The organism is Geodermatophilus sp. SYSU D00814 (assembly GCF_054050055.1).
On sequence record NZ_JBJGYP010000001.1, the window covers coordinates 228,183 to 285,853 of the forward strand.

General features: G+C 75.7%; 49 protein-coding genes (2 of these 49 cut by a window edge). 14 read left to right on the top strand and 35 right to left on the bottom strand.

Annotated features, from left to right (window positions below):
• From ACI780_RS01105 to ACI780_RS01160, 12 genes are all read right to left on the bottom strand, one after another.
• A protein-coding gene (locus tag ACI780_RS01105; RefSeq protein WP_457000461.1) for an LpqB family beta-propeller domain-containing protein crosses the window boundary here: on the bottom strand, nucleotides 1-1,665 show its 5' portion. Its footprint begins 57 nt before the window's first position; 1,665 of the gene's 1,722 nt are visible here — the first part of the coding sequence; its start codon is at nucleotides 1,663-1,665; its stop codon lies off the left edge, out of view.
• Nucleotides 1,662-3,401 carry an MtrAB system histidine kinase MtrB gene (mtrB, locus tag ACI780_RS01110; RefSeq protein ID WP_456871966.1) on the bottom strand — a complete coding sequence of 580 codons (1,740 nt, stop codon included), beginning with the start codon at nucleotides 3,399-3,401 and terminating at the stop codon, nucleotides 1,662-1,664. Before mtrB ends, ACI780_RS01105 begins: the two co-directional genes overlap by 4 nt.
• A gap of 22 nt (nucleotides 3,402-3,423) precedes the next feature.
• Entirely contained in the window at nucleotides 3,424-4,131 is a 708-nt protein-coding gene (gene mtrA, locus ACI780_RS01115) for an MtrAB system response regulator MtrA (protein ID WP_089402256.1), read from the bottom strand.
• 220 nt (nucleotides 4,132-4,351) lie between these two features.
• Nucleotides 4,352-5,821 carry an adenosylhomocysteinase gene (ahcY, locus tag ACI780_RS01120; protein ID WP_456871967.1) on the bottom strand — a complete coding sequence of 490 codons (1,470 nt, stop codon included), beginning with the start codon at nucleotides 5,819-5,821 and terminating at the stop codon, nucleotides 4,352-4,354.
• 147 nt (nucleotides 5,822-5,968) lie between these two features.
• Nucleotides 5,969-6,769, bottom strand: a complete 801-nt coding sequence (locus ACI780_RS01125) for a GmrSD restriction endonuclease domain-containing protein (protein WP_457000463.1) — start codon at nucleotides 6,767-6,769, stop codon at nucleotides 5,969-5,971.
• A 133-nt stretch (nucleotides 6,770-6,902) separates the two neighbouring features.
• Nucleotides 6,903-9,182, bottom strand: coding sequence for a hypothetical protein (locus tag ACI780_RS01130; protein WP_457000464.1), 2,280 nt, complete (start codon nucleotides 9,180-9,182; stop codon nucleotides 6,903-6,905).
• 204 nt (nucleotides 9,183-9,386) lie between these two features.
• Nucleotides 9,387-10,562: a mannose-6-phosphate isomerase, class I gene (gene manA, locus ACI780_RS01135; RefSeq protein ID WP_456871970.1), complete on the bottom strand. Its 1,176-nt coding sequence runs from the start codon at nucleotides 10,560-10,562 to the stop codon at nucleotides 9,387-9,389.
• Between the two features lie 80 nt (nucleotides 10,563-10,642).
• Nucleotides 10,643-11,599: a DUF808 domain-containing protein gene (locus tag ACI780_RS01140; RefSeq protein WP_457000465.1), complete on the bottom strand. Its 957-nt coding sequence runs from the start codon at nucleotides 11,597-11,599 to the stop codon at nucleotides 10,643-10,645.
• Nucleotides 11,600-11,705: 106 nt separating this feature from the next.
• Nucleotides 11,706-12,848, bottom strand: coding sequence for an SIS domain-containing protein (locus tag ACI780_RS01145; protein ID WP_456871972.1), 1,143 nt, complete (start codon nucleotides 12,846-12,848; stop codon nucleotides 11,706-11,708).
• The gene (locus ACI780_RS01150) at nucleotides 12,845-13,078 is read right to left on the bottom strand and encodes a Trm112 family protein (protein WP_456871973.1); all 234 of its coding nucleotides are present in this window, start codon (nucleotides 13,076-13,078) and stop codon (nucleotides 12,845-12,847) included. The genes ACI780_RS01145 and ACI780_RS01150 overlap by 4 nt, the downstream gene beginning before the upstream one ends.
• Complete coding sequence (locus tag ACI780_RS01155) at nucleotides 13,075-14,436, bottom strand: phosphomannomutase/phosphoglucomutase (protein WP_457000467.1); 1,362 nt, start codon at nucleotides 14,434-14,436, stop codon at nucleotides 13,075-13,077. Before ACI780_RS01155 ends, ACI780_RS01150 begins: the two co-directional genes overlap by 4 nt.
• 188 nt (nucleotides 14,437-14,624) lie before the next feature.
• Complete coding sequence (locus ACI780_RS01160; RefSeq protein ID WP_089402638.1) at nucleotides 14,625-14,975, bottom strand: DUF3499 domain-containing protein; 351 nt, start codon at nucleotides 14,973-14,975, stop codon at nucleotides 14,625-14,627.
• A gap of 205 nt (nucleotides 14,976-15,180) precedes the next feature.
• On the opposite strand from ACI780_RS01160, the gene ACI780_RS01165 reads away from it, so the two are divergent.
• Nucleotides 15,181-15,660, top strand: a complete 480-nt coding sequence (locus tag ACI780_RS01165) for a metallopeptidase family protein (protein ID WP_089402248.1) — start codon at nucleotides 15,181-15,183, stop codon at nucleotides 15,658-15,660.
• 5 nt (nucleotides 15,661-15,665) lie between these two features.
• Here ACI780_RS01165 and ACI780_RS01170 read toward each other — a convergent pair whose 3' ends face one another.
• Complete coding sequence (locus tag ACI780_RS01170) at nucleotides 15,666-16,568, bottom strand: hypothetical protein (protein ID WP_456871975.1); 903 nt, start codon at nucleotides 16,566-16,568, stop codon at nucleotides 15,666-15,668.
• 61 nt (nucleotides 16,569-16,629) lie between these two features.
• On the opposite strand from ACI780_RS01170, the gene ACI780_RS01175 reads away from it, so the two are divergent.
• Nucleotides 16,630-17,610: a hypothetical protein gene (locus tag ACI780_RS01175; protein ID WP_457000468.1), complete on the top strand. Its 981-nt coding sequence runs from the start codon at nucleotides 16,630-16,632 to the stop codon at nucleotides 17,608-17,610.
• Here the strand turns inward: ACI780_RS01175 and ACI780_RS01180 are convergent.
• On the bottom strand, nucleotides 17,585-18,499 hold the full coding sequence (locus ACI780_RS01180; RefSeq protein WP_457000470.1) for a hypothetical protein: 915 nt from the start codon (nucleotides 18,497-18,499) through the stop codon (nucleotides 17,585-17,587). The genes ACI780_RS01175 and ACI780_RS01180 overlap by 26 nt on opposite strands.
• Nucleotides 18,500-18,665: 166 nt before the next feature.
• The gene (locus tag ACI780_RS01185; protein ID WP_176449815.1) at nucleotides 18,666-18,917 is read right to left on the bottom strand and encodes a WhiB family transcriptional regulator; all 252 of its coding nucleotides are present in this window, start codon (nucleotides 18,915-18,917) and stop codon (nucleotides 18,666-18,668) included.
• Nucleotides 18,918-19,229: 312 nt separating this feature from the next.
• Between ACI780_RS01185 and cofD the strand changes: the two genes are divergently transcribed.
• The 3 genes from cofD to rfbA are packed head-to-tail and all read left to right on the top strand — an operon-like array spanning nucleotide 19,230 to nucleotide 22,148.
• Nucleotides 19,230-20,189 carry a 2-phospho-L-lactate transferase gene (gene cofD / locus ACI780_RS01190; RefSeq protein ID WP_457000471.1) on the top strand — a complete coding sequence of 320 codons (960 nt, stop codon included), beginning with the start codon at nucleotides 19,230-19,232 and terminating at the stop codon, nucleotides 20,187-20,189.
• Entirely contained in the window at nucleotides 20,182-21,249 is a 1,068-nt protein-coding gene (locus tag ACI780_RS01195) for a coenzyme F420-0:L-glutamate ligase (RefSeq protein ID WP_456871979.1), read from the top strand. The genes cofD and ACI780_RS01195 overlap by 8 nt, the downstream gene beginning before the upstream one ends.
• Nucleotides 21,250-21,278: 29 nt before the next feature.
• Nucleotides 21,279-22,148, top strand: coding sequence for a glucose-1-phosphate thymidylyltransferase RfbA (rfbA, locus tag ACI780_RS01200; protein WP_457000472.1), 870 nt, complete (start codon nucleotides 21,279-21,281; stop codon nucleotides 22,146-22,148).
• Nucleotides 22,149-22,335: 187 nt separating this feature from the next.
• Here rfbA and ACI780_RS01205 read toward each other — a convergent pair whose 3' ends face one another.
• The 4 genes from ACI780_RS01205 to ACI780_RS01220 form a co-directional block, all read right to left on the bottom strand.
• On the bottom strand, nucleotides 22,336-23,322 hold the full coding sequence (locus ACI780_RS01205) for a DNA-3-methyladenine glycosylase family protein (protein WP_456871981.1): 987 nt from the start codon (nucleotides 23,320-23,322) through the stop codon (nucleotides 22,336-22,338).
• 54 nt (nucleotides 23,323-23,376) lie between these two features.
• Complete coding sequence (locus tag ACI780_RS01210) at nucleotides 23,377-24,147, bottom strand: SDR family NAD(P)-dependent oxidoreductase (protein ID WP_456871982.1); 771 nt, start codon at nucleotides 24,145-24,147, stop codon at nucleotides 23,377-23,379.
• A 127-nt stretch (nucleotides 24,148-24,274) separates the two neighbouring features.
• A complete protein-coding gene (locus ACI780_RS01215) occupies nucleotides 24,275-25,372 on the bottom strand; it encodes a mannose-1-phosphate guanylyltransferase (RefSeq protein WP_456871983.1) in 1,098 nt (365 codons plus the stop codon).
• The gene (locus ACI780_RS01220) at nucleotides 25,369-26,313 is read right to left on the bottom strand and encodes a glycosyltransferase family 2 protein (RefSeq protein ID WP_456871984.1); all 945 of its coding nucleotides are present in this window, start codon (nucleotides 26,311-26,313) and stop codon (nucleotides 25,369-25,371) included. Before ACI780_RS01220 ends, ACI780_RS01215 begins: the two co-directional genes overlap by 4 nt.
• 169 nt (nucleotides 26,314-26,482) lie before the next feature.
• On the opposite strand from ACI780_RS01220, the gene glf reads away from it, so the two are divergent.
• Both glf and ACI780_RS01230 read left to right on the top strand, forming a co-directional pair.
• Nucleotides 26,483-27,670 (top strand): UDP-galactopyranose mutase, encoded by a 1,188-nt coding sequence (gene glf / locus ACI780_RS01225; RefSeq protein ID WP_456871985.1) that lies wholly within the window; start codon nucleotides 26,483-26,485, stop codon nucleotides 27,668-27,670.
• Between the two features lie 19 nt (nucleotides 27,671-27,689).
• Nucleotides 27,690-29,657, top strand: coding sequence for a glycosyltransferase (locus tag ACI780_RS01230; RefSeq protein WP_457000473.1), 1,968 nt, complete (start codon nucleotides 27,690-27,692; stop codon nucleotides 29,655-29,657).
• Nucleotides 29,658-29,723: 66 nt separating this feature from the next.
• Here ACI780_RS01230 and glfT1 read toward each other — a convergent pair whose 3' ends face one another.
• The 6 genes from glfT1 to ACI780_RS01260 all read right to left on the bottom strand — a co-directional run bounded on the left by glfT1 (nucleotide 29,724) and on the right by ACI780_RS01260 (nucleotide 38,950).
• Complete coding sequence (glfT1, locus tag ACI780_RS01235) at nucleotides 29,724-30,596, bottom strand: galactofuranosyltransferase GlfT1 (RefSeq protein WP_456871987.1); 873 nt, start codon at nucleotides 30,594-30,596, stop codon at nucleotides 29,724-29,726.
• Between the two features lie 56 nt (nucleotides 30,597-30,652).
• A complete protein-coding gene (wzt, locus tag ACI780_RS01240; protein ID WP_457000474.1) occupies nucleotides 30,653-31,429 on the bottom strand; it encodes a galactan export ABC transporter ATP-binding subunit Wzt/RfbE in 777 nt (258 codons plus the stop codon).
• A gap of 2 nt (nucleotides 31,430-31,431) precedes the next feature.
• Entirely contained in the window at nucleotides 31,432-32,265 is an 834-nt protein-coding gene (gene wzm, locus ACI780_RS01245; protein ID WP_456871989.1) for a galactan export ABC transporter permease subunit Wzm/RfbD, read from the bottom strand.
• A gap of 97 nt (nucleotides 32,266-32,362) precedes the next feature.
• The gene (locus tag ACI780_RS01250; RefSeq protein WP_456871990.1) at nucleotides 32,363-35,092 is read right to left on the bottom strand and encodes an LGFP repeat-containing protein; all 2,730 of its coding nucleotides are present in this window, start codon (nucleotides 35,090-35,092) and stop codon (nucleotides 32,363-32,365) included.
• A complete protein-coding gene (locus tag ACI780_RS01255) occupies nucleotides 35,089-35,682 on the bottom strand; it encodes a hypothetical protein (RefSeq protein ID WP_457000475.1) in 594 nt (197 codons plus the stop codon). Before ACI780_RS01255 ends, ACI780_RS01250 begins: the two co-directional genes overlap by 4 nt.
• Nucleotides 35,683-35,824: 142 nt before the next feature.
• The gene (locus ACI780_RS01260) at nucleotides 35,825-38,950 is read right to left on the bottom strand and encodes an N-acetylmuramoyl-L-alanine amidase (RefSeq protein ID WP_457000476.1); all 3,126 of its coding nucleotides are present in this window, start codon (nucleotides 38,948-38,950) and stop codon (nucleotides 35,825-35,827) included.
• A gap of 259 nt (nucleotides 38,951-39,209) precedes the next feature.
• Here ACI780_RS01260 and ACI780_RS01265 point away from each other — a divergent pair, with 259 nt between their 5' ends.
• Nucleotides 39,210-40,784, top strand: a complete 1,575-nt coding sequence (locus ACI780_RS01265) for an LCP family protein (protein WP_456871993.1) — start codon at nucleotides 39,210-39,212, stop codon at nucleotides 40,782-40,784.
• A gap of 592 nt (nucleotides 40,785-41,376) precedes the next feature.
• Here the strand turns inward: ACI780_RS01265 and ACI780_RS01270 are convergent.
• On the bottom strand, nucleotides 41,377-42,375 hold the full coding sequence (locus ACI780_RS01270; RefSeq protein WP_456871013.1) for a decaprenyl-phosphate phosphoribosyltransferase: 999 nt from the start codon (nucleotides 42,373-42,375) through the stop codon (nucleotides 41,377-41,379).
• The gene (locus ACI780_RS01275; RefSeq protein ID WP_456871014.1) at nucleotides 42,372-42,911 is read right to left on the bottom strand and encodes a phosphatase PAP2 family protein; all 540 of its coding nucleotides are present in this window, start codon (nucleotides 42,909-42,911) and stop codon (nucleotides 42,372-42,374) included. The genes ACI780_RS01270 and ACI780_RS01275 overlap by 4 nt, the downstream gene beginning before the upstream one ends.
• A gap of 84 nt (nucleotides 42,912-42,995) precedes the next feature.
• Here ACI780_RS01275 and ACI780_RS01280 point away from each other — a divergent pair, with 84 nt between their 5' ends.
• Genes ACI780_RS01280 through ACI780_RS01295 form a run of 4 tightly spaced genes read left to right on the top strand, consistent with a single transcriptional unit; the run spans nucleotide 42,996 to nucleotide 46,161 of the window.
• On the top strand, nucleotides 42,996-43,799 hold the full coding sequence (locus ACI780_RS01280) for a TIGR03089 family protein (protein ID WP_457000477.1): 804 nt from the start codon (nucleotides 42,996-42,998) through the stop codon (nucleotides 43,797-43,799).
• A 58-nt stretch (nucleotides 43,800-43,857) separates the two neighbouring features.
• Nucleotides 43,858-44,661: a CoA transferase subunit A gene (locus ACI780_RS01285; protein ID WP_456871016.1), complete on the top strand. Its 804-nt coding sequence runs from the start codon at nucleotides 43,858-43,860 to the stop codon at nucleotides 44,659-44,661.
• A complete protein-coding gene (locus ACI780_RS01290) occupies nucleotides 44,658-45,326 on the top strand; it encodes a CoA transferase subunit B (protein ID WP_457000478.1) in 669 nt (222 codons plus the stop codon). The genes ACI780_RS01285 and ACI780_RS01290 overlap by 4 nt, the downstream gene beginning before the upstream one ends.
• 13 nt (nucleotides 45,327-45,339) lie before the next feature.
• Nucleotides 45,340-46,161, top strand: a complete 822-nt coding sequence (locus tag ACI780_RS01295; RefSeq protein WP_457000479.1) for a DUF1028 domain-containing protein — start codon at nucleotides 45,340-45,342, stop codon at nucleotides 46,159-46,161.
• 15 nt (nucleotides 46,162-46,176) lie between these two features.
• On the opposite strand, the gene ACI780_RS01300 is transcribed toward ACI780_RS01295, so the two are convergent.
• The 5 genes from ACI780_RS01300 to ACI780_RS01320 form a co-directional block, all read right to left on the bottom strand.
• Entirely contained in the window at nucleotides 46,177-49,263 is a 3,087-nt protein-coding gene (locus ACI780_RS01300) for an arabinosyltransferase domain-containing protein (RefSeq protein ID WP_457000480.1), read from the bottom strand.
• Nucleotides 49,264-49,420: 157 nt separating this feature from the next.
• The gene (locus tag ACI780_RS01305) at nucleotides 49,421-50,593 is read right to left on the bottom strand and encodes an acyl-CoA dehydrogenase family protein (protein ID WP_457000481.1); all 1,173 of its coding nucleotides are present in this window, start codon (nucleotides 50,591-50,593) and stop codon (nucleotides 49,421-49,423) included.
• Nucleotides 50,594-50,602: 9 nt separating this feature from the next.
• Nucleotides 50,603-51,154, bottom strand: a complete 552-nt coding sequence (gene purE / locus ACI780_RS01310; protein ID WP_456871021.1) for a 5-(carboxyamino)imidazole ribonucleotide mutase — start codon at nucleotides 51,152-51,154, stop codon at nucleotides 50,603-50,605.
• Entirely contained in the window at nucleotides 51,155-52,384 is a 1,230-nt protein-coding gene (locus tag ACI780_RS01315) for a 5-(carboxyamino)imidazole ribonucleotide synthase (RefSeq protein WP_456871022.1), read from the bottom strand.
• A gap of 35 nt (nucleotides 52,385-52,419) precedes the next feature.
• Nucleotides 52,420-53,100, bottom strand: coding sequence for an SGNH/GDSL hydrolase family protein (locus tag ACI780_RS01320; protein WP_457000482.1), 681 nt, complete (start codon nucleotides 53,098-53,100; stop codon nucleotides 52,420-52,422).
• A gap of 68 nt (nucleotides 53,101-53,168) precedes the next feature.
• Here ACI780_RS01320 and ACI780_RS01325 point away from each other — a divergent pair, with 68 nt between their 5' ends.
• Together ACI780_RS01325 and ACI780_RS01330 are read left to right on the top strand one after the other, a co-directional pair.
• Nucleotides 53,169-53,675 carry a GtrA family protein gene (locus tag ACI780_RS01325; protein WP_456871024.1) on the top strand — a complete coding sequence of 169 codons (507 nt, stop codon included), beginning with the start codon at nucleotides 53,169-53,171 and terminating at the stop codon, nucleotides 53,673-53,675.
• Nucleotides 53,676-53,772: 97 nt separating this feature from the next.
• On the top strand, nucleotides 53,773-54,258 hold the full coding sequence (locus tag ACI780_RS01330; protein ID WP_456871025.1) for a hypothetical protein: 486 nt from the start codon (nucleotides 53,773-53,775) through the stop codon (nucleotides 54,256-54,258).
• A 14-nt stretch (nucleotides 54,259-54,272) separates the two neighbouring features.
• On the opposite strand, the gene ACI780_RS01335 is transcribed toward ACI780_RS01330, so the two are convergent.
• The 3 genes from ACI780_RS01335 to ACI780_RS01345 form a co-directional block, all read right to left on the bottom strand.
• On the bottom strand, nucleotides 54,273-54,569 hold the full coding sequence (locus ACI780_RS01335; protein ID WP_456871026.1) for a hypothetical protein: 297 nt from the start codon (nucleotides 54,567-54,569) through the stop codon (nucleotides 54,273-54,275).
• A complete protein-coding gene (locus ACI780_RS01340) occupies nucleotides 54,569-56,158 on the bottom strand; it encodes a methyltransferase domain-containing protein (protein ID WP_457000483.1) in 1,590 nt (529 codons plus the stop codon). The genes ACI780_RS01335 and ACI780_RS01340 overlap by 1 nt, the downstream gene beginning before the upstream one ends.
• A 131-nt stretch (nucleotides 56,159-56,289) precedes the next feature.
• A protein-coding gene (locus tag ACI780_RS01345; RefSeq protein ID WP_457000484.1) for an AAA family ATPase crosses the window boundary here: on the bottom strand, nucleotides 56,290-57,671 show its 3' portion. The gene runs 1,585 nt beyond the window's last position; the window shows 1,382 of its 2,967 coding nt (coding positions 1,586-2,967); its start codon lies beyond the right edge, outside the window — the gene reads right to left on this strand; it ends in the stop codon at nucleotides 56,290-56,292.

Sequence of the window (57,671 nt, forward strand, 5' to 3'; positions counted from 1 at the left end):
CACCCAGGTGCCGCCCGACAGCTCCCACACCGAGCCGCCGGCGCTCACCAGCGGGTCCTGCCCCGGTGCGGCGGCCAGGGCCGTGGGCGGGCTGGGCAGACCGGCGGTGGGCACCTCCTCCAGCCCCCAGCCGTCGACGCCCACGAGGAAGGGCCGGACCCCCTCCTCCCCACCGTCGGCCGCGAGCACCATGAGCCGGCCGGCCGTCCGCCAGGCGACGTCGGAGACCGCGCCCAGCGACGGCACGACCTCGCGCAGGTCGCGCAGGACGACCGACCCGTCGTCGGAGCGCACCACGATGCCCACGTACAGGTCGGAGGTGTCGCCGTTGCGGACGACGACGGCGGCGCGGACCCCGTCGGGCGAGAGCTGCAGCGCCGTCGCCCGGCCGCGCTCGGCCAGGGTGGGGGCGTTGACCGGCTGCGGCGACCCGCCGGCGGGCACCCGCACGACGGTCGTCTCGTCGCGGACCACCCAGAACTCCGACCGGGTCGCGGCGACGGTGGGCACCGACAGCCGGCCCGCGGGGGGCATCACCGGGGCGAGGTCCTGGCCGTAGCGGCCGGCCAGCAGGGACGCCGTCCCGCCGCTGACCGAGACGCCCACCATCTCGGTCAGCGCGCTGGTGCGGGGGTCGGCCGACACCGCGGCGGCGGTGAGGGCGTAGGCGCCGGTGCCGGCCGGTCCGGGCGCGGGCTGGGCGTCGACGGTCATCAGCCGCCCGGCGTCGAGGTAGTGCCCGCCGGCGTCGGCGGGCACCGACTCGGGGCTGAAGGCGGCCCAGTCGTCGGAGCGCTGCACGGCCGGCGGGCCCTCCAGTGGCAGCGGGTCGCCGTTGGTGGCGATCTCCACGGAGCTGACGCCGTCGAGCTGGTCGAGGGTCCAGACCAGCTGGGCGCACAGCTGCGACAGCTGGGCCGGCGGGGTGTCGCCGAGGCCGGCGAGGTCGACGGTGACGGTGGACCCCGAGACGGTCACCGCCCGGGTCAGCGTGACCCCGGCGAGGGCGTTGTCGACGCCGGCGGCGAGCGCCGGGGACGGGCCGTCGATCAGCCGCTGCACGAGCGTCGTCGGCTGGGCCTCCCCGCCGAGCAGGTAGCGCGGGTCGGGCACCACCCGCTGCCCGGTCGGGTCGACGAAGTAGGCGGCGAGGTCGTCGTAGAGCCGCTCGAAGTCGGGCACGAGCATGACCAGGCCCTCGGGCGGGTTGGCGATCCGCCACTGCCCGCCGACCTCGGCGAGGGCGAACTCGTGGGTGAACACCCCGGTGCCGGAGGCCGCGGTGAACACCCCGCGGGGATCGATGGTGCCCACCAGCTCACCGGTCATGGCGACGGTGCCCGCGTCGGTGGTGACCGTGGCGTAGTCGGCGCCGACCAGGGTGATGCCGGTCTCGTCGGACCAGGTGGCCGCGGCGTCGGGGGTCAGGTGGTCGCGGGCGACCGGGTGCCGCTGCACGGTGCTGGCCGCGGCGTCGACGAAGCCCCGCACGATCTCCTCCGGCGGGGCGTCGGGGGCCGGGCCGATCGGCTCGATGCCCACCTCGCCGGCCGGCCGGGTCGGCGCCTCGGTGATCGCCACCGGCGAGGACGAGGAGGGCACGGTGGAGCAGGCCGGGAGCAGCCCCAGCACGAGCGCCGCGACGACGGCCGGGCCGCGTCTCACCGCCGCACCGCCGGCCGCCGCACGATCGTCGGGCGCAGGGGCAGCGGGGAGCTGGTCAGGTCGGCACCGGCGCTGAGCGGGACGGTGAGCCGGAACTGCGCGCCGAGCCCCGGCTGGCCCCAGACCTGCAGCCAGCCGCCGTGCAGCCGGGCGTCCTCGAGGCTGATCGACAGGCCCAGGCCGCTGCCGCCGACGGTGCGCACCCGGGAGGGGTCGGCCCGCCAGAACCGGTCGAAGACGTGCTGCGCGTCGGCCGAGGACAGCCCGACGCCGTGGTCGCGGACGGTCACCGCGGCCGCCGTCCGGTTGGCCGCCAGCGTCACCTCGACCGGCTTGCCGCTGCCGTGCTCGATGGCGTTGCCCACCAGGTTGCGCAGGATGCGCTCCACCCGGCGGGCGTCGACCTCGGCGATCACCGGGTCGGGCGGGCAGGTCACCTGCAGCTCGCAGCCGTGCCGCTCGGCCAGCGCCGACATCCCGTCGGTCACCCGCCCGACGAGGACGCCGAGGTCGGTGGGCGCCCAGTCGAGGACGGCGGCCCCGGCGTCGTAGCGGCTGATCTCGAGCAGGTCCGACAGCAGCCGCTCGAAGCGGTCGAGCTCCTCGTGCAGCAGCTCGGCCGAGCGGGCCACGTGCGCCGGGAAGTCCCCGCGCGACTCGTGGAGCACCTCGGCGGCCATCTGCACGGTGGTCAGCGGGGTGCGCAGCTCGTGGCTGACGTCGCTGGTGAAGCGCTGCTGCAACTGCGACAGGCCCTCCAGCTGGGTGATCTGCCGCTGCAGGCTGTCGGCCATGGCGTTGAAGCTGGTAGCCAGCCGGGCCAGGTCGTCCTCGCCGCGGACGGCCATCCGTTCCTCGAGCTGCCCCTCGGCCAGCCGCTGCGCGGTGCCGGCCGCGCGGCGCACGGGGTCGACCACCAGCCGGGTGACCAGCACCCCGATGCCCGCGACGAAGAGGGTCAGCGCGATGCCGCTGATCGCCACCGTGCTGCGGATCAGCGAGAGCGTCTCCTCCTCCTGGTCGAGGGGGAAGGCGTAGTACAGCTCGATCTGGCCCGCCGACGACGCCCCGCCGGGGACCTGGGACCCGACCAGCAGCGTCGGCCGGGGCTGGCCGGACCGGTTGGGGACCATCGCGTACTGGTAGGACTGCCCGCCGCCCCGGACGTCGGCGCGCAGCCCGTCGGGCAGCGCCGAGTAGATCCCGGGCCGGCTGGACGCCGGCGGCCGCTCGGTGTCGCCGGTCCGGTAGACCATGACGACGTCGAAGCTGCCGGCCGACCCGCCCCGGGTGAGCAGCTGCTTGACGGTGCGGTCCAGCGTCGTCCGCACGCTGGCCGCGTCCCCGGCGGCGATGCCGACCACCTCGGTCTGGGCGTAGAAGACGCCCGACTGCACCTGGTCGATGGCCGCCTGCTCCTTGACGGTGAGCAGCTGGGTGCGGATCTGGCTGAACAGCACCAGGCTGACGATGACGACGACCGTGCCGGCCACCACCATCGTGATCGCGCCGATGCGCACGTGCAGCGAGGACCGCCAGGCCGAGACCGCGGCGGCCAGCAGCGCGCGGCCGGCCCGCCGGGCCCGGCCGGCCCGCCGGCGCACGCCGCGGCGCAGCGTGGGCAGGTCGCGCGGCAGCCGCCGGGCGGTGCGCGGTGCGGCCGGCGCGGGGACCCCGGTGTCCCCGGTGTCGTCGGTGTCCTCGGCGGCGGGGGCGGCCCGCTCGGTGGTGCTCACCGGCGCACCCGCGGGGCGCAGGTCACGGCGGGCCGGCCTTGTAGCCCACGCCGCGGACGGTCAGCACGATCTCGGGCTTCTCGGGGTCGCGCTCGATCTTGGCGCGCAGCCGCTGCACGTGGACGTTGACCAGCCGGGTGTCGGCGGCGTGGCGGTAGCCCCACACCTGCTCGAGCAGCAGCTCGCGGGTGAACACCTGGCGGGGCTTGCGGGCCAGCGCCACCAGCAGGTCGAACTCCAGCGGGGTGAGGGCGATCGCCTGGCCGTCGCGGGTCACCTGGTGGGCCGGGACGTCGATCTGCACGTCGCCGATGGCCAGCGTCTCGGCCTGCCCGGTCTCGCCGCGGCGCAGCTGCGCGCGCACCCGGGCCACCAGCTCCACCGGCTTGAACGGCTTGGTCACGTAGTCGTCGGCACCGGCCTCGAGACCCTGGACGACGTCGATGGTGTCGCCCTTGGCGGTGAGCATGACGATCGGGACGGTGGACTGGGCCCGGATGTCCTGGGCGATCTGCAGCCCGTTGCGGCCGGGCAGCATGAGGTCGAGCAGGACGATGTCGGGCCGCGTCTGCTGGAACACCGACAGCGCCCGGTTGCCGTCGGAGACGAAGGCGGGGTCGTAGCCCTCCCGCCGCAGCACGATGCCGAGCATCTCGGCGAGGGCGGCGTCGTCGTCGACGACCAGGACGCGGCCGCGACTGGGCCCGTTGTTCGCTGCGGTCGGAGGCACGAGACCATTCTGCGACGTCACGGGCCGATCACGGCGGCGCCGGACCGGCGTGCCGGTCCGGCGCCGCCCATGGTGCCCGGATCGGGCCGGGTGGAGCCGGGATCAGGTGACCTGATCCCCGGGCGTCCTCCCCCACGTCCCACCGTGAGGGAGGACGCCGCACGGTGAGGGAGGACCCGCCACGATCAGGTCACCTGATCGTGGCGCGCGGGGCCCTCCGTCAGTAGCGGTAGTGGTCGCTCTTGTAGGGACCCTCGACCGGCACGCCGATGTAGTCGGCCTGCACCTTGGTCAGCTCGGTGAGCCGCACGCCGAGCGCGGCGAGGTGCAGCCGGGCCACGTGCTCGTCGAGCTTCTTCGGCAGCACCGTGACCGACGGCTCCCGGCCCTCGTACGCGGCCCGGTTGCCCCACAGCTCGATCTGGGCGAGCACCTGGTTGGAGAACGAGGCGCTCATGACGAAGCTGGGGTGCCCGGTGGCGTTGCCCAGGTTCAGCAGCCGGCCCTCGGAGAGCACGATGATCGTGTGGCCGTCGGCGAACCGCCACTCGTCGACCTGCGGCTTGATGGTGGTCCGCTCGATGCCCGGGGTGCGGGCCAGCCCGGCGATGTCGATCTCGTTGTCGAAGTGGCCGATGTTGCCCACGATCGCCTGGTGCTTGGTCCGGGCGAGCTGCTCGGCGGTGATGACGTCGCGGTTGCCGGTGGCGGTGATGATGAAGTCCGCCTTGCCGATGACCTCGTCGAGCGTGGCCACCTCGTAGCCGTGCATCGCCGCCTGCAGCGCGTTGATCGGGTCGATCTCGGTGACGATCACCCGGGCGCCCTGGCCGCGCAGCGACTCCGCGCAGCCCTTGCCGACGTCGCCGTAGCCGCACACCACGGCCACCTTGCCGCCGATCATGACGTCGGTGGCGCGGTTGATGCCGTCGATGAGCGAGTGGCGGCAGCCGTAGAGGTTGTCGAACTTGCTCTTGGTGACCGAGTCGTTGACGTTGATCGCCGGGAACAGCAGCCGGCCGTCGCGGGCCAGCTCGTACAGGCGCATGACGCCGGTGGTCGTCTCCTCGGTGACACCGCGGATGCCCTGGCCGATGCGGGTCCAGTAGCCGGCGTCGCCGGCCAGGCTCTCGCGCAGCGCGGCGAGGATGACGCCGTACTCCTCCGAGTCGGACCCGGTGGTCTCCGGGACGGCGCCCTCGGCCTCGAAGCGGGTGCCCAGGTGCACCAGCAGCGTGGCGTCACCGCCGTCGTCGAGGAGCATGTTCGGGCCGACGACGGCGCCGTCCTCGTCGCGGAACTCGAACAGCCGCTGGGTGCACCACCAGTACTCCTCCAGCGTCTCGCCCTTCCAGGCGAACACCGGCACGCCGGCGGGCTGCTCGGGGGTGCCGTCGCCGACGACGACCGCGGCGGCGGCGTGGTCCTGGGTGGAGAAGATGTTGCAGGAGACCCAGCGGACGTCGGCGCCGAGCGCGACGAGGGTCTCGATGAGGACGGCGGTCTGCACGGTCATGTGCAGGGAGCCGGCGATCCGGGCGCCGGCGAGCGGCTGCGCGTCGCCGTACTCGGCGCGCAGCGCCATCAGGCCGGGCATCTCGTGCTCGGCGAGGGAGATCTCCTTGCGGCCGAAGCCGGCCAGGGAGAGGTCGGCGACCTTGAAGTCGCCACCGGTCAGGGTGCTGGTCATGTCGCTCCAGGGATCGGCCCGGTCGCGAGGCCGGGCGAGTCGGATGCGTGTTCGCTGCGATCCCCGCGCACGGCGGGGAGAGCGAGCATGCCGAGGCTTCGGCGGGGCTCGTGCCGTCGTCGAGCATACCGCCGGCCCGCCGCAGCCTCAGGACTCGCAGCCGACCCCGTCCCCGTCGCCGTCGAGGGCCGGGTTCCACCCGGGCTCGCCCTCGCGGATCGGCGCGGCGCCCGCGGCCCGGACCGCGGCGCAGTCGGCGTACGGCTGCCGGTCCGGCGGCGGCGTCTGCTGGGCCGGCAGCGGGGTGCCGCCGGGCAGCGGCTCGTCCGGGCAGGTGCCGAGCACCGTGGCGGCCGCGTCGCGCTCCGCGGCGGTCATCCACAGCCCGTACTCGAGCTTGACCGCGACCTGGCGGGCCACGTAGGCGCAGCGGGAGGAGCGGTCCGGCGGCAGCCAGGTGGCGGCGTCGGAGTCGCCCTTGGCCTGGTTGAGCGGCCCGTCGACGGCGAGCAGGTTCAGCGGGTCGTTGGCGAACTCGGTCCGGCGGGCGTCGTCCCACTCCCGGGCGCCCTTCTGCCAGGCGTCCGACAGCGCGACGACGTGGTCGATCTGCACCGCCTCGCTGGTGCCCTCGCCGCGGCGGAACTCGATGGTGCGGCCGGAGTAGGGGTCGGCCAGGGTGCCCGCGACGACGACGCAGTCACTGCCCGGCCGGAACTGCACCGCGGTGAGGTCGCGGGCGAGGACGTCGTTGCGGGTGTCGCAGCCGTTGCGGTCGGTGTCGGCCCAGGCCTCGCCGAACTCGTCGCGGTCGTAGCCGGTGCGCGGCGCCCGGCCGCGCACCGGCACGGAGTCCAGCGCCTCCAGGGCGCTGGTCCCGGCACCGGGCGGGGCGGCCGCCGGCTCGTCGACGACGTCGCAGCCGGCGAGCCCGCTGCCGACGACCACGGCGACGGCCGTGACCAGGAGGCGGCGCGGGACGGGACGGGGACGCGGGTGCACGGGACTCCCGGGATGCGGGGAGTCCCGACGCTAGGCCGGATCCGGTCGCCGACGTGGGTGCCACGCCCGGGACGGGCCGTCAGCGACGCCGGCGGCGGCGGCGCCCGGTCGCCCACCAGACGACGGCCTGCACCACCGCGACGACGCCCGCGGCGAGGGCTGCCAGGGCGCCGGTCCGCAGCCCCGGGGCCTCGTACCGGAGGACGAGCTCGTGCTCCCCGGCCGGGACCTCGACGCTGACCAGGCCGGCCGGCCCGTCGGTCACCTCGACGGGCCGGCCGTCGACGGTCGCGGTGTACCCCGGCCAGGCCAGCCGGGCGAACAGGACCTCCCCGGCCGCATCGGCCCGGTAGCCGACGACCTCGCGGTCGGACCGGTAGCCGACGAGCTCGCGGTCGAGCCGGGCGGTGTCCTCGACGACGTCGACGCCCGGTGCTGACCACGACACCCGCCCCTCGCCGGTCAGCGGCTGCTCGCGCACCCAGACCACGCGCGCGTCGCTGACCTCGGCGACGGCCCACCCGGGCGGCGGCGGGGTGTCGGCGACGTCGGGCACCAGGACGCGCTGCACGACGAGGGTGGACACCCGCAGCGCGTCGACCAGCGGCACCGGGACGCCCTCCCCGGTGGGCTGCCACAGCCGGTCCCACGCGTCGGCACAGGGCTCGCCGCGGTAACCCATGCACAGCTCGTCGCCGAACTCGTCGAACCCGATGCCGGTGTAGCTGCCGACCGTCTCGTGCCCGACCAGCTGCTGCATGTTGCCGAACAGGAGCTCGCCGCGGCGCATCTGCTCGGTCGTGACGCCGTTCATCGTGGCCACCTGCAGGACCGTCCCCCGGTAGGGAGCGGCGCCCTCCTGCATCGCCGCCACGTCGGACGGCGCCCGCCACAGCACGCCGTCCGGCCGGTAGGGGAACGTGCCGCCCTGCAGGGCGACGACGGCCGCGGTCCCGGCGACCAGGACGGCCCCCAGCGCGGGCAGGCCGCGCCGGTGGTGGGCGAGGACGGCGAGGGCGGTGCCGGCGGCGACGAGCGCCAGGGCGGTGAGGTGGGTCCCGCCCAGCCCCGACGGCTGCACCGCCCACGCCAGGTAGGTCCCGCCGCCGACGATCGCGGCGCTGGCAACGGCCCGGCGGCGCCAGGCAGCCGTGGTCAGCCCCGCCGAGAGCGCGACGGCGAACAGGACCGCCACCGACAGGTAGAGGTAGTCGACGAACCGGATCGGCCAGCGGAACAGCCACAGGTTGGACGGGCCGAGCGTGAGCACCAGGAAGACGCTCCCCGTCACCACGGTGCCCAGCAGGAGACGCAGGCGACGGCGCAGCCGGTCCCACCGCAGCCACGGCAGCAGCGGCAGGACGAACCAGGCGAGGTAGACCGACGGCCGGGTCTCGAGGACGCCCTCCCAGTACGTCATCGAGGGCAGGTAGCTCGGGGAGCTGCCGGCGGCGAGGTCGCCGAGGTCGGGGACGAGGAAGGTGTCGTTGGCCAGGCCCGCCAGGTCCGAGCGCCAGGAGACCTCGTTGGTGGCCAGCAGCGGCAGGTACACCGGCAGCGCCACCGCGCCGACGCACAGGCCCACCACGGCCAGGTGCACCAGCCGGCCGGTCCGGCGCCGGACCAGCAGCTCCACGGCCAGGCCGAGGAGCACGACGACGACGCCGCAGGCGCCGTAGGGGCTGCCCGTCGTCATGGCGAGGGCGCCGAACACGACCGGCACGAGCGGGTTGAGCCGGCCCCGGGTGTGTCGGTGCGCCGCCCACCAGAACCAGGTGACCCAGGTGAAGGCCATCAGGTGGTACGGCCAGCCCCCGGCCTCGTAGAAGAGCGCGAAGCCGGAGAACGGGACGGCGACGCCCACCGCCGCGGCCGGCCAGCGGTGGGCGCCGTGGCTGCGGGCCAGCAGGAAGGTGCCCATGGCGAGCAGGCCGAGGAACTGCACCGAGACGACGGCGGCGGCGAGCGCGAGGTCGTCGAAGCGCGAGACGAGGACGAACTCGGCCAGGTTGACCGGGTTCCAGATGCCGGTCAGCGCCTCGCCGGCGTTGTTGCCGCCCATCCACGCCGCCGGGTCCATGGGCACCGGCCACCGCCCGGCCAGCAGGTCCTCGCCGAAGCGGTGCCACATCGGCATGTTTTGGTCGTACTGGTCCCCGGCGTAGTAGACGAACTCGCCGAGCAGGTAGGGGAGCCACCCGACCAGCCACGTCACGACGCCCACGGCCAGGGCGACCAGCCACTCCGGCACCCGGCGGCGCCGGGCGGGCCGCACCCGCGAGGGGCCCGACGGCGCCGTGCGGTCCTCCGGGGCGACGACCGTCGCGCGGACCTCGTCGTCGTACGTCGAGGCGGTCACCGGCTCCCCCGGTGCGCGGCAGGCGTGCGGCCGGCGCGCTCGCGGTCGACGGGCGCGGGGCCGCTGGGCCGGCGGGACGGGGGTCGGCAGACGGTCACGTCCCGAGATCCTGTCCTGTGCCGTTCCTCCCGTACACCGGTGTGACCACGGCCACCGTGCACCGGCACGGCCGGACGGGGTCCCGGGTGGGTCCGGGACGCCGCGTCACCGCAGGTTGGTGGTGGCCCGGTAGAGGACCGCCGGGCCGTGGGCGGTGACCGGGACGCCGGCCGGCACGAACGCCGACTGCCCGCGCTCGACCACCACCTCGCCGTCGGGTCCGCCGAGCACCGCGCGGCCCTCCGTGCACAGCACCACCTGCGGGCCGCGGGTGCCCAGGGGGCCGGCCTGCTCGTCGAGCTGGACGCGGGTGAGGTCGAAGTCGTCGACCGGCACGGGGTAGCGCAGGCCGCCGGGACCCAGCACCGGGTGCAGGACCGGGATCTTGCCGTCGGAGAAGTCCAGGACCTCGATGAGCGCGGCGAGGTCGACGTGCTTGCTGGTCAGCCCGCCGCGCAGCACGTTGTCGGAGCTGGCCATGACCTCGACGCCGGCACCGGAGAGGTAGGCGTGCAGGTTGCCCGCCGGCAGGAACACCGCCTCACCGGGAGCCAGCTTGAGGTGGTTGCACATCAGGGAGATGACCACTCCCGGGTCGCCCGGGTAGGCCTCGGCCAGCGTCGTCGCCCAGCGGTAGGTGTTGATGAACTCTGGGTCGTGGGCGGCGACGAAGCCGGCCGCCCGGTGGGCGACGACCTCGACCAGGTGCGTGCGCCGCTTGCCCGACAGCGCCAGCAGCTGCGGGATGGCCGCCTGCAGGCCGCCGCGCGCCAGCGCCGCGATGGTCGGCTTGAGCTCGGGCAGCTGCAGCTTGGCCAGGCAGTGCAGCGACTCCTCGACCGGCCGGAAGCCGCAGAGGGCCTCGAAGGTGGTCAGCGCGAGCAGCAGCTCCGGCTTGTGCCACGGGTCCTTGAAGGTGCGCGCCGGGTCGTCCTTGGGGACGCCGGCCGCCTCCTCGGCGGCGTAGCCCGCCCGCGCCTGGGCCATGGTGGGGTGGGCCTGCAGCGACAGCGGCCGGTCGGCGGCGAGCACCTTCATGAGGAACGGCAGCCGCGGACCGAAGCGCTCGACGACCGCCGGCCCGAGCAGCCGGTCGGGGTCGGCGGTGATGGCCGCGTCGAGGGGACGGCCGTCGGCCAGCACGCTCGGCTGGTCGGGGTGCGCGCCCATCCACAGCTCGGCGTAGGGCTCCTCGGCCGGGCTGGGCCGGCCGAGCAGTTCGGGGATGACGGTGCGGCTACCCCAGGGGTAGTGCCGGACCGCGCTGCTGAGCTGCCACATCGGCGTGGAGGCTACTGGCGCGCGCAGCGGACGCGGACGGTCCGCTCCCGCCTCCCCCCTCGAAGGGGGCGGACCTGCGGTCAGTGCGTCGTCGTCCCGGGGGCGGCGGGGTCCTTGCGCCGGTGCAGCGTCAGGCTCAGGACCAGCACGACGAGCCCGCCGACGACGAGTCCCACGACGGCGCTGGCCGCGGTGTTGACCAGCCAGCCCACGACCCCGCCGAGAGCACCGGTGGCCTCGTGCGCCAGTTCCTCGAGGTGGTGCACGAAGCCGTACACGGCGTGCAGGCCGAGCTCGTCGCTGCCGACGAGCAGGATGTGGCCGCCGACCCACAGCATCGCGACGGTGCCGACCACCGTGAGGGCGGTGAGCAGCCTGGGCATGGCCTTGACCAGCCCGCGGCCCAGCCCGGCCACGCCCTTGCGCTGCGACCGCGACAGGCGCAGCCCCGCGTCGTCCATCTTCACGATGAGCGCGACGACGCCGTAGACGAGGACGGTGATGAGCACGCCGACCACCGCGAGGATGGCCGCGCGGGACCAGAACCCCTCGCTGGCCACCTCGTTGAGCGAGATCACCATGATCTCCGCCGACAGGATGAGGTCGGTGCGCACCGCCCCGCGGACGAGGCTCTCCTCGTCGGGCGCCGCCTCCTCGGCGGTGGCGTGGTCGTCGTGGCCGCCCCGGAGCCGGTGCCAGATCTTCTCGGCGCCCTCGTAGCAGAGGTAGGCCCCACCGACCATGAGGATCGGGGTGAGCAGCCACGGCAGGAACTCGCTGAGCAGCAGGATCGCCGGGAGGATGATCAGCAGCTTGTTGCGCAGCGACCCGACGGCGATGCGCCGGATGATCGGGATCTCGCGCTCGGCGGACAGCCCGCGCACGTACTGCGGGGTGACCGCGGTGTCGTCGACGACGACACCGGCGGCCTTCACGCCGGCCCGCCCGGCGGCGGCGCCGACGTCGTCGATGGAGGCAGCGGCGGCGCGGGCGATGAGCGCCACGTCGTCGAACAGGGCCACGAGTCCACCGGCCACGGGAGGTCCTTCCAGTCGGTGAGCGGTCCGGGTGCCAGTACCCGGAGGCGGCGGGTCGGAACGCGCACGTCCGGTGGACCTCCGGTGACGGGGGTCGCCGGTGCGCTCAGCGGCGCAGTGCCCGCTCCTGGTCGAGGGCGAGGGCCAGGTAGACGGCGCTGAAGTCGGCGACCGCCAGCTGCCGCGCCAGGCGGGGCAGCCGACCGTGGCGGTCCGGGTCGCCGTGCTCGGCCAGGCCGCTGACCGGGACGTTGCCGCTGGCCGCGGTGCGCAGCACCTCCGCCATCGCCTCCTGCGCCGAACGCGGCTCGCGCTCCCCCGCGCCGTCGTGCTGGGCGGCGTCGGTGTCGCGGACGGTGAGCAGCCGCAGCCGCCGGCCGGTGTCCTCGGCGCGGTCGCGGAAGAAGTCGTCGGGGTCGCCGGCGGCCAGCGGCCCGGACAGGACGGCGCAGGCGGCCACCCGCTGGTCGGGCAGCCGGAACCCGCTGCTGGGCAGGCCGGCGAGGGTGGCGAGCTGGTCGGCGAAGCGGTCGGCGACGGTGTCGGCCAGCGGCCCCTCGGCGGCGATCACCGGGAACGCGTCGAGCAGCTCGAGGGCGAGGGTCTTGGCCGGGTTGACGAAGGACTCCTGCGCCGGCCCGCACTCGACGGCGATCTCGTCGAGGGCCTCGGCGATCGCCGCCGGGTCGGCCACCTCCGGCCGCAGCAGCCCGAGGTCGGTGGCCAGCCGCAGCAGCGGCGTCAGCAGCGACCACAGCGTGGTGTGCCGGACCCGCGAGCGCGGCAGCGGCACGTAGGGCATCCGCGCCGTCGAGCAGGCCGCCCGCAGCGGGGCGTCCTCGGCGCCGATGCCGAGCAGGGTCACGCCGCGGCGGGCGGCCTCGTAGGCGGGGGTGACCGCGTACCGGCCGGCGCCGGTACGGGTGGCGACGACGGCGACGTCGGTCGGGCCGGTCCACACCGGCAGGTCCGGGCCGGGCACGACGTCGACGGTGACCGGGCTCGACGGGCCCAGCAGGGCGCGCAGCACCGACGCGGCCACGGCCCCCTCCCGGCGGGCGACGATCACCAGCCCGCGCGGGCGTCCTCCCCCGGTGACCGTCTCCAGGCCCGCCTCGTCGACCAGCCGCGAGGTCTCGCGGACCTGCGCGCCGGCACCGGCGACGGCGGGCAGCAGGCCGCGCGGGTCGCGGGCGCGCAGCACCTCGGGGTCGTCGAGGACCTCCTCGGCCAGCTCCGGCGAGGTCACGGCGTCGCCGGCCCGCCGCCGGGGCGCCGGTCCCCGCCCGCCCGCCGGTCCCGCGCCTCGTCGAGCAGCAGCACCGGGATGCCGTCGCGCACCGGGTAGGCGCGGCCGCACGTGTCGCACACCAGCTCGCCGGCCGCCTCGTCGACGGTGAGCGGGCTGTGGTGGGTGTCGGGGCAGGCGAGGATCCCCAGCAGCACCGGGTCCAGCCCGAGCGGGCCTGCAGCGGTCATGCGCGCACCATCTCCAGCACTCGGTCCCTGAGCCGTTCCATCCGCGCCCGGTCGGGCGCCTCGACGTTGAGCCGCAGCAGCGGCTCGGTGTTGCTCGCCCGCAGGTTGAACCAGGAGCCGTCGGGGAGGTCGACGGTCAGCCCGTCGAGCTCGTCGAACGTCGCGCCGTCGGCCTCGAACGCCTCGCGGACGGCGGCGGTGCGCCCCGCGGCGTCGTCGACGGTGGAGTTGATCTCCCCCGAGGCGGCGTAGCGGCTGTAGGCGGCGGTCAGCTCCGACAGCGGCCGGCTCTGCTCCCCGAGCGCGGCGAGCACGTGCATGGCGGCGAGCATCCCGGTGTCGGCGCGCCAGAAGTCGCGGAAGTAGTAGTGCGCGGAGTGCTCGCCGCCGAACACGGCGTCGGTGCGGGCCATCTCGGCCTTGATGAACGAGTGCCCCACGCGGGTGCGCACCGGCTGCCCGCCGTGCTCGCGGACGATCTCGGGCACCGCGCGGGAGGTGATCAGGTTGTGGATGACCGTCGTCCCGCGGCCCTTGGCCAGCTCGCGGACGGCGACCAGCGCGGTGACCGCCGAGGGGCTGACCGGCTCGCCGCGCTCGTCGACGACGAACACGCGGTCGGCGTCGCCGTCGAAGGCCAGGCCGATGTCGGCGCCCTCGCGGCGGACGGCCTCCTGCAGGTCGACGAGGTTGGCCGGGTCCAGGGGGTTGGCCTCGTGGTTGGGGAAGGTGCCGTCGAGCTCGAAGTACAGCGGGACGACGTCGAGGGGCAGCCCGTCGAGCACGACCGGCACGGTGTGCCCGCCCATGCCGTTGCCGGCGTCGACGACGACCCGCAGCGGCCGGATCGTCGAGAGGTCGACCAGCGAGCGCAGGTGCGCGGCGTACTCGTGCAGCACGTCGCGGGAGGCGGTCTCGCCGGCCCGGTCGACGGTGCGCTCGTAGCCGTCGCGCTCGGCCCACTCGCGGATGGTGGCCAGCCCCGAGTCCTGCCCGATCGGGGCGGCGCCGGCGCGGCAGAGCTTGATGCCGTTGTACTGCGCCGGGTTGTGGCTGGCGGTGAACATCGCGCCCGGCACGTCGAGCGACCCGGCGGCGAAGTACAGCAGGTCGGTGGAGCCCAGCCCCGCCTCGACGACGTCGACGCCGCGGGAGCGGACGCCCTCGGCGAACGCCCGCGACAGCGGGACCGAGGAGGGGCGCATGTCGTGCGCGGTGACGACGGTGGTCGCGCCGCTCTCGGTCGCCACGAACTCGGCGAACGCGGCGCCGATGCGCCGTGCGACGTCCTCGTCCCACTCGTCGGGGACCACGCCCCGGACGTCGTAGGCCTTGATGATCGACGACAGACCTGCCACTGCCCACCCTCGCCTGGAGCCGTGCCCGGGCCGTCCCCGGTGCCGGTCGACCCTATAAGGACCCTCGCGAGGACCCCATCCCTCACCGCTCGCAAGCTCGCGGCGAGCCTCCGGACAGGGCCTCCAGCGCCTCGCACGCTCGGCGCGAGCCTCTGGACGGGGCCGACGGGGACGGCGGGGTCCTCCGTCTAGTCCAGGTCGGGCAGCACCCGCAGGTGGCCGCGGCGGGTGCCGCGGCCGTCGTCGGCCGGGGCGCGCGGGGGCTCGGGGCGGGCCGCCTCCCGGACGGCGTCGGCCAGCGCGAGCAGGTCGTCCCCGGTCGGGCCGGAGTCCTCGACGTCGATCTCGTGCCGGACGACCTCCCAGCCCCGCGGCACGGTGAGCCGCTCGGCGTGGAACTCGCAGAGGTCGTAGCTGTGCGGTTCGGAGAACGTGGCCAACGGGCCGACGACGGCGGTCGACTCGGCGTAGACGTAGGTCAGGGTCGCCGCCGCCGGTTGCGCGCAGCCGCTGCGCGAGCAGCGACGTGACTGCCTCACCACCGGTTCCTCACGCGAGGCACAGTAGCCGCGTGCGGGGTCTCCGGCGAGCAGGCGCACCGCTCGCCGGCCCCTCCTCTCCCATCCAACCCGACGTCCCCGCGCGCCCCGCCACCGGGTCGCCGCCGGCACGACCAGGGGCGCCGCGGACCGTCCGCGGCGCACGCTGCCCGACCGCTGCGGCGCGCCGTACGCTCGCCCCGCCATGAGCCGACCCGCCCCGCGCCCCTCCGCCGGCCCGCCCCGCTCCCGCCGCGACCGGCACGGCCGGGGGCTGCGCGGCCGCCTGGTCCCCGACGAGGTGCCGCTGTCGCGCAGCCGCGCCGAGCAGTTCGACGACCTCGTCCTGGACGCGGTCGAGGACATCGAGCGGCGCTGGGAGCGCGAGCTGGCCGGGGTGGAGTTCGCCGTCGAGGACGTGCCCTGGGTGGACCACACCAGCCCCGACGAGGTCGTCCTCGACCCCGACGTCCTCGACGACGCCACGGTGCCGCTGGCGCGGGTCCTGCCCGCCCACCGCGAGGACGGCCGGGACGTGCCCGCGCGGATCGTCGTCTACCGGCGACCGCTGGAGATCCGGGCGCACGACCGCGACGACCTCGCCGACCTCGTGCGCGACGTCGTCGTCGACCAGGTGGCCGTGCTGCTGGGCCGCGACCCCGAGGAGATCGACCCCACCGCCTGAAGCGGCTACCGGCCGCCCGGGGCGACGGGGCTGCCGAGCTCCTCGGCCATCCGGCGCGCCTCGTCGAGGCGGGCGCGGGCGAAGGCGACGTCGAGCCCGTCGCCGCGGTCGGCGCGGGTCAGCCGGGCCACCAGCTGCTCGAGGGCCACCGCGTGCCACAGCAGGCCCACGTCGGGTTCCTCCCAGCCTGCGGTGCGGGAGAGCACGACCTCGCCGACCTGCGCCCGGTCCTGCGCACCGGGGGTGGTGGCCCACAGCGTCAGCAGGTCGCGGTGGCGGGGCGCGGCGCGCACGCCGGACCACTCGAGCACGACCAGCCGCTGCTCGCCCTCGGGCGCGTCGCCGTCGAGGACGAGGTTGGCCGCGCGGTAGTCGCCGTGCCCGACCTCCGACAGCGGCAGCTGGGCCGCGGCGGCGCGGACGGCGCGCAGCTCGCCCAGCCGCAGGCCGCCGCGCAGCAGCCGGCCGGTGTCGCCGACCGTCGACCGCGCCCGGCGCAGCGCGGGACCCGCGGGTGGCGACCAGGGCTGCCCGGGCGGGACCGGCAGCGGCGCGATGCGCACCGCCGTCTCCACCGCCGCCGCCGTCCACCGCTGGCCGCCGGAGGGCCCGGGGTGGACCCGGCGCGACAGCAGCCAGCGGCCGTCGTCGGCGGCGGCGAGCACCTCCGGGACGCCGACCTTGCGCTCCTCGGCCCAGCGCCGGCCGCGCAGCTCCGCGCGCAGCCGGCGGCGGCCGCTCTCGGTGACGGCGAGGTCGAGGACCCGGTCGGCCAGCACGCCCTGCACCACGCCGAGGCGCGCGGTGAGGTCGGCGACCGACAGCACCGGCTGGGCGACGCCGAGCTCGGTGAGCAGCGAGGTCACGCGGTCGCGGATCCCGGACGACGTCGTCTCGCTCTCGGCCACCCGGGGATCGTGTCAGGGCGCCGCCCCTGCCGCACGCAGGCGCCCTGCGATGCTCTGGGGGATGGACCCCGCCGCGCCGATCGCCGCCTGGGGAGTGCTCGCCGCGGCGCTGCCGGCGCTGGTCGCGGTGGCGGTGCTGCTGGCCCGCACCCCGCCGCCCACCCGCACGGCGCCCGACTCACCCCGAGACGCCCCACCCCCTGACGCGGCGCGGCACTGGGCGCACGACGACCTCCCCGGGTTCCTCGAGGCGCCGCCGGGCACGCCCGCCCGCCCGGTCCCGGCACGGGCGGAGCCGCTCGCCGAGACCGAGGAGGAGCCGGTCACCCGCGCGGTGGCGGGGCTCGCCGCGGCGGCGCTGGCGCTGGTCGCCGTCCTCGCCGGCGTCGCGCTGGTCACCGGCCGCGCGGGCGAGTCCCCGACGGCGACCGCCCCGACCGCCGCCGTCCCGTCCCCCTCGGCCCCCGCGCCGGCACCCCGCACGCCGGACCTGCCCCCCGTGCCCGCCGACCCGCTGTCCGGTGAGCGCGGCGCCGGGCTGCTCGCGGCCCGTTCGGTCCCGCTCGGCGACGACGGCACGAGTGCCCGGGCGGCCTTCGGCGGGCTGGTGCTGGAGCACCGCGCGGTCGGGGTGACCGTCGCCTACCCGGCGGTGAGCGTCACCGTCGGCGAGGACGGCACGGCCCTGGCGCACGTGCGGCTGCCCACCTGGAACTGCCTGGGCACCACCGCCCCCGACGACCCGGCCGACGCCGGCTGCACGCCCACCGGCACCGAGTACGCCGACCTGCCGACCCCGGCGCTGGGCGTGACCCGGGACGGCGACGCGCTGCGGGTGGCCGGGCGCTTCCCCACCTACACGCGACCGGCCGGCACGCCGCCGGCCTACACCGGCCGGGTCTACGACCTCAGCGTCACCGTGGCCCCGGCCGCGCCGCTGGAGGACGGCGAGGCGCCCGCGGAGGGGACGGTGTTCCTCGGCACCGAGCGGGCGGAGTCGCTCGCCGACCCGCTGCTCAGCCGCGTGCGCGTCGCGGGCTGACCGGCAGCAGCGGCACGACGCGGTCGGCCACCGCGCGCACCACCCGGCCGCGGCCGACCACCGAGACGCCGACCAGTGGCGCGCCGGCCTCCTCACGCAGCCCCTCCGAGGCAGCCCGACCCCACCAGGGCAGCCGGTCTCCGCCGGCCGGGTCGCCGTCGAGGAGGGTGAGCAGGGCGGCGCGCGGCCGGCCCCCGTCGGTGACCGTGGCCACCTCGAGCCGGCCGAGGGCGGCGTGCAGCCGGGCGGCGGCGCGCACCAGGTCGCGGGCGCGGGGGTCGCGCTCGCCGGCCAGCAGGGCCGGCAGCGCGGCGTCGACCGCCCGGGCGTCCCGGCTGCGGACCAGCCGGCCGGGGACGGTGGCGAGGTCGTCGACCAGGCGCCGGCTGCGGGCGGTGGCCACGACCGCGTCGGGTCGCAGCCGGCCCAGCGCGCGCACCGTCGGATCGCCCAGCGGCAGCCCGGCCAGCCGCATCCGCCAGGGCCGGCGCAGCGAGGTGAGCAGGCCGAGCAGCCCGGCGGCCAGCCGCGCGGCGGCGTCCTCGTCGCGGGCGGGCAGCCGGGCGGCGGGCCGGCCACCGGGGACGGGCAGGCCGTCACCGAGCAGCGTGGCGGTGACCACGGGGCCGGAGGTGGCCAGGGCGAGCAGCGCGAGGGCGTCGGGCGGGCCCGGCCGGTGCGGCTCGACCACCACCGCGGCGGGCACCAGCCGTGGCCGGCGAGCGGCCTGCACCGACAGCACGGTGGTCAGCCAGGGTGCCGACGCGGTCAACGGAGCCCGGACGGCGCGGGCCAGCGGCACCGCGGCGCGGACCTCGCGCGCGACCTGCCCCCGCCCCAGGACGACGCGGGTGCCCCGCCCCGCCGTCTCACCGCTGCCGGGGCCCACCCCTCCATCCGACCACTCCACCCGGCCCCGCGCCGTCCGGATACCCGGCCCGGGGACGCCGCAGCCCCCGACGGCGGTGCCGTCGGGGGCTGCGGTGGTGGACGGGGGGTGTCGCACGGCGGTGTGTCGGACGGTCCCGTCGGGCCGCTGTGGGCGGCCCGGTGGTTCAGATGGCGCGGCGGCGCAGCCGGCGGCGCTCCCGCTCGGAGAGCCCGCCCCAGATGCCGAACCGCTCGTCGTTGGCGAGCGCGTACTCGAGGCACTCGGCCTTGACCTCGCAGCCGGTGCAGATCTTCTTCGCCTCGCGGGTCGAGCCGCCCTTCTCCGGGAAGAACGCCTCGGGGTCGGTCTCGGCGCACAGCGCGCGCTCCTGCCAGGAGGCGACGTCGTCGGTCAGGCCCATGCCGAGCATGCCCATCAGCCCCTCGTCGGCCGGGCCGGCGCTGCGGCCGGCCCGCTCCGATGCGCCGATGTAGTCACTCAGCCACGAGACCTCTGCCATGACGATGCGTCCCCTCTCGCTGTCGTCCGGGCGCCGGGCGCCGGGACCGTCCCGGCGCTCCCCGCGCCTCACACCGCCGGAATTACACGCGTGTCGTTGCCCGAGCGTCAACTGCGCCCGGTGTAAGCGCTTGACCACAGGAGCCACACCCGTCACGGGTCGTTCGTCAGTTCTCGTGCACGTACCCGACACGCCCGTCGAACAGTGGACAACTGCCCATGGGGCACGATGACTTTCGTGGAGATCGTCGTGCTCGCCGGGGGGGTCGGCGGGGCCCGTTTCCTCACCGGTCTCCGGGAGGTCGCACCGCCGTCGTCGGTCACCGCGGTGGTCAACACCGGCGACGACGTCACGATGCACGGCCTGCGGATCTGCCCGGACCTCGACACCGTCGTCTACACCCTCGGCGGGGGCATCGACCCCGAGCGCGGCTGGGGCCGGGCCGGGGAGTCCTGGACGGTCAAGGAGGAGCTGGCCGCCTACGGCGCCGAGCCGACGTGGTTCGGGCTGGGCGACCGCGACCTGGCCACCCACCTGGTCCGCACGCGCATGCTCGACGCCGGCTACCCGCTCTCCGACGTCACCGCCGCGCTGGCCGCCCGCTGGCAGCCGGGGGTCACCGTGCTGCCGATGAGCGACCAGCGGGTGGAGACCCACGTCGTCGTCGACGACCCCGGCACCGGGCGGCGCAGCGCGATCCACTTCCAGGAGTGGTGGGTGCGCCACCGCGCCGAGCCGCAGCCGCACGCCTTCGTGCAGGTCGGCGCCGAGCAGGCCCGCCCGGCGCCCGGGGTGGTCGAGGCACTGGCCCGCGCCGACGCCGTCGTCCTGGCGCCGTCGAACCCGGTGGTGTCGATCGGCACGATCCTCGGTGTGCCCGGCCTGCGCGACGCGCTGCGCGCCACCCCCGGCCGCGTCGTCGGGGTCTCCCCCGTCGTCGACGGCGGCGTGGTGCGCGGGATGGCCGACCGCTGCCTGCCGGTGCTCGGTGTGGAGGTCAGCGCCGAGGGCGTGGGCCGCCACTACGGCGCCCGGTCCGACGGCGGGCTGCTCGACGCCTGGCTGGTGCACACCGGTGACCCCGCGCAGGTGCCCGGCGTCGACGTCCGGGCGGTGCCGCTGCTCATGAGCTCGCCGGAGGCCACCGCGGCGATGGCCCGCGCCGCGCTGGACGCCGCGGGTGTCTAGCCCGGTCGACGGACTGCGGGTGCTGCCCGTGCGCGGGCTGCCGGAGTTCACCACCGGCGACGACCTGGCCGGGGCGGTGGCCGGGGCGGCGCCGTGGCTGGCCGACGGCGACGTCGTGGTCGTCACCTCCAAGGTCGTGTCCAAGGTGGAGGGCCGGGTGGTCGCCGTGCCACCGGGCGCCGACCGCGAGGCCGTCCGCCAGCGGGCCATCGACGCCGAGTCGGTGCGCGTGGTCGCCCGCCGCGGGCCGCTGCGCATCGTGGAGACCCGGCACGGCTGGGTGGTGGCCGCGGCCGGCATCGACGCCTCCAACGTGCCCGGCGACGCCCTGGTGCTGCTGCCCGAGGACGCCGACGCCTCGGCCCGCCGGCTGCGCGGCCGGTTGCGGGAGCTGCTCGGCGTCGAGGTGGCGGTGGTCGTCAGTGACACCTTCGGCCGCACCTGGCGGGAGGGGCTGACCGACGTCGCGGTCGGGTCGGCCGGCATCCCCCCGCTGACCGACCACCGCGGCGCCGTCGACGCGCACGGCAACCGGCTGGAGACCACGCAGGTCGCCGTCGTCGACGAGCTGGCCTCGGCCGCCGACCTGGTCAAGGGCAAGCTCGACGGCGTCCCGGTCGCCGTCGTCCGCGGGCTGGCCTTCGAGCCGCCCGGCGACGACCCCGGAGCCGACCCCGGCGCGCGGGCGCTGGTGCGGCTGGGGCCCGGCGACCTGTTCCCCTACGGCAGCCGCGACCTGGTCGGCAGCCGCCGGCCGGCGGCGGACCTGGTGCCCCGCGACGGCGACCGCGAGGCGGTGGCGGCGGCGTTCCGCGTGGCCAGCGCGGCGCTGCCGGAGTTCCCCGTGGTGCTGCGGCACGGCGGGGAGGGCGACGGCGTCGTCGACGTGCACCTGCCCGAGCGGGCCACCACCACCGCCGCGCTCAACCTCGGGGCGCTGCTCGGCGCGGTCGTCGTCCAGCTGCACGCCGAGGGCTGGACGACCCGCTGGGAGCCGGTGGGCACGCCCGGGGGCTCCTCCCTCGTCGGGAGGTTGTGGCTCGGTTCCCCCCGGGTCTGAGCGCCCCGCCGTCGGTAGGTTCGGCGGCCATGCGGGGGATCATCCTGGCCGGGGGCACCGGCAGCCGCCTCTTCCCGATCACGCAGGCGGTCAGCAAGCAGCTCATGCCGGTCTACGACAAGCCGATGGTCTACTACCCGCTGTCCACGCTGATGATGGCCGGGGTCCGCGAGGTGCTGGTCATCACCACCCCGGGCGACCAGGCAGCGTTCCGCGCGCTGCTGGGTGACGGCAGCCGGCTGGGCATGCGCCTGGAGTACGCCGTGCAGGAGCGGCCGGAGGGGCTGGCGCAGGCGTTCCTCATCGGCGCGGACTTCCTCGGCGACCAGTCGGTGGCCCTGGTGCTGGGCGACAACATCTTCTACGGCGCGGGCCTCGGCACGGCGCTGGGCCGGCTGCCCGACCCCGACGGCGGGCACGTCTTCGCCTACCACGTGGCCAACCCGGCCGACTACGGCGTCGTCGAGTTCGACCGCGCGGGCCGGGTGCTGTCCATCGAGGAGAAGCCGGCCCGGCCGAAGAGCTCCTACGCCGTGCCGGGGCTGTACTTCTACGAGGCCGGCGTGGTCGACGTGGCCCGGTCGATCCGGCCCAGCGCCCGCGGCGAGCTGGAGATCACCGCCGTGAACGAGCACTACCTGCGCGAGGGCCGGCTCACCGTCACCGTCCTCGACCGCGGCACCGCCTGGCTCGACACCGGGACCTTCGCCTCGTTGCGTCAGGCGACGGAGTTCGTGTCGGTGGTCGAGGAGCGGCAGGGCCTCAAGGTCGGCTGCATCGAGGAGGTCGCCTGGCGGCAGGGCTGGCTCGACGACGACGGCCTGCGCCGCGCCGCGGAGCCGCTGGGCAAGAGCGGCTACGGCGACTACCTGCTCGCCCTGCTGGAGGACGGCCGCTGAGCCGGGTCCGCCCCGCCGGGATCAGGTGACCTGATCGTCGGGCGTCCTCCCGCACGGTGCACCGCGAGGGAGGACGCGCTGCGGCGAGGGAGGACGTGCTGCGGTGCGGGAGGACGGCGCCCGCTTGTCAGATGGCGCGCCGGGTCGTCGGGTGCGGCGCCGGGTCGTCGGGTGCGACGCCGGGTCGTCAGATGCGGCGGTAGTTCGTCGGCGCCGTCCGCGGGCCGCGCCGGGGCGGCATGCTCCCGCCGACCCGCAGCAGCCGGACCACCCGCTGCCGGTGCCCGCGCCAGGGCTCCAGCAGCACCATCATCCCGTCGTCGTCGGTCTTGCGGCGGGCCAGCGACCAGCCCACCAGGTTCTTGAGGTGGTAGTCGCCGTAGCTCACGGTGTCGGGGCAGCCGTGGGTGCGCTGCACGACCTCCGCCGCTGTCCACACCCCGATCCCGGGGACGGTGCGCAGCCTCCGCTGCAGCGTCGGGGAGTCGCAGTCCGCGTCGGGCTCGAGGGCGTGGGCGACCGACGCCACGTGCAGCAGCGCCCGCCGGCGGGCGCCGTCGAGGCCGCAGCGGTGCCACTCCCAGTCGGTGACCTCGCGCAGCCGCCGCGGTGAGGGCAGCACCCGCATGCCCGCGGGGGTGGGCCCGGGCGCGGGGTCGCCGGCCAGCCGCAGCAGCGCCCGCCAGACGCGGTGCGCCTCGACCACGGTGACCTTCTGCTCGAGGACGGCGGGGACCAGCGCGTCCCAGGTCCGGCCGGTGCGGCTCAGCCGCAGGTCGGGCGTGCGGCGGGCGATCTCGCGCAGCAGCGGGTGGCCGCCGGGGTCGAAGCCCGCCGGGTCGTCGTCGGCACCGAGCCAGCCGGGCACGGCCGTGCCGGCCCACTCCGCTCCTGGCCCCCACGCCAGCACCTGCACCTCGCCGGCCCGGTGGGTGATCCGCACCGTGGCCGGCCCGCACGGGGTGGTCGTCGTCCGCCAGACGGCGTCGCCGTCCCACTGCATCGCCGGGTCACCGGCGCTGCGCTGGTGGGGGTACAGCACCGCCCGCAGGTCGAGCGGCCAGTCCGGCCGCCAGCGGTCGGCGAAGTCGGCGCCCTCGGTGCCGACGGTGTCGACGCCGTCGGGCGCGGGGCGCGGTGCCGGCGGGGTCGGGGCCGGCAGGGCTGTGGTCACGCGGGTCTCCGGGGAAGAGGGAGCCGTCCGGGTCGGGTCGGCGGGCGCCGGGGGTCAGCGCGGGGCCATGCGCAGCGCGCCGTCCATCCGGATGACCTCGCCGTTGAGGTAGCCGTGCTCGACGATGTCGAGCGCCAGCTGCGCGAAGTCCTCCGGGCGGCCCAGCCGCTTGGGGAAGGGGATGCCGTTGGCCAGCGCGGTGCGCGCCTCCTCGGGCAGGCCGCCGAGCAGCGGGGTGTCGACCAGCCCGGGCGCGATGGTGCACACCCGCACGCCGACGCTGGACAGGTCGCGGGCGGCGGGCAGGGTCATGCCGACGATGCCGCCCTTGGAGGCGCTGTAGGCGACCTGGCCGATCTGCCCGTCGAAGGCCGCGATCGAGGCGGTGTTGACGACGACGCCGCGCTCGCCGTCCTCCTCCGGCTCGGTGGCGGCCATCGCCGCGGCGGACAGGCGCAGCACGTTGAAGGTGCCCACCAGGTTGACCATGACGGTGCGGACGAACGGGTCGAGGTCGTGGGCGACGTTGCCCTTGCCGACGGTGCGCTGGGCCCAGCCGATGCCGGCGCAGTTGATCGCGATCCGCAGCGGCCGGTCCTTGCCGGTGGCGTCCTCGACCGCGGCGGCCACCTGCGACTCGTCGGTGACGTCGGTGCGGACGAACGTCGTGTGCCCGCCCAGCTCGCCGGCCAGCGCCTTCCCGCGCTCCTCGTTGAGGTCGAGGACGGTCACCGCGGCGCCGCGCGCGACCAGCGCACGGGTGGTGGCCTCCCCGAGGCCGGAGGCCCCGCCGGACACGACAGCTGCGACGTCGAAGCTCTGCATGCCCCGCATCCCACCACGCCCGGCGACGATCACCGCGCCGGGTGCCCGTGCCGACCTCGGGCGTGTGCGCCGGTGCCGCGTCCCCGGCCAGTTCCTGCGGCGCGGGCGCACACGCTCCGCGCCGGCGTCAGCTGAAGCGCCGGCCGAAGCGCTCCTCGACGGCGGCGAGCAGCTGCTTGACCCGCTCGGCGTCGGAGACCGGGCAGACCATCGTGACGTCGGCGGTGGCGACGACGACGCTGTCGCGGACCCCGACCAGCGCGACCAGGTGGTCGGGGTCGTCGCTGAAGACGATGTTGCCCGCGCTGTCGAAGGTCACCGCCAGGCCGCCGACGGCGTTGCCCTCGACCGTGGCCAGCGTCTGGGCCAGCGCCGGCCAGGAGCCGACGTCGAGCCACTCGGCGTCGAGGTCGGCGACCAGCACCCGCCCGGGCTCGGTGGCCGCGGGCTCGAGGACGGCGTAGTCGACGCTGGTCTTCGGCAGGGTCGGGAACACCTCGGCGAGGACGGCGTCGCGCTCCGGCCCGGCGGGCGCGGCCACCACCCGCGCCAGCCCCTCGGCCGAGGCCGGCAGGTGCTCCGCGAGCGCGTCGAGCACCGTGCGCGCCCGCCACACGAACATGCCGGAGTTCCACAGGTACTCCCCCGACGCGAGGTAGCCCTCGGCGGTCGCCCGGTCGGGCTTCTCCTTGAACGCGGCGGCCTCCGCGACGCCGGGCACCTCGGTGGCGGCGCCGCGGCGCACGTAGCCGAAGCCGGTGGCCGGCGCGGTGGGCCGGATGCCGAGGGTGACCAGTGCCCGCGGCCGCACGGCGAGGGCGTCGTAGGCGGTGCCCAGCGCGGCGGCGAACCGCTCGACGGGCCGGATCACGTGGTCGGCGCTGACGACGGCGAGCTCGGCGTCCGGGTCGGCCTCGGCCACCAGCGCGGCGGCCAGCCCGACGGCGTTGGCGGTGTCGCGGGCGACCGGCTCGAGCACCAGCCGGTCGGGGCGCAGCCGCGGCAGCGCGGCGCGCACCTGCGCGCCGTAGCGGGCCGCGGTGCACACCCAGATCCGCTCGGCCGGCAGCAGCGTCTCCAGCCGCGCGAAGGCCTCGGCGAGCAGGCTGTGCGCCCCGCCGTCGCCGTCCTGGATGACGTCGAGCAGCTGCTTGGGCCGGGCGGCCCGCGACAGCGGCCACAGCCGCGTGCCCGACCCGCCGGCCATGACGACGGCGTGCCTCACGCGTCCACCCCCCGTCGTGCGCGGGCGCGGGCGGCGCGGCCGACGTCGTCGGCCCGGCGCTGGAACCGCGCCCCGGCCGCCACCCGGCCGCTCACGTAGGACACCAGCATCCGGCCGCCCAGCCCGGCGCGCAGCGCCGCCCGCAGCGGGGCGTAGCGGCGGCCCGGGTACTGCCCGGAGAGGTAGCGCAGCGCGCTGGTGTGGTGCACCCGCTGCATGCGGTGCGGCTCGCGTCGGGTGGCGTGCCCGCCCTCGTGCACGACGACGGCGGTGGGCGCGTAGACGTGCAGCCAGCCCGCGCGGCCGAGACGCTCGGCGAGGTCGACGTCCTCGAAGTACATGAAGTAGCCCGGGTCGAAGCCGCCGACGGCCCGGAACGCCTCGAGGTCGACGAGGAAGCACGAGCCCGACAGCCACCCGGCGGTGCGCTCGCGCGGGGCCTCCCGCTCGCGGCGGTAGCGCGCCGTCCAGGGGTTGGCCGGCCACGCCCAGCCCAGCAGCGCGTGCCCCGCGCCGGTGGACAGCCGGGGCAGGTCGCGGGCCGAGGGGTAGAGCTCGCCCTCCGGCGTGCGGATCGCCGGGCCCACGGTGGCCGCACGCGGCCAGCGGGCGGCCACGGCCAGCAGCTCGTCGACCGAGCCGGGCTCGAAGCGGACGTCGGGGTTGGCCACCAGCGCGTGCCGGCCGGGCGCCCCGGCCAGGCCCGCGTTCACCGCCGCGCCGTAGCCGACGTTGCCCCCGGTCCGCAGCAGCCGGACGTGCGGGTGCTCCGCGGCGACCCGCTCGGGGACGCCGTCGGTGGAGCCGTTGTCGGCCAGCACGACCTCGACCGGGCGCGTGGTGGCCTTCGCCAGCGAGGTGACGAACCCCTCCAGCGCCTCGCCGGGTGAGTACGTCACCGCCACCACGCGCAGGGTCTCGGGTGAGCTGTTCCCGGGCACCCGGGAACTGTAGAGGCGCGCGCCGGGGCTCCCCGCACCCCGGCCGGGCCCGGGTGAGGCAGGGGCCCGGTGTGACCGGTGGGACGAGGGGGACGGTCCCGTCACGAAGTTCCCGGACACTCCTGCGAGCGCCCGGGGGGCACCGGTCGCGCCGGTACAGTCGCCAGGCGTGACCTCAGCGAGACCTGACCTCGTCGTCGTCGGCTCCGGCTTCTTCGGACTGACCGTCGCGGAACGGGTGGCCAGCCAGCTGGACAAGCGCGTGCTCGTCCTCGACCGACGCGACCACATCGGTGGGAACGCGTACTCCGCACCCGAGCCCGAGACGGGCATCGAGGTGCACGTCTACGGCGCCCACCTGTTCCACACGTCCAACGAGCGGGTCTGGCAGTACGTCAACCAGTTCACCGACTTCACGAAGTACCAGCACAAGGTCTACTCGATCTACCAGGGCAAGACCTACTCGCTGCCGATCAACCTGGCCACGATCTGCCAGTACTTCGAGCGCAGCTTCTCCCCCTCCGAGGCCCGGGAGCTCGTCGCCGAGCAGGCCGGTGAGATCGACACCGCCGAGGCGCAGAACCTCGAGGAGAAGGCGATCTCCCTGATCGGCCGCCCCCTCTACGAGGCGTTCATCCGCGGCTACACGAAGAAGCAGTGGCAGACCGACCCCACCGAGCTGCCTGCCGCGGTCATCGCCCGCCTGCCGGTGCGCTACACGTTCGACAACCGGTACTTCAACGACACCTACGAGGGCCTGCCGGTCGGTGGCTACACCGCGTGGCTGGAGAAGATGGCCGACCACCCGAACATCGAGGTGCGGCTGTCCACGGACTGGTTCGACGTCCGCGACGAGCTGCCCGCCGACGTGCCGACGGTGTTCACCGGGCCGATCGACAAGTACTTCGACTACGAGGCCGGCGAGCTCGGCTGGCGCACGCTGGACTTCGAGACCGAGGTCCTGCCGATCGGTGACTTCCAGGGCACCTCGGTCATGAACTACGCCGACGAGGACGTGCCCTTCACCCGGATCCACGAGTTCCGGCACTTCCACCCCGAGCGGGACTACCCGGCGGACAAGACCGTCGTCGTCCGCGAGTACTCGCGCTTCGCCCAGACCGGCGACGAGCCGTACTACCCGATCAACACCCCCGAGGACCGCGCCAAGCTCGAGCGCTACCGGGAGCTGGCCAAGAAGGAGGCCGCGGAGAAGCGCGTGCTCTTCGGCGGCCGGCTGGGCACCTACAAGTACCTGGACATGCACATGGCGATCGGGTCGGCGCTGAGCATGTTCGACAACCGCATCCGCCCCTTCTTCGACGAGGGCGGCTCGCTCGACGGCCGCCTCGAGGACTGACAGCGAGGACTGACTCCCCATGACGACGACCACGCCGCAGGTCGCCGACGCCCCGGTCAAGCCGGACGCCGTCAGCGAGCCGGCCGAGAGCGACCTCACCCCGGACAAGGCCGTCACCCTCGTCCAGCGGGTCCTCATGCCGCGGCCGGCCGACCAGCTCAAGGTCCGCAGCCTCTACCTCGACGAGGAGAACGCGGGCACCCGCGTGGTCCAGGAGGGCCGGCACTCCGGCCTGATCGCGGCCGGCTCCGAGGTCTCCTTCGCCACGTACTTCAACGCCTTCCCGGCCAGCTACTGGCGCCGGTGGAGCGTGCTCGGCTCGGTGGTCCTGCGGGTCACCGTGTCCGGCACCTGCCGCATCGACGTCCACCGCTCCAAGGCCGACGGCGAGTCGATGCACGTCACCGGCGTCTCCCACGTGGGCGACGACGAGCGGACCGTCGAGTTCGAGCTGGACCTGGCGCCGTTCATCGACGGCGGCTGGTACTGGTTCGACGTCACCGCCGAGAGCGAGACCCAGATCCGCGAGGCCGGCTGGTACGCCCCGCAGGCGCCGGCCGAGGAGCCGCGGCTGGCCGTCGGCATCTGCACCTACAACCGTCCCGTCGACGCGCTGGCCGCCGCCCGGGCGCTGGTCGAGGACCCCGCGGTGCTCGAGCGGCTGTCCCTGGTCACCATCGCCGACCAGGGCAACAACCACGTCAAGGACGCCGCGGGCTACGAGGAGGTCAAGGCCGCCCTGGGCGACCGGCTGCACGTGGTCGAGCAGCCCAACCTCGGCGGCAGCGGCGGCTTCGCGCGCACCATGCACGAGGCGTTCACCCGCAGCGACGCCACGCACGTCGTGCTGCTCGACGACGACATCATGATCGAGCCCGACAGCCTGCTGCGGGCGCGCGCCTTCGCCGCCTACGCCAAGAGCCCGATGCTCGTCGGCGGGCAGATGCTGGCCCTGCAGAACCGCTCGGTGCTGCACAGCATGGGCGAGATCGTCGACCGCGAGACGTTCTTCTGGACCAACGCCCCGCACACCTACTACCACCACGACTTCGGCAAGCGGACGCTGCGCGAGTCGGCGGACCTGCACCGCCGCATCGACGTCGACTACAACGGCTGGTGGATGTGCCTGATCCCCCGCACCGTCGTCGACGAGATCGGCATGCCGCTGCCGGTGTTCATCAAGTGGGACGACGCCGAGTACGGCCTGCGCGCCTTCGCCGCCGGCTTCCCGACCGCGTCGCTGCCGGGCACCGCCATCTGGCACCTGTCCTGGGGCGACAAGGACGACGCCAGCGACTGGCAGGCCTACTTCCACATCCGCAACCGGCTGATCGCCGCGGCGCTGCACTCGCCGCACCGCCACGGCGGCAAGCTGTTCCGCGAGATGCTCAAGGCCGACCTGCGGTTCCTCATCAACCTGCAGTACTCGACCGTCGAGCTGCACCACCTCGCCTACCGCGACTTCCTGGCCGGCCCGGAGGCGCTCTTCCGCGGCATGCCGGAGTCGGTGGTGCAGGCCCGCCGGGTGCGCGCCACGCACGCCGACGGCCAGGTGCTGACCTCCTCGGCCGACCTGCCGCTGCCCTCGATGCCCACGGCCAAGGCCATGCGCTTCCGCCGCATCCCGGTCAAGCCGCTGCAGATCGGCAGGACGCTGGTCAGCGCGCTGGTGCACAACGCCCGCCCGGTCGACCCGGAGAACCTGCAGACGCCCCAGCTGAACCTGGCCTTCCAGGACGCGCGGTGGTTCCTGCTGTCCCGGCTCGACAGCGCCACCGTCGGGACCGCCGACGGGCGCGGGGTCACCTTCCGGCGCCGCGACCCGGCGACCTTCCGCCGGCTGGCGGCGACGTCGGCGCAGCTGCTGCGCCGGATGGCGGCGGAGTTCCCCGACCTGCAGCGCCGCTACCAGGCCGCGGCCGGTGAGCTGACGTCGATGGAGAGCTGGTCGCAGGCCTTCGAGGAGTGGGGCTACCAGCGCGTCTGAGCGCACGACGAGAGGGCCCCGACCGGAGATCCGGTCGGGGCCCTCTGTCGTCGGGGGCCGGCGGCCTCAGCGGCGGGTGAGCCGCTCCTGCCGCCCGGCGCGGGTCAGCCGCCGCCACTCCCGCCAGCCGACGGGGTCGCGGCGGGACACGAGGAAGAACCAGCCGAAGCGGACCGTCTCCAGCGGGCGCAGCCAGCGCATGCCGGGCTGGGACATCAGGTAGCCGCGGTTGCGGTAGGTGTAGTAGCGCTTGGCCTCGTCGGCCGGGTACTGGGCCGACAGCCGCCCGCCGAGGATCGGCGCGAACTCCGTCGTCCCCTCCGGGTGCAGGTAGGCCGCCCCGGTGCAGGTGCCGAAGGCGAGCCCGGCGCGCAGCATCCGCCGGTGGATCTCGGTCTCGTCGCCACGGAAGAACAGCCGGTAGTCCGGGACGCCGACGACGTCGAGGGTGTCGGCGCGGAACAGCGCGCCGTTGAACAGCGACGCGTACCGCGGCAGCAGGTCCACGCCGGCGAAGTCGCTGCGGCGCCGCCGCCAGCGCAGCCCGCGGCGCAGGGGGAACGCCAGCCGGTCGGGGTCGGCCATGTCGGTGACCAGCGGGCTGACCTCGGCCAGCCCGTGCCGCCGGGCGGCGTCGAGGAGGGTGGCCAGCACGCCGGCGTCGGCCGGGCGGCCGTCGTCGTCGGCGCACCACACCCAGTCCGCGCCGAGGGCGAGGGCGTGCAGCATGCCGTAGGCGAAGCCGCCGGCGCCGCCGAGGTTGCGCGCGCTGGGCAGGTGGGTGGCCGGCAGCCCGCTGGCCGCGACGACGTCGGCGGCGGACTGGTCGGGGCCGTTGTCGACGACGACGACGTGGTCGAGCGGCCGCGTCTGTGCCGCGAGCGCGGCCAGGCTCTGCGCCAGCAGCTCGCGCCGGTGCCGGGTGACCACGACGGCCACGACCCGCTCCCCCGCCGCGGGCACGGCCGTCCCGACGGGCGCCGGAGCCGCCGCCGTCACGCCGGCAGGCCCTTGTAGGCCCGCAGGACCTCGTCGAGCTCGCCCTGCTGCCGGATCTGGCCGTGCTCCATCCAGATCGCCGTGTCGCACAGCTCGCGGAGGAACTCGTCGGAGTGCGAGGCGAACACGAGCAGCCCCGAGCGCTCCACGAGCTGCACCAGCCGCTGCTTGGACTTCTCGAGGAAGGCGGCGTCGACCGCGCCGATCCCCTCGTCGAGCAGCAGGATCTCCGGGTCGATGCTGGTGACCACGCCGAGGGCCAGCCGCACCCGCATGCCCGTGGAGTAGGTGCGCAGCGGCATGTGGAGGAAGTCGCCGAGCTCGGTGAAGTCGGCGATGTCCTCGACCCGCTCCTGCATCTGCTTGCGGGTCATGCCGAGGAACAGGCCCCGGATCATGATGTTCTCGAGGCCGGAGATCTCCGGGTCCATGCCGACGCCGAGGTCGAACACCGGCGCCACCCGGCCGCGGATCTCCGCGATGCCTCGGGTGGGCTCGTAGATGCCCGACAGCAGCCGCAGCAGCGTGGACTTGCCGGCGCCGTTGTGGCCGACCAGGCCCACCCGCGCACCGTGCTCGAGGTTGACGGTGACGTCGCGCAGCGCCTCGATCACCGGCACCTTGCTGCCGCTGTCGATGTTGCCGCCGACCAGCCCCATGACGGTCTTCTTCAGCGAGCGGCTCTTGGCGTCGAAGATGGGGAAGTCGACGCAGGCGTCCTTGGTCGCGATGCTGACCGGACCGCTGGTGCTCGCCGGGTTGTCGTTGCTCACGTTCACACCCAGTAGGAGACGCGGGACCGGTAGCGGCGCAGGACGACCATCGTCAGCGCCCAGCCGACCACCGTGATGACGAGGACGACCGCCCAGTGCCGCCACAGCTGGTCCTGGCCCAGCAGCGGACGGCGGACGATCTCGACGAAGTGCAGGAAGGGGTTGAACTCCGCCAGCCGGGCCCGCGCGGCGACGTCGGGGTTCGGGCTGTTCACCAGCTCGTCGTAGACCCACACGATCGGCGTCAGGAAGAACATCAGCTGCACGACGCTCTGGGTGATCGGCAGGAGGTCGCGGAACCGCGTGGTGACGACGCCGACGGTCAGCGCCACCCAGGCGCCGTTGAGCGCCAGCAGGGCGAAGGCCGGGACCACCGCGATGGCCGTCCACTTCAGGTCCTGCGGGTACACGAACAGCATGACCACGTAGACGATCATGTTGTGCACGAAGAACAGCGTCTGCCGCCACACCAGCCGGTACACGTGCACCGACAGCGGTGAGGGCAGGTGCTTGATCAGGCCCTCGTTGGCGATGAACACCTCCGAGCCCTCGGCGATGCAGCCGCTGATGAAGGCCCAGACGATGAAGCCGACGAGCACGTGCGGCAGGAACAGCGCCAGGTCGATGTCGAACAGGCCCGAGTAGAGGACACCCAGGGCGACGGCGGTGACCGCCATGCTGATGGTGATCCAGACCGGCCCGAGGACCGAGCGCCGGTAGCGCTGCCGGATGTCCTGCCAGCCCAGGTGTCCCCACAGGGACCGCTGCTCCCAGCCGCGCCGCAGGTCGGCGACGGCGGCGGCGAGCGTGCGTCCGGCCGGTTGTGCGAGTGCCACGAGGATCCACGCTACCTGCGCCGCAGCGGGGCCACCGGCGGGCGCGCGAGGCGGCCGGGACCCGTTCGTCACACGGCTCCCGCCCGCCCCGCGGCCCTCACCTCGTCAGCGTCCCGTACTGGAAGACGACCTGCTGCTGCCCGGTGGCCAGCGTCGTGGTGTCGGTCTTCGGGTAGCCCAGCTCGCCGGCCGGGCCGCCGCGGGCCGCGTAGTCCTCGTTGATCGCCGAGACGACCCACCGCGCACCGGTCGACGCCGACCAGTAGACCGAGCCGCGCTGGAAGTCGACCACGAACCCCTGCCCCCCGGGCGCGAGGGCCTCGCTGGTGACCGGCAGCCCGAGCCGCCCCGAGGAGGCGCCGAGCTCCAGCCACTTCCGCAGGATGTCCCCGCGCACGACCTGCGCCCCGGTGGCCTGCGACCACACGATGTCGCCGCCCTGGAAGTTGCCGTAGTAGACCGGCGTGGTGGTCACCCGGGGGTCCCGGCTGTCGTCGCCCGTCGGGTAGCCCAGGTAGGGCGGGCCGCCGGCCGTGCGGTAGGCCGCGAGGATGGCGCCCCGGACGTCGTGGGCGCCGGTCGCGGGCGACCAGTAGATCGAGCCCCGCTGGAAGTCGACGAGGTAGCCGCCGTTGCCGGGGGCCAGCGCGTCGGTGGTGACCGGCAGGCCGAGGGGCCCGGCCGACGCCCCCAGCGACAGCCAGTGCGCGAGGATCGCGCCGCGCACGACCTGGGCGCCGGTGGCCTGGGAGTGGACGATGTCGCCGCCCTGGAAGTTGGAGTAGGTCACCCCGGGCGCGGCGCGGTCGGTGCCCTGCTCGCCGACCGGGTAGCCGACGAAGAGGGGGCCGCCCACCTCCGCGTACTTCACCGCGATCGGCCCCTGGACGGCGTGCGCCCCCGTCGCCGGCGACCAGTAGACCGCCCCGCGCTGGAAGTGCACGACGTACCCGCCGTTGCCGGGGGCGACCGCGTCGCTGGTGACGGGCAGGCCGAGCGTGCCGGCGGAGGCCCCGAGCCGGAGCCAGTGCTCGCGGATCGCCCCGCGCACGACCTGCGCGCCGGTGGCCTGCGACCACACGACGTCGCCGCCCTGGAAGTTCGTGAACCAGACGCCGGGGGCGTTGCGGTCGGGGCTGTCGTCCCCGGTCGGGTAGCCCAGGACGGGCGGCCCGCCGGAGGAGCGGTACCTCGCCAGGATCGCGCCGCGCACGTCGTGCGCCCCGGTGGCCGGCGACCAGTAGACCGAGCCGCCCTGGAAGTCGACCACGTAGCCCTTGCCGCCGGGTGCGACGGCGTCGCTGGTGACGGGCAGGCCGAGCGGTCCGGCGGAGGCGCCGAGGGCGATCCAGCGCTGCAGGATCGGCCCGCGCACCACCTGGGCCCCGGTGGCGGCCGACCAGACGACGTCGCCGCCCTGGAAGTTGACGTAGTAGACCGGCGTGGACGTGACGGCCCGGTCCCGGCTGTCGTTGCTCGTGGGGTAGCCCAGGGCGGCCGGGCCGCCGGAGGACCGGTACCTCGCCAGGATCGCGCCGCGCACGTCGTGCGCCCCGGTGGCCTGCGACCAGTAGACCGAGCCGCCCTGGAAGTCGACGACGAAGCCGCCGCCGCCGGCGGGTGCGTCGCTGCTGGTGGGCAGGCCCAGGACGCCGGCGGACGCGCCGAGCGCGAGCCAGTGGTCGCGGATCGGCCCGCGGACCACCTGGGCCTTCGTCGCCTGCGACCACACGATGTCGCCGTACTGGAAGTTGGAGTACCAGACCGGGGTCGACACGACCCTGGTGTCGCGCTGGTCGTCGCCGACGGGGTAGCCCATGTAGGAGGGGCCGCCGGTGGCGAGGTACTTCGCCAGGATCTCGCCGCGGACGTCGTGGGCGCCGGTCATCGCCGACCAGAAGATGTCGCCGTACGTGTAGCGCTGCCGGCAGCCGCCGCCGGGCTGGTCGCAGGTCACGTCGCCGAGGGCGTCGCCGAGGCCGCGCCCGGTCGCCGTCAGCGCGCGGGCCTTGTCGGTGACCGCCGCCGCGCCGGAGGTCTGCGTCGACCCGAACCAGTCGGTGAAGTAGTTGTAGAAGTTCCGGTTGCCGTAGGAGGCGCAGCGGTCGGGCGAGGCCTTGTACCCCGCGGCCAGCGAGGCCGCGTTCGGGACGTAGGGCGTGTAGTTGTACAGGCCCGCGGTCGCCTGGTTCTCGATGTAGACCTGCGCGGAGCCGCAGGTCGGGTCGTTCGGGTAGTACGGGATGGTGTTGACCCGGCCGGCCACGTACCCGTACCGGTTGGGGAGCGCCTGGTAGCGCTTGAACTGCCGCGAGGCCATGTAGACCTGGTTGTAGAAGCCGTTGTAGGTGGCGTCGCAGCCGGCCGGGGTGTCCGGGCAGGCGTAGCCCATGGCCTTGCGCAGCTGGTCGGCGGAGATGCTGGCGTCCTTGACCAGCCCCTGCTCCTTCTGCAGCGTGACCAGGAGGACCTGCGGGTTGATGCCGCAGGCGCGGGCGACCTTCGCGATGACCGCCGCCGCGGTCTCCTGGGCCGCACCGGCGTAGGCACCGCAGTAGTCGTCGCCGGTGCGGGTCCACGTGTCGAACCGCAGGCCGGCCAGCCCGGAGCCGTTCGCGGCCAGGAACGCCTGCACCTGGTCGGCGTTCATCGTCGACGCGTTGTAGAAGATGCTGTCGTCGATGATGTTGCCCGGGTCGAACCGCCCGAGGTCGGCCGACGGCCGCAGCTGCGGCGGGGCGGAGGAGCCCACGAGCGACAGGGCGGCGGCCAGCCCGAGGACGAGCAGCGCGACGACCGTCAGCCGGGGGCGCAGCAGCCGGGTCACGGGACCACCACCGTGAACGGCGCCGACTCCCCGGCCGAGCGGTCGGAGGCGTAGCTCAGCACGGCGTCCCAGGCGCCCGCGGTCAGCCCCGCGCCGGACACCGCCACCTGGCCGCAGCTGGTCGTGGCGGCGTCGGGCTCGGCCTCCGACTCCCCGGTCAGGACGACGCCGCCGCGGCTCAGGGTGAGCGTGCAGCGCCCACCGGCCTCGACGACGTCACCGACGATGCCGCCGGCGAGCACCGACCCGCTCGCGTCGTCCCACTGGGACCAGGTGACGGCGACGGCGACGGCGGCCGGTCCGCCCTGGCCGGGCGTGGGCGCGGTCGTGGTCCCGGTCGCGGGCGCCGTGCCGTCCGCGGGGGTGCCCGACCCGCCGGCCGACGACGGCGCCGACGACGGGGCCGGGGACGAGGGGGACGGCGGCGTCGACGACGGGGCGGTGGACGCGGTCGACGACGGGGCCGGGGTGTCGTCCGCGGCGACCGCGCCGCCTCCGGCCCGCCACCACAGCACGGCGAGCGCGGCGGCGGCGACCACCAGCAGTGCGAGGGCGACCCGGAGCGGTCGGCGGGATCGGGTACGGGACACGGTGGGTCTCCCTGCTGGACCGAGCGGAGAGCCGGTCGTCGGCGTCAGGACGGCCGCCCGGCGCCCATCGGGCGGCGCGTCCACGGCCTTAGTGATCGGGAGGCTACGGCCTGTCACGGTCCGATCGTGGGAACGACGCGGGTCACCGCGGGCCGACGGTCACCGCCCCCGTGGCGGTCGTCAGCGTCAGCACGCCGCCCTGGAAGTCGTTGCGCAGACCGCCGGCGACCGCGTAGGTGGAGCTGGTCGGGAAGCCGAGGCCGCTCGTGCTACCACCGCGGGCGGCGTACTCGGTGGCGAGCGCCCCGGTGACCGCGCGGGCGTCGGTGGCCGGCGACCAGTAGACGTCCCCGCCCTGGAAGCGCACGACGTAGCCGCGCCCGTCCGGGGTGCGCGCGTCGCTGGTGGTCGGGAAGCCCAGCGTCCCCGACGGGCCGCCGGTCGCCAGCCAGGTCGTCAGGATGCGGCCGGCGACGACCTGTGCGCCGGTCGTGGGCGACCACCACACGTCCCCGCCCTGGAAGTGCACGACGTAGCCGCGGCCCTCGGGGGAGCGGGCGTCGCTGGTGGTCGGGAAGCCGAGCGGGCCCGAGGACCCCCCGGCGGCCCGGTAGGTGGCGAGGATGGCGCCGCGCACGACCTGCGCGCCCGTGGCCGGCGACCACCACACGTCGCCGTCCTGGAACCGGACGACGTAGCCGCGCCCGTCGGGCGTCCGCGCGTCACCGGTGGTCGGGAAGCCCAGCGGCCCGGAGGTGCCGCCGGTCGCCTGCCAGGTCCGCAGGATGTCCCCGGCGACCGCCTGCGCACCCGTCGCCGGCGACCACCAGACGCCCCCGCCCTGGAAGAGGACGACGTAGCCGCGCCCGTCGGTGGTCCGCGCGTCGCTGGTCGTGGGGAAGCCCAGCGGCCCCGAGGTGGCACCGGTGCCGAGCCAGCGGGTCAGGATCTCGCCGGCCACCGTGTGCGCCCCGGTGGCCGGGGACCACCAGACGTCGCCGCCCTGGAAGTGCACGACGTAGCCGCGCCCGTCGGGCGTGCGCGCGTCGCTGGTCGTGGGGAAGCCCAGCGGTCCGCCGCTGCCGCCGGCGCGCCGGTACTCGGCGAGGATGTCGCCGGCCACCACGTGCGCGCCGGTCGCACCCGACCACCACACCGCCCCGCCCTGGAAGGACACCGTGTAGCCGCGGCCGTCCGTCGTGCGCGCGTCGCTGCTGGTCGGGAAGCCGAGTGGCCCGGAGGTGCCCCCGACGGCCAGCCAGGTCTCGAGGATCTGTCCCGCCACGGTGCGCGCGCCGGTGGCCGGGGACCACCACACGTCCCCGCCCTGGAAGTGCACGACGTAGCCGCGGCCGTCCGGGGTCCGCGCGTCGCTGGTCGTGGGGAAGCCCAGCGGCCCTGCGCTGCCGCCGGTGCGGCGGTACTCGGCGAGGATGTCGCCGGCCACGACCTGCGGCCCCGTGGCGCCCGACCACCAGACGTCGCCGCCCTGGAACCGGACGACGTACCCGCGCCCGTCCGGCGTCGGGGCGTCGCTGCTGGTCGGGAAGCCCAGCGGCCCGGAGGTGCCCCCGGTGGCCAGCCAGGTCTCGAGGATCTGCCCGGCCACGGTGCGCGCGCCGGTGGCCGGCGACCAGTGGACGTCCCCGCCCTCGAAGTGCACGACGTAGCCGCGCCCGTCCGGGGTGCGCGCGTCGCTGGTCGTCGGGAAGCCCAGGAGCCCGGCGCTGCCGCCCACCCGCTGGTACTCGCGGAGGATGTCGCCCCGCACCACCTGCGCGCCCGTCCCGGCGGACCAGACGATCGAGCCGCCCTGGACGTCGACGTACCAGCCGCGGCCCTCGGCGGTCGGCGTGTCGTCGGTCAGCGGGGCGCCGAGTGCCGCCGGGCCGCCCCAGGCCAGGTAGGTGTCGAGGATGGCCCCGCGGACGACGCGCACCCCGCCCGCGGCGGAGTCGTAGACCCGGCCGCGCTCGTAGACCTGCCAGGAGACCCCGCCCGCCGACTGCTCCGCGCCGACCGGGTCGCCCAGGGAGGCCCGCAGTCCGGCGTCGGCCGCGTAGCGGGTGGCGATCGGCGACAGGGAGGTGGTGAGCCGGGCCGCGACGAGGTCGCGGAGCGTGCCGAGGCGGGCGTAGCCGGCGTCGCCGGGGCAGGTGGTGTTGCCGACGTCGCGGTGCCCGAAGACCGTCGGCAGCGTGACCTTCACGCCGGCCGCGTACTTCGCGGTCCCGCCGCCGCCGGAGGTCAGCACCGTCGTCCCCCGCGGGTCGACCCCGTGCAGCGAGAACTTCCAGGCGATCATCGCGGCCAGGGACTCCAGCTCGGCCTGGGTCGGCGCCGTCGCGGCGTGGTTGCCGATCATCGAGACGCCGAGGGTGCCGCTGTTGAAGCCGCCGGCGTGCGCCGCGACCACCGGCCGGGACAGGCCGCCGGCGCGGCCCTCCCAGAGCCGCCCGAACCGGTCGACCAGCACGTTGTAGCCGATGTCGCCCCAGCCGCGGCTCTGCGCGTGGTAGGCGTAGATCGACCGGATGATGCCCGGGACGTCGTCGGCGGCGTAGCCGTTGCTGGTGTCGGTGTGGTGCAGGGTCGCGGCCTTGACGGCGGGGGCGTACTGCGGCGTCCAGCCCATGATCGACTCGTCGGCGCCCCACTGGGCGCGGGAGAACACCGGCGGCATCGCGGTGGCGGCGTGCGCGGTGTCGCCGAGGTCGGCGCCCTGCAGGGCGCCGTCGGCCGGGCTCGTGCCCGGGTCGACCAGCTCGAGGCGGACGTCGGTGGGCTGCGCGCCCGACCGCGTCACCAGCTCGGCCTCGACGGCGGTGCTCGGCCCGGTCCACAGCGGCGCGGTCCCGCCGCGGACCTCGTCCCCGGTGGCCGTCCCCCGGTTCTGCTCGGCGTCCTCCACCGTGACCTCGGTCCACGCGCCCCACGCGCCCTCGGCGTCCTGGACACGGACCTGCACGACGGTGTCGGTGACCGCGGGGTCCAGTCGCCAGGTGACGCCCACCAGCGAGAACGGCTCGGTGCCGACCCGGCTGACGGTCAGCGCGGGCGCCGTCGCCGGCACGCCCGTGACGGGGTCGCTGGTGCCGGCCTGCACCTCGGCCTGGGGTGCCGGCTCGGCCACCGAGCCCATCGGCACCTCGGCGGTGGAGGTGGCCACCGGCTCGGCCTCCGGGCCGGGCGCGGCGGAGACGGGGAGCACGAGGACGAGGGCGGTGAGGCCCAGGAAGGCGAGGAGCCCGACGACGAGACGGCGCACGGGTGCGGAACCTCCGGGTGGCGGACGGCGACGGGGCTGCCCACGGCGGGTCCCCCCGCCTGCCCCATCGTCACGACCGGCGTCCGGCTTGAGCCCGGCCCGTCCCGGCCCCTCCGCCGTCCCGTGTGACGCCTGTGACGGGGAGGGGCGGGCGGGACCAGGCGGGCACCCGGGACCAGACGGGCGGGACGGGGTGGGACGGAGCGTTCCGCCGTGTCGCGGGCCCGGGAGGCGTCCGCGGCGCACCTAACCTCGTCGCGTGAGCCGAGACCGCACCGAGCACGGCGGCCCGGGAGGCCGGCAGCTCCCGGCCCGACTGGACCCGCGCGCCGGCCGTCCGTCGCGCCCCCGGGCCCCCGAGGGTCCGGCCGACGCCGGGCAGCGCGCTCCGCGGGACCCGGCCCCGGCCCGCGGCGAGGGGCGGCGCGGGGGTCGCGCCGCCGTCGTCGGCCGTGCGGTGGTCGCCGTGCTGTCGGTGCTGCTGCTGGCCGGCAGCGGCTGGGGCTGGTACCTCGGCCGGGTCGCCGAGGCCACCGTCAACCGGACCAACGCGATCCCCAGTGCCGGCAACTCCGACGCCGGGGACGCCCCCGAGGCGATGAACCTGCTGCTGGTCGGCAACGACAGCCGCGCCGCGCTGACCCCCGAGCAGCTGGCGGAGCTGACCGCCGGCGCGGACTCCGGGATCAACACCGACACGATGATCCTGGTGCACGTGCCGGCCGACGGGTCGCGCGCGTCGTTCGTGTCGTTCCCGCGCGACTCCTACGTGGAGATCCCGGGCTACGGGATGGACAAGCTCAACGCCGCCTACGCCTACGGCTACTCCGACGCCGACGACTCCGCCGCCGAGGCCGACAAGCAGGCCGCCGGCGCGCAGCTGCTCGTGCAGACGATCAGCCAGCTCACCGGGCTGCAGATCGACCACTACGCCGAGGTCGACCTGCTCGGCTTCTTCGACCTGACCAGCGTCGTCGGCGGCGTCACGGTGAACCTGTGCGAGGCCGTCGACGACTCCGACTTCTCCGGCGCGGTGTTCCCCGCCGGGGAGCAGACGATCTCCGGCGCCGAGGCGCTGGCCTTCGTCCGGCAGCGGCACGGTCTGCCCCGCGGCGACCTCGACCGCATCGTGCGCCAGCAGGTCTTCATCGGCGGCGTGCTGCGCAAGATGCTGTCGGAGGACGTGCTGCTCGACCTCGGCAAGCAGCGGGAGCTGGTGCAGGCGGCGTCGGAGTCGCTCACCATCGACCGCGACCTGGTGCTGCTCGACCTGGCCCAGCAGATGCAGTCGGTGACCCCGGGCGACATCGACTTCCAGACCGTGCCGATCGTCGGCGACGACCGCGACGAGCAGGACCGCGCGATCCTGCGGCTGGCCGACGAGGACACCCTGCACGAGTTCTTCGCCGAGCTCTCGGCCGAGCCGGACGCCGCCGCGGCCCCCGCTCCCCAGACGCCTGCGACCGCGGCGCCGTCGGAGGTCTCGGTGGAGGTCTACAACGGCTCGGGCACCCCCGGCCTGGCCGCCGACGCCAGCACCGAGCTCGAGGCCGCCGGCTTCGTCGTCACCAGCACCGGCAACGCCGACAGCAGCGACTACGAGCAGACCGTCATCCGGCACGCCGCCGGGGACGAGGCGCTGGCCGCGGCCCTCGCCGCGCAGGTCCCCGGGGCCGACGTCGAGGTCAGCGACGACGCCGACAGCGGCACCGTGCAGCTGGTCCTCGGCAGCGACTTCAACGGCGTCGGGCAGCCCACCACTCCCCCGGCGCCGGCCGGCCAGACCACCGCCGAGGCGCCCCGGACGGCGGCGGACACCAGCTGCATCAACTGATCCCCCGGCGCACCGACGGGCCCCTCTCCGCTGCTGCGGGGAGGGGCCCGTCGCCGTTCCGGGGCGCACGCGCGGCCGGCTGCGGCGCCGGGGACGGACGGCGTGCGGAGACGTGCACGTCCCGGCCCCGTAACTGCGCCTCAGCGCACACCGTCGACCACGTGGAGCACGTCTTCGGGGGACGTCAGCCCTTCGGCCTGCGTCGGCTGCGGGGAGCCTGCAGCTGCGGCTACCTGGTGAAGCCGGTGGAGGGGGCGGTGTCCGACGAGGACGCCGTCGAGGAGGCGCGCCGGGTCTTCCTCGCGGAGCACGCGGCTCGTGCCCTTCGGTCCGGTGGACCCGTGGGCCGTCTGCTGATCGGTGGGGCCGGTCCTGTCCGGCCCGAGACGGGTCGTCCGTGGCGGGAGCCGAGGACGGAGGAGCGGCCTCCTCGGCCGCGCCGCCTCCCGTAGCGGGACGCCGCCCCGGGCAGCCGACCGTGCGCCCGGCCCCCCAGTGGGCCTCGCGTTCCCGCGGGAACGCCTCCCGCCCCAGACGCCGCGTGCCCCGCCCGGGGATCCGGACGGGGCACGCGGCGAGGGAGCCGGTCGGGTCAGCGGGTGAAGACCCCCACGCCGACGAGGACGGCCCAGAAGAGACCGAGGACGAGCAGCACCTTGTCGCCGAGGACGATCTCCTCGGGGGCGCCGGCGGCACCCTTGTCGACGTCGACGGCGTACCGCAGGATCCCGAGGACGAACGGCGCGATCGAGACCGTGGACCAGGGGATGCCCTCCTGGGTCTCCCCCATCTCGAAGGCCCACAGGCTGTAGGCGGTGCAGGCCACGCCGGCCGAGAGGCTCCAGACGAAGCGCAGGTAGCTGGCGGAGTAGGCCTTGAGCGTGCGGCGGGTGGCCGCGGCGTCGCCCATGACCACCAGCTCCGAGTAGCGCTTGCCCGCGACCATGAACAGCGAGCCGAAGGCCGCCACCAGCAGGAACCACTGCGACAGCTCGATGCCCGCGGCCACACCGCCGGCCACGCCCCGCAGCAGGAAGCCCGAGGCGACGACGGCGAGGTCGATGACCGGCTGGTTCTTGAGGAAGAACGAGTAGCAGATCGAGATGACCACGTAGCTGCCCACGACGCCGGCCAGCTGCCAGCGGGTCAGCAGCACCGCGCCGCCGAGTGAGACGACGAGCAGCACCGCGGCCATGACGATCGCCAGCGGGATGGGCACGACGCCGGCGGGGATCGGCCGGAACCGCTTGCGCGGGTGGCGGCGGTCCTCCTCGATGTCGCGGAGGTCGTTGATGATGTAGATGCCCGACGAGGCCAGGCAGAACACCACGAAGGCGATGACCGTGGGGCCGAGGACCTCGGGCTCGAAGATGCGGCCGGCCGCCAAGGGCGAGGCGAGCACGAGCCCGTTCTTGACCCACTGGCGCGGGCGCAGCGCGCGCACCATGCCCCACGGGAGGCCGCCGCGGAAGCCGGGCAGCCGGGGCGCCAGCTCGACGGTCTCCTCCCGCCCGGCCGGCGGGTGCGCCGCGGGAGGCCCGGGGACCTTCTGCTCGGCGCGGGCCGAGTCGGTGCTGGAGGGTGTGCTCACGCCCGTGTCTCCTCTGTCAGGCGGCGTACCAGGGTCCGGGTGACCCGAGCCGCGAGGCTGCCCAGGAGGGCGCCCGCGGTGACGTCGCTCGGGTAGTGCACGCCCAGGAGGACGCGCGAGACGAGCATGCTGCCGAGCAGCGTGCCCATGACCGGACGACCCACCAACGGCGCGTACCCGACGGCCGCCGCGGCGGTCGAGCAGCTGTGCGCCGACGGGAACGACAGCGTGCTGGGCGTGCCGACCAGGGCGGGGATGTCGGCGAACGCCGGCCGCTCCCGCCGCACGACGCGCTTGACGACGACGCCGGCCGCGTGCGCGGCGAGGACGCCGGCGGCACCGGCGGCCCACTCGTCGCGGCGCCGGCCGGAGAGCCAGCCGAGGCCGCCGAGGGCCAGCCAGCCGAGGGCGTGCTCACCGAAGTGGGACAGGGTCTGGGCGACGGGCACGGCCGGGGTGTGGCCCAGCCGCCGCCGCGTCGCGCGCAGCAGCCAGGCGTCCAGCCGGGCGAGGCTGTCGATGGGGATCGCGGTCATCGGGATCCGACTGTAGGCGGCGGGCAGCACCCCGCCCCACGACGCGCGGGGCGGACTGTCTCGTCACAGTGCCACTCTCGTCCCGTGCCCACCACGCGACCCTCCACCCCGTCGGACCTCCTGGACCTCGCTCTCCGGCGCGACGCCTCCGCTCCCCTGGTCACCTCCTACGACGACGCGACCGGCGAGCGGGTCGAGCTGTCGGCCACGACGCTGGCCAACTGGGTGGCCAAGACCGCCGACCTGCTGCAGGACGAGTTCGACGTCGCCCCGGGCAGCACCGTCGCGGTCGTGCTACCGGTGCACTGGCAGACCGCCGCGGTGCTGCTCGGCGTCTGGAGCTGCGGCGCCGCGGTGCTCGACACCGCCGCCGAGGACGACGGCCGCCTCGACGCCGCCGACGTCGTCCTCGCCGCCCAGGACCGGCTCGCGCCGCTGGAGGAGCAGGACCTGCCCGAGCTGCTCGGCCTCTCGCTGCACCCGCTGGGCCTGGGCATGACCGGCTACGCCGGGCCGGCCCGCGACTTCGCCGTCGAGGTGCGGGCGCGCAGCGACGTCTTCACCCCGTACGTGCCGCCGGACCCGGCCTCCCCCGGCCTCACCGCCGGCGGGCTGGAGCTGACCCTCGGCGGGCTGGCCGACGCCGCCGGGCAGCTCGCCGGGCGGCTGGGCATCGCCGCCGGGGACCGGCTGCTGGTCGACGAGCCGACCGCCGCGGAGGCCGGCCCGGTCGTCTGGCTGCTGGCGCCGCTGGCCGCCGGCGCGTCGCTGGTGCTGTGCCGACACACCGACCCCGCGGCCCTGCGCGCGCGGGCGGAGGCCGAGCGGGTCACCGCTACGCTCGGCGTCCGGATCGAGGGCATCCGCGAGCTGGGCCGGCCCGCCTGAGGGAGCCGGCCGGCCGCGCCGGAGGAGACGGTGGTCAGCTGATGGGTGGGGTCGCCTGATGGACAAGGTCGTCGCGAGCACACGCGAGGCGGTGGCCGACGTCCCCGACGGCGCCGTCCTCGCCGTCGGGGGGTTCGGCCTGTGCGGCGTGCCGATCCGGCTGATCGACGCGCTGCTGGAGCAGGGCACCCACGACCTGACGACGATCTCGAACAACTGCGGCGTCGACGACCAGGCGCTGGGCGTGCTGCTCTACGCCGGCCGCATCCGCCGCACGATCAGCTCGTTCGTCGGCGGGAACAAGGAGCTGGCCCGGCTCTACCTCTCCGGTGAGCTGGAGGTCGAGCTGACCCCGCAGGGCACGCTGGCCGAGCGGCTGCGCGCCGGCGGCGCGGGCATCCCCGCCTTCTACACCCCCACCGGCGTGGGCACGATGGTCGCCGACGGCGGCATCCCGGTGCGCTACGACGCCGACGGGAACGTCGTCGAGACCAGCGCTCCGAAGGAGACGCGGGTCTTCGACGGCGTCGAGTACGTGCTCGAGACCGCGCTGACCGCCGACTTCGCCCTGGTGCGGGCCGCCGTCGGCGACCGGCACGGCAACCTCGTCTTCCACGAGTCGGCGATGAACTTCAACCCGCTGGCCGGCACGGCCGGGCGGATCACCATCGCCGAGGTCGAGGAGCTCGTCGAGCCCGGGGAGATCCGCCCCGAGCACGTCCACCTGCCCGGCGTCTTCGTCGACCGGGTCGTCCTGGTCGGCCCGGAGGGCAAGAGGATCGAGCGGCGCACCACCCGCCCGCGGCAGTCCGCCGCCCCGCTGGCCGCCGGTGGCGAAGAGGCGACGGAGGAGACCCGATGACCCTGACCCGCGACCAGCTCGCCGCCCGCGTCGCCCTGGAGCTCGAGGACGGCGCCTACGTCAACCTCGGCATCGGCATGCCCACGCTGGTGCCCAACTTCGTCCCCGACGGCGTGCACGTCGTGCTGCACTCGGAGAACGGCGTCCTCGGCGTCGGCCCCTACCCGGTGGAGGGCGAGGAGGACCCCGACCTCATCAACGCCGGCAAGGAGACGGTGACGATCCTGCCCGGCGCGAGCTTCTTCGACTCCGCCACCAGCTTCGCCATGATCCGCGGCAAGCACCTGGACCTGGCCATCCTCGGCGCCATGCAGGTCAACCCCCGCGGCGACCTCGCCAACTGGCTCATCCCCGGGAAGATGGTCAACGGCATGGGCGGCGCGATGGACCTCGTCCACGGCGCCAAGCGGGTCGTGATCATGATGGAGCACGTCGCCCGCGACGGGTCGCCGAAGCTGGTCGAGGAGTGCTCGCTGCCGCTGACCGGCAAGGCGTGCGTCGACCGGGTGGTCACCGACCTCGCCGTCGTCGACGTCACCGGCGACGGGTTCGTGCTGCGCGAGGTCGCCCCCGGCGTCACACCCGACGAGGTGGTCGCCAGGACCGGCGCCCCGCTGACCGTCCCCGGCGACGTCCCGACGATGACCCTGCCGGCGACCGTCTGAGCCCTGGCCCCCGGTGACGTTCTCGGTCGTCGCCCGCGACCCGGACACCGGGGAGATGGGCATCGCGGTCTCCTCCTGCATCCTCGCCGTCGGGCGGGCGGTGCCCACCGCCCGGCCCGGCGTCGGCGTCGTGGCGGTGCAGGCCCGCAGCCCGCGCGGGCTGGGGTCGGTGCTGCTCGGCGGGCTGGCCGAGGGCACGGCGCCGGAGGTCCTGGTGCGCCGGGCCGCGCACGCCGCCGAGGACGTCGACCGGCAGATCGCCGTCCTCGCGCCCGACGGCGCCGTCGCCGCCGACACCGGGCCCGGCTCCTTCCCGGTGAGCGGCCACCTGCTCGGCGAGGGGTGGAGCGTCCAGGGCAACATGCTCGCCTCGCCGGAGGTGCTGCCGGCGATGGCCGGGGCCTACCGGGCCGGCGGCGGCGTCCTGGCCGACCGGCTGCTCGCCGCGCTGAGCGCCGGCCAGGACGCCGGCGGGGACCTGCGCGGCCGGCAGTCGGCGGCGCTGCTGGTGGTGAGCGGCGAGCCGGCGTCGGAGGAGGACGACGGCGTGCGGATGGACCTGCGGGTCGACGACTCCGGCGACCCGGTGGCCCAGCTGCGGATGCTGCGCAACCTGCAGCGCGCCTACGACGAGCGCGACTACGAGACCCTCGCGCTGTTCGCCCCCGAGGGCGCGCGCGACCTCTACGCCGCGCTGGCCGCCTCCCGACGCGGTGACCGGGCCGCCGCCCGCGCCGCGCTGGCGGCGGTGCGCGAGCGGCCGGGCTGGTCGGCGTGGCTGGCGTCGATGGCCGGTGACTCCCGCCTCGCGGCGGTCACCCGCCTGCTGGACTGAGGCCCGCCCGCGCGGTCAGGGCGCCTGCCAGCCCCACACCACGGTGCGGCCGCGCTCGAGGTCGTAGGCGGCGTCGGCGTAGGGGTTGCGCACCTGGTAGGCGGTGAAGGTCCGCAGGTCCGGCTGGCCGGGGACGTCGGTGGCCAGCTGGGTGAGCGTCGAGGAGCGGACGGTGGGGTGCCACAGCCCGGCCCGCTCCCGGGTGAAGGCGGCGTCCCCGAGCCCGCCGAGCGGGCCCTCGCCCCAGGCGAACACCCAGTCGACGGGCTCGGTGATCCCGTGCACCGTGACCGGGAGCTCGGCGGCGGGGAACTGGAAGGCCAGCTGCCAGGCCACCGCGGTGACGTCGCCGTCGCCGACCACCTCGGTCAGCGGCCGCATCTGCGCCTCCACCGGCGCGGTGAGCGCCAGCCAGCCGCCGGGGCCGTCGGTGCGGTCGGCGGCGACCAGCCGGACGACCTCGGCGCCGGGGCTGGGCACGAGGGTCAGCTGCCGCCAGAACGGGGAGTCGGCGCCGTCGTCGAGGACCTGCGAGCCCAGCGCGGCGACGCCGCCGTCGCCGGTGAGCTCGCCGTACTCGGCGACGAGCGAGTTGCCCCCGCCCGGCCGGCCGGAGGCCTCGACCAGCAGCCGCAGGTCGGGCGCGGCGTCGGGCAGCGCGTACCAGCCGGTGGTCAGCTCCCCGGTGTTCGCCTCCGCCCCCGGCCCGGGGTAGCTCCCCCACACCGTCGGCTCGTCGTCGGCGGTGTCGGTGGGCGGCGCCGACGGCAGGTACCCGCCCTGCTCGCTGAACCCGGCGACGGTGGCCGCGGACCCCTCCTGCAGCGGCAGCACGGTCGCCGTGCGCGGGTCGGCGGCGCGGATGGCGTGCTGGGCGCCGCCCTCGCGGGCCAGCGGGTCCTGCAGCGCGTCGGCCTGCGGCGAGTAGGTGTCCCAGGTCCGCACGGTCGCCAGCGAGAAGCTGCCGACCAGGTAGGCCAGCGTGACGGCGAGGAAGACCAGCACCGCCGCGGGGAAGGCCAGCGCCGTCACCCGGCCCCAGCTGCGCCGCCGCCGCGGCAGCCGCCACCACACGAGGACGCCGACGGCGGCGACGACGACGAGCCAGACGGCCGGGCGGTCGAAGGCCACCGGCCCGGCGAAGGGCGGCACCAGCCGGTGCGGCATGCCCAGCAGCCACGAGTACGCCCAGCTGTTGGGCCCGTGCATGGCCAGCGCGAACACCAGCACCAGCGAGAGCGCGGCGAGCACGGTGGCCGGGGCGAGGCTGCGCCGGCCCCGCTGCGCGGCCACGACCGTGCGCGCGCCCTGCAGGAGCGCGCAGGCCACGAACACGGTGGTCATCCCGGCCAGCGCGCCGAAGTGGTGGGTCCACTTGCTCGGGGTCAGCCACAGCAGCAGCAGCGAGAGGCCGAACGACCAGCCGGTCAGCGCCACCAGCGGCGGGAAGGCGCGCCGGGCGCGGCCGCCGGCGGCGAGCTGCAGGACGGCGAACCAGAGGAAGGCGACCATCGCGACGAGGACGGTGGCCCGCTTCGCGTAGGAGCCCATCGGCCCGTCGCCGAGGAGGAACGACCAGCGCAGCCACTCGCGGTACCAGCTCTCCTGGGGCCACAGCCGCGCGTAGATCTCCTGCGAGTAGGTGAAGTCGCGCAGCGAGCCGTCGAGGAAGCCCGGCACCGCGGCGAGGGCGGCCGGGGCCACCACGCCGGCGGCGACGGCGAGGGTCCGCCACGGGCCGGTGGAGCGCACCAGCGGCCACATCGCCGGGATGCTCAGCAGCCACGGGGCCAGCGCGACGATGCCGGTCGGGTGGCAGGTCACCCCGATGCCGGCGACGAGCAGCGCGGCGGCGTACCAGGCCAGGCTCCCCCGCCTCCGGGCCACCACGACCGCGCCGAGCGTCAGGACGGCGAACACCGCCGAGATCGACTCCGGCCGCACGCCCATGCTGTAGGGCAGCCAGGAGGTGAGGAAGACCAGGGCGACGACGCCGTGGCGGACCAGCCGGCCCGCCGTGGTCCGCGCCGGCGCGATGCCGACTGACTCCACGATCGCGCGGGCGGCGCCGTAGGTGACCAGCCCGGCCACCAGCGACGGGATCCGCAGCACCACCGGCGAGGAGCCGAGCAGGTCCCAGTAGCCGAGCAGCTGGTAGAACCAGCTGAAGGGCGGATACCCCTGGTTGAGCAGCTGGAAGTAGTTGCCGACGTACCCGTTCTCGACGGCGTTGCGCGCCATCGCGGAGTAGTAGCCGTCGTCGTCGGTGTGCGGGGCGATGAACAGCCACAGCAGCAGCACGGCGGCCACGGCGAGGTCGACCACCGACACCGCCCGCCACCAGCGGGACCGCGCGCGGGCGGTGCTCCCGGCGGTGGCCCGGGCACGGCGCTCCCGCAGCGCGAGCAGGGCCAGGCAGGCGAGCGACGCGAGCAGCAGGACGGCGGCGATCGCCCACTTGAGCGGGGTCGGGCTGGTGGAGAACTGGTCGTCGACGTCCACGGTGACCCCGAGGTCGTCGGCGGTGCCGCCGGGCAGCGCGGTGACGGAGGTGGCCAGCAGGTCGACGTCGGGCAGCGCGCCGCCGGTCTCGGCCAGCGGCTGCCCGTCGACCGTCAGCCGGGTCGCGTCGGGGTCCATCTGCAGCCGGTAGGCGCAGTCCCCGCCCGCGAGGCCGCCGCGGTACACCTCGGTGCCGTTGCTGACGACCGAGACCGTGTCGTCGGCGGTGAGGCGGACCTGCAGGCCCTCGACCTCGGCGAGCCGGCCGGGGACGACGGAGCTGAGCAGCACGCCGTCGCCGGCGTCGCGCGCGGCGGTCAGCGCAGCGCAGCTGAACCGGACGTCGAGGGCGGCCGGCCGCTGGGCGGTGAGCTGCAGCTCCGTGGAGACCGGAGCGGCCGGGTCCTGCGGCCAGGAGACCGTCGGGGTGCTGACCGACACCGGCGCCAGCGGCACCAGGGCGGCGCAGACGAGGGCGATCAGGGCCGTGACCAGCAGCCCGAGCTCCAGCCGTGGGAGCCGTCCCCGGCCGGCCGACGGCCGGCCCCCGGGATGAGCTCCCCGCCCGGTCCGCTCGGCCACTGCGCTCGGTGCACCCACGGCTCCCAGTCAACACGCTGCGCGCCAGCGGAGGACCGTGGGCGGCGACACCGCGCACCGGACGTCACACCGGCCACGCGCCCGGCGTGTCGCGGCGGGCACGAGGTGCCGAGCGGGACCGGACCCCTCCGTCACACCTCGCCGGGAGGTGCGGGGCTCACCCGCGCAGCAGGCTGCGCGCGATCACCATCCGCTGGATCTGGTTGGTGCCCTCGTAGATCTGGGTGATCTTGGCGTCGCGCATCATGCGCTCGACCGGGAAGTCCTGCGTGTAGCCGGCGCCGCCGAACAGCTGCACGGCGTCGGTGGTGACCTTCATGGCGACGTCGGAGGCGAAGGCCTTGGCCGCGGCGCACAGCCGGCCGAGGTCGGGGTCGACCCGGCCGCCGTCGTGGGCGGCCTCGCCGCGGGCGGCGGCGACGTAGACCAGGTGCCGGGCGGCCTCGATCTGCATCGCCATGTCGGCGAGCATGAACTGCACGCCCTGGAAGTCGCTGACCGCCCGCCCGAACTGCTGGCGCTCGCGGGTGTACTCGACGGCGGCGTCGAGGGCGCCCTGGGCGATGCCGACGGCCTGCGCGCCGATGGTCGGGCGGGTGAAGTCCAGCGTCCGCAGCGCGGTCTTGAAGCCGGTGCCGGGCTCGCCGATCACCCGGTCGGCCGGGATGGTGCAGTCGGTGAAGTAGAGCTCGCAGGTGGGCGAGCCCTTGATGCCCATCTTCCGCTCCTTCGGGCCCACGGCGAAGCCCGGGTCGTCGCGGTGGACGGCGAAGGCGGAGATGCCGTTGGCCCGCTTCTCCGGGTCGGTGACGGCCATGACCGTGTACCACTCGGAGACGCCGGCGTTGGTGATCCACGCCTTGGTGCCGTTGAGCACCCAGGTGTCACCGTCGCGGCGGGCGCGGGTCTTCATCGAGGCGGCGTCGGAGCCGGCCTCCCGCTCGGACAGCCCGTAGCTGATCATCGCCTCGCCGGCGGCGATCGGGGCGAGCACCTGCTGCTTGAGGTCCTCCGACGCCGAGAGGATCACCGGCATCGAGCCGAGCTTGTTGACCGCCGGGATGAGCGACGCCGAGACGTCGACCCGGGCGACCTCCTCGATGACGATGCAGGTGGCGACCGCGTCGGCGCCCTCGCCGCCGTAGGACTCCGGGATGTGGGTGGCGTGGAAGCCGGCCGCCGTCAGCGCCTTCTGCGCCTCGATGGGGTAGCGCGACTCGGCGTCCACCTCCGCCGCGTACGGCTTGATCTCCCGCTCGGCGATGTCCCGGACGGCGGCCCGGATCGCGTCGTGCTCCTCGGTCAGCTGGTACAGCCCGCTCGTGCTCACGGGTAGATGCTAGGACGTCCCAGCAGTCTCCCGGCCCGTCTCACCCGGCCCGGTGAGACGGGCCCGCAGCGCGGCGTCGCGGGCGACCACCGTGTCGGCGAGCTCGGCCTGGAACCGCTCGACCGCCGCCCGCAGCTGCGGGTCGGCGGCGGCGAGGACCCGGACGGCGAGCAGGCCGGCGTTGCGGCCCCCGCCGATCGACACCGTCGCCACCGGCACGCCGGCCGGCATCTGCACGATCGACAGCAGGCTGTCGAGGCCGTCGAGGCGGTCCAGCGGGCGCGGCACGCCGATGACCGGCAGCGGGGTGGCCGCGGCGAGCATGCCGGGCAGGTGCGCCGCTCCCCCGGCCCCGGCGACCAGGACGCGCAGGCCGCGGCCGACGGCGCTGGTGGCGTAGTCGAGCATCCGCTGCGGCGTGCGGTGCGCGGACAGCACGTGCACCTCGTAGGGGACGCCGAACTCGGCGAGCGCCTGCGCGGCGGGCTCCATGGTCGGCCAGTCGGAGTCGCTGCCCATGACGACGCCCACCCGGGGCGCGGGGGCGACGGGCTCGCCCACTCAGTGCTCCCCGGGGAAGGCGAAGGCGGGGTCGACGACGCCGTCGGCGAGGTAGCGGGCCGCGGCGAGCGCACGGGCGCGGACCTCCGCGAGGTCGTCGCCCAGCGCGGTGACGTGGCCGAGCTTGCGGCCGGGACGCTGGCCCTTGCCGTACCAGTGCAGCTTGACGTCGGGCCAGTGCGCCATGAGGTGGTGTACCCGCTCGTCGACGCCGGGGCCGTCCCAGCCCTCGGCCGACGCCGCCCCGCCGAGCACGTTGGCCGTGACCACGACCGGCGCGGTCATCGCCGTCGAGCCCAGGGGGTAGTCGAGGACGGCGCGCAGGTGCTGCTCGAACTGGCTGGTGCGCGCGCCCTCGATCGTCCAGTGCCCGGAGTTGTGCGGGCGCATCGCCAGCTCGTTGACCAGCACCCCGTCGGCGGTCCGGAACAGCTCGACGGCCATGACCCCGACGACGCCCACCCGGTCGGCGACGCGGACGGCGAGCTCCTGCGCGGCCAGCACGGTCTCCTCCTCGAGCCCGGGTGCGGGCGCCAGCACCTCGGTGTTGATGCCGTCGCGCTGCACGGTCTCGACCACCGGCCAGACGGCGACCTGCCCGAACGGGGACCGGGCCACGAGCACCGCCAGCTCCCCCACCAGCGGCACCTGCTCCTCGACCAGCAGGGTCCCGTGCCGCTCGAGCAGGTCGGCGACCTGGTCGGGGCCGTGGACGACGAAGACGCCGCGGCCGTCGTAGCCCCCGCGCGGGGTCTTGACGACGACCGGCCAGCCGACCTCCTCGGCGAACGCGGCCACCGCGTGCACCGTGGGCGCCTCGGCCCAGGCCGGCTGCGGCTCCCCCGCCCCGGCCAGCGCCCGGCGCAGGACCAGCTTGTCCTGGGCGTGCCGCAGCGCGTCGGGGCCGGGGGCGACCCGCACGCCGTCGGCGGCCAGGGCGCGCAGGTGCTCGTTGGGCACGTGCTCGTGGTCGAACGTGAGCACGGTGGCGCCCTCGGCCACCGCGCGCAGCGCGCCGAGGTCGCGGTGGTCGCCCAGCCGGACGTCGGCGGCGACCAGCGCCGCGGACTCGTCGGGGCCGGTGGCCAGCACCCGCAGCGACTGGCCGAGGGCGATGGCGGCCTGGTGGGTCATCCGGGCCAGCTGGCCCCCGCCGACCATCGCCACGACCGGCAGCCCGGTGCGGGGGTCGGTCGCGGCGGGTGCGGTCGGCTGCGGGGTCTCGGCCATGGCAGGGGGAGGCTAGCCCGGGAACCGGCCCGGGGTCAGTCCCCGGCCGGGTCCAGCAGCGCCGTGCGGACCCGCGTCCCGACGAGGTCGGCGACCGGCTGGGTCGGGTGCACGCCGTCCGCCGAGGCGCCGGCGGTGAAGGTGCCGCGGTCGGTGGCGACGTCGGTCCACGGGTCGACCGACGTCCACCCCCGCTCCCCGGCGAGCGCGGCCAGGTGGGCGTTGAGGTCCTCGCGGGCCCGCGGGGCGACGTCGATCGGCGGGACGGCCAGCAGGACCACCCGCGTCACCCCGGTGGCCGCCACCGCGGCCAGCAGGTCCTCCCGGGTCCGCTCCCAGGGCACCCCGCCCAGGACGTCGTTGGTGCCGGCGAGCACGACCAGCACGTCGGCCTCGACCGGCCGCACGCCCGCGCGCATGTCGGCGGTGCGGGCGCCGGGCACGGCCCAGCCGCCGCGGAACTCCAGCGGCGCCACGTCGGCGGCCGGCACCCACGACCCGGTCCCGCGCACCCGCGTGCCCTCGACCGGCGCGTCCAGGCCGGCGGTGATCGAGTCCCCGACGACGGCGAAGCCGACGGGTTCCGGAGGCCCGGCCGCCGCGGGCACGTCGCCGTCGCCGCACCCGACGACGCCGGCGAGGACCACCGCGGCCAGGCAGGCGGCCCACCACGCTCGGCGGCGCGGGACGGGCCTCGACCGCCGGCTGGTGCGCACGGCGACCGAGTATCCCGCCCCCCGCGCCGATCGCCGGGCAGCACGCCCGGGCCCGTACGATCGTCGCCGTGCCGGCGGCGGGGGCAGGACCTGGGCGGGGTGCGCTCGCCGACCGGGTGCGCGGCTCCTGGCGGGTCCTGGTGCGCGAGCTGTCGGCGTTCGGCGTCGTGGGCGCGGTCTCCTTCGTGGTCGACCTCGCGGTGTTCCAGGCGGTGTACGCCGGTGCCGGCGCCGACGCGGTGGTCGCCAAGCTGGTCTCGACCGTGGTGTCCACGTCGACGGCGTTCGCCGGTCACCGCTGGTGGTCGTTCTCCGCGCGGGCCCGGACGGGGCTGCGCCGCGAGTACCTGGCCTTCGCGGCGGTCAACGCGGTGACCCTCCTGATCGGCCTGGGGATCGTCGCGCTGGTGCACCACGGCCTCGGCCAGGACAGCTCGGTGGTGCTGCTGGCCACCAACGTCCTCTCGATCGTGGTCGGCACGGTGATCCGCTTCGTCGCCTACCGTGCGTGGGTGTTCCCGGCGGCGCCGTCGCCGGTGGCCGACGACGCGGGCGTCGGGGTGCTCACCCGCTGACCGGCGGCGGCACCCCGGCCCGGCAGACTGGCGGCGTGCGCGCACCGCTCCCCACACGTCCGCACCGGCGGCTCCCCCGAACGGCGGGAGCCGCGGCGTGACGGCGGTGCAGGCACCCCCGTGGGACGCCACCGTCGGCCGGCTGGTCGCGGCGGCGGCGACGGCGGAGCGGGCGGTCTCCCGGCTCGCCCTGGCGCTGTCGGGCACCGACGGGGTCAGCGCGCCCTACCTGCTGCCGCTGGAGCTCGACGCGCTGGTGCGCCTCATCCGCAACCTCATGCCGCTGCGGGTGCGCGACCGGCGGCTCAACGACGACGTCCTGGAGTGGACCCACCAGGTGCGGAAGCTCTACGCGGTGCGCACCGCCGTGGTGCACACCGTGTGGGAGGACGCCCTCGACGGACCCGGCGGCATGCGGCCGGTCTGGTCGAACGCCGGGGTGGCCGAGCACCCGCTCGACGTCGCCGACCTGACGCGGACGATCGACCGGATCACCGCGCTGTGCGGCGAACCGCTCGACCGCCTGCTGCAGCGCATCGGCGAGCTGGCACCGGGCCTGCGCCCCGACGCCACGGGGAGCTGACTCCCCGGCGGGGCTCACCGCCCGGCGGCGTCGCCCGCGGAGGTCAGCAGCCGGTCGAACACCAGGTCGGTCATCTGGGCCACGCGCAGCGACAGCCGGCGCGACTCGTCCAGACCCGCCTCGGCCTCGCCCCGCCACCGCTGCAGGTCCTCGACCTGCTGGGAGCGCACCGCGAGCTGCTCGCGGAGCTCGGCGAGCGCGGCCTCGCTCTCACCGAGCCGCCGCTCGAGGACGGGCACCGCCTCGAGGGCGCGCACCGTGCGGGGAGCGACCCGGCGCAGCACCGCGCCGGCGAGCCTGCGGGCCGGCATCACACCGCTCCCAGGCGCAGCCGGGCGACCCACGGGTCCTCGTCGCCGTACACGGCCAGACCCCGGCCCTCGACCCCGTCGAGCACCTGCAGGTCGCGCTCCTTGGCCTCGATGACCACCTGCGCGGGGTCGAGATAGCGCCGGAAGTGCTCGCCGAACACGTGCTCGGCCTGCTCGTCGCGGTTCGTGCGGAACTCGAACCAGCACTCACCGCCGCGGCGGGCGACGGCCGAGGCGAGGAACCACAGGTTGGCGCGCGCCTCGTCGTCGATGGCGTGCACGAGGAAGCGGGCGTACAGGTGCCAGCCGGCGGAGGGGTCGAGGCCCGCGGCCAGGCCGCCGACCTGGTGCAGGTCGGCGAGGTTGACGACCTCGAAGCCCGCGTCCCAGCCCTCGGCGGCGGCCAGGGCCCGGCCCCGCTCGACCGCGGCCGCGGAGTAGTCGACCGCGTGCACGGTGCGCCCGGACCGGGCGAAGAAGCGGGCGTCGCGGGCGGTGCCGGTGCCCACGTCCAGCACGGCGGCGCCGGCGGGCAGCCGCTCGTCGACCCATCGGGCGAAGTCCGACTCCGCGGCCGGGACCCGGCCGACGTCGGTGCTGGAGTAGAAGTCCTGCCAGTACTCGCGGCCCATGTTGAACTCCCCGATCCATGTCCGTAGTCGCGACCGCACGGCGTGCGGAGTGGTGAAGGTGAACGACGGGTCCGGCGTGCGCCAGCCCGGCCCGTAGGTCTCGGCCAGCAGCTGCTCGGCGGCCGCCGGAGCGGGCTGGCGCCGCCCGCGGAGGGTGACCTCGGACAGCGTCCGGAGGTCCAGGCCGTCCGCGCCGACCTGGAAGCAGAGGTAGGTCCGGTCCCCGACCTCGAACGCCGTGAAGACGTCGAGGTAGTGGTCCTGGCCGCCGTCCCCGTCGTCGAAGACCAGTTGCAGGTGGCCACCGCTGTGGCGGACCACGGGGTACCCGCGGTCGCGCAGCAGCCGCTCGAGCTCGAGGTTCTCCCGGACGACGTCGGCGGGGTGGTCGTGGCGGGACACGTAGGCGAGGTCGGCGTCGTCGTCGTGCGGGATGAGGTCCCCGTCGCGCACGGCGCCGAGCAGGGTCCCGTAGCAGACGAACGGCTGCAGCCCGGCCTCCTCGAGCACCCCGCGCACGGCGTCGAGGCGGTCGAGCAGGCGGTCCTGCAGGGCCCGGCGCGCCGCCGGGTCGATGCCGTCGAAGCCGGGGGCGAGGCGCCCCCACTTGTTGACCGACAGCCAGCGTCGCTGCCCGTCGCGCAGGTCCAGCCGGGCGGGGTCGGTGCCGAAGCGGGTCTCGCCGGAGGCGAGGACGTCCTTGCGGGCGGCGTCCCGGACCACGATCGCGGCCCGCCCCGAGAGGCGCTCGGCGAGCGCCGGGGGCCAGGCGAACCCGACGCTGCCGTCGTCGCGGCGGGTCCCGGCGTCGGTGCGGAAGGACACCGTCCGGTAGCCCTCGAGCAGGACCTCGACCACCGCGGGCAGGCACTCCGGCCCGTGCGGGGTCAGGGCCAGACCCGAGGCGTCCGCCCGGACGCCGGCCGGGCGCTCGGGCTCGACTCCGGGGAGGGACATGACAGTGACGCTAGGTGGCCGGTCAGGTACCACGGGTACCTGAGTCTCGACTCACCGGCCGGGTGGTCCCACGTCCCCCGCCCGTCCCCGTCGTCCCACGCGGCCCCTCTCGGCAGGGTGCCCCTCAGCGGTCAGGAAGCCAGGCGCGAGCCGGACCGCCCGGCCACCACCTCCAGCCGCGTGGGGATGCGGGTGCGCAGCTCCTCCAGGTGGCTGATCACGCCCACCGTGCGCCCGCCGCGGCGCAGCTCGTCGAGCACGGTCATCACCGCGTCGAGCGCCTGGGCGTCGAGGGTGCCGAAGCCCTCGTCGACGAAGAGCGTGTCCATCTGCACCCCGCCGGCCTCGGCCGTGACGACGTCGGCGAGACCCAGCGCCAGCGCGAGGGAGGCCATGAAGCTCTCCCCGCCGGAGAGGGTCTTGGTGGGCCGCCGGGTGCCGGTGTACTCGTCGAGCACGTCGAGGCCCAGGCCGCCGCGGGCGCCGTGCCGGCCCAGGGCGTCGCTGTGCAGGAAGGTGTAGCGCCCCCGCGACATCTCCTGCAGCCGGCGGCTGGCCACCTCGGCCACCTGCTCGAGCCGGGCGGCCAGCACGAACGACTGCAGCCGCATCCGCAGCGTGTTGGCGCCGCGGCCACCCACGAGGTCGGCCAGCCCGCCGACCTGGTCGGCGCGGGCCCGGCGCTCGGCGAGTTCCTCCTCCGCGCCCAGGACGTCGCCGGCCAGCGCGTCGAGCGCGGCGGCGCAGCGGCGGGCCTGGTCGAGGGCGGTCACCGCCTCCTCGCGGCGGGCGGTGACCGCGGCGCAGCGCTCCTCGAGGGCCGCGACGTCGGGCCGCTCGCCGAGGTCGGCCAGCTCGGGGTCGGCGAGCGTGGCGGCGAGCACCGAGCGGGCGGCGTCGTGCTCGTGCAGCCGCCGGTCGAGGGCGGCGAGCTCGCCGGCGGGCAGCAGCGCGGCGCGGGCGGCGGCCGCGTCGGCGAACCCGGCCGCCGCGGCGCGCTCCCCGGCCGCGGTGCGCGCGGCGGCGGCGGCGTCCCGGGCGCGTTCCTCCTCGGCTGCCGCGGCGACGACGGCCTCGCAGCGCTGCGCGGCCGCGGTCAGCCGGTCGATGCGGGTGGGCAGGTCGGCGTCCTCCCCCCGGGCGGCGTCGACCCGGGCGGCGGCCTCGGCGGCGGCACGGTCGGCGGCGGCCTGCTCGGCGGTGCGCCGCTGCAGCGCCTCCCGGTCGGCGGCCAGCGCCGCGACCGTCGCGTCCCGGCGCTGCTCGGCCGCGGCCAGCGCGCGGCGGGCGGCCTCGACGCCCCCGGCCAGCGCCGACACCTCCTGCAGCTCGGCCCGGGTGGCCGCGGCGCGCGCGGCCAGCTCCTCGGCCGGCCCGTCGCCGGCCCGGGCGCGCAGCACGGCGAGCTCGCGCTCCTGCCGCTCCACCACGGCGGCGGCCGCGGTGCGGCGCTCGTCGGCGGCGTCGACGGCGGCGCGGGCCCGCTCCTCGTCGTCGGCGGTGACCGCCGCAC

What these genes read in the sequence shown, in the direction of transcription:
- ACI780_RS01335 (WP_456871026.1), bottom strand. Translation starts at nt 54,569, where the DNA reads ATGCCGGCCCGCAGGCTCGCCGGCGCGGTGCTGCGCCGGGTCGCTCCC.
- ACI780_RS01230 (WP_457000473.1), top strand. Translation starts at nt 27,690, where the DNA reads ATGACGACGACCACGCCGCAGGTCGCCGACGCCCCGGTCAAGCCGGAC.
- ahcY (WP_456871967.1), bottom strand. Translation starts at nt 5,821, where the DNA reads ATGACCAGCACCCTGACCGGTGGCGACTTCAAGGTCGCCGACCTCTCC.
- manA (WP_456871970.1), bottom strand. Translation starts at nt 10,562, where the DNA reads ATGTGGCAGCTCAGCAGCGCGGTCCGGCACTACCCCTGGGGTAGCCGC.
- rfbA (WP_457000472.1), top strand. Translation starts at nt 21,279, where the DNA reads ATGCGGGGGATCATCCTGGCCGGGGGCACCGGCAGCCGCCTCTTCCCG.
- ACI780_RS01290 (WP_457000478.1), top strand. Translation starts at nt 44,658, where the DNA reads ATGACCCTGACCCGCGACCAGCTCGCCGCCCGCGTCGCCCTGGAGCTC.
- ACI780_RS01275 (WP_456871014.1), bottom strand. Translation starts at nt 42,911, where the DNA reads ATGACCGCGATCCCCATCGACAGCCTCGCCCGGCTGGACGCCTGGCTG.
- cofD (WP_457000471.1), top strand. Translation starts at nt 19,230, where the DNA reads ATGACTTTCGTGGAGATCGTCGTGCTCGCCGGGGGGGTCGGCGGGGCC.
- ACI780_RS01150 (WP_456871973.1), bottom strand. Translation starts at nt 13,078, where the DNA reads ATGACCGCTGCAGGCCCGCTCGGGCTGGACCCGGTGCTGCTGGGGATC.
- ACI780_RS01175 (WP_457000468.1), top strand. Translation starts at nt 16,630, where the DNA reads ATGGACCCCGCCGCGCCGATCGCCGCCTGGGGAGTGCTCGCCGCGGCG.
- ACI780_RS01315 (WP_456871022.1), bottom strand. Translation starts at nt 52,384, where the DNA reads ATGGCCGAGACCCCGCAGCCGACCGCACCCGCCGCGACCGACCCCCGC.
- ACI780_RS01165 (WP_089402248.1), top strand. Translation starts at nt 15,181, where the DNA reads ATGAGCCGACCCGCCCCGCGCCCCTCCGCCGGCCCGCCCCGCTCCCGC.
- ACI780_RS01285 (WP_456871016.1), top strand. Translation starts at nt 43,858, where the DNA reads ATGGACAAGGTCGTCGCGAGCACACGCGAGGCGGTGGCCGACGTCCCC.
- ACI780_RS01185 (WP_176449815.1), bottom strand. Translation starts at nt 18,917, where the DNA reads ATGGGCATGCTCGGCATGGGCCTGACCGACGACGTCGCCTCCTGGCAG.
- ACI780_RS01340 (WP_457000483.1), bottom strand. Translation starts at nt 56,158, where the DNA reads ATGTCCCTCCCCGGAGTCGAGCCCGAGCGCCCGGCCGGCGTCCGGGCG.
- ACI780_RS01210 (WP_456871982.1), bottom strand. Translation starts at nt 24,147, where the DNA reads ATGCAGAGCTTCGACGTCGCAGCTGTCGTGTCCGGCGGGGCCTCCGGC.